57 protein-coding genes, 8 tRNA genes, 1 other RNA gene and 1 riboswitch are annotated in these 57,671 nt (G+C 68.2%); of the genes, 21 read left to right on the forward strand and 45 right to left on the reverse strand.

The genetic code is table 11. The features are described 5' to 3' along the window. Positions 1-490 precede the first annotated feature (490 nt). Positions 491-566: transfer RNA gene (locus tag QME70_12150), tRNA-Glu, on the reverse strand. A 172-nt stretch (positions 567-738) separates the two neighbouring features. Here QME70_12150 and QME70_12155 point away from each other — a divergent pair. Then, positions 739-1,170 (forward strand): ferritin-like domain-containing protein, encoded by a 432-nt coding sequence (locus QME70_12155; protein ID MDI6895327.1) that lies wholly within the window; start codon positions 739-741, stop codon positions 1,168-1,170. 36 nt (positions 1,171-1,206) lie between these two features. Here the strand turns inward: QME70_12155 and QME70_12160 are convergent, their stop codons facing one another. Further along, complete coding sequence (locus tag QME70_12160) at positions 1,207-1,809, reverse strand: superoxide dismutase (protein ID MDI6895328.1); 603 nt, start codon at positions 1,807-1,809, stop codon at positions 1,207-1,209. A 331-nt stretch (positions 1,810-2,140) separates the two neighbouring features. On the opposite strand from QME70_12160, the gene QME70_12165 reads away from it, so the two are divergent. Next, positions 2,141-2,215: transfer RNA gene (locus tag QME70_12165), tRNA-Gln, on the forward strand. Between the two features lie 81 nt (positions 2,216-2,296). On the opposite strand, the gene QME70_12170 is transcribed toward QME70_12165, so the two are convergent. The 3 genes from QME70_12170 to QME70_12180 form a co-directional block, all read right to left on the reverse strand. Then, positions 2,297-2,503, reverse strand: coding sequence for a hypothetical protein (locus tag QME70_12170; protein ID MDI6895329.1), 207 nt, complete (start codon positions 2,501-2,503; stop codon positions 2,297-2,299). A gap of 140 nt (positions 2,504-2,643) precedes the next feature. Then, complete coding sequence (locus tag QME70_12175) at positions 2,644-3,492, reverse strand: class II fructose-bisphosphate aldolase (protein MDI6895330.1); 849 nt, start codon at positions 3,490-3,492, stop codon at positions 2,644-2,646. Positions 3,493-3,596: 104 nt separating this feature from the next. Further along, positions 3,597-4,418 carry an HAD hydrolase-like protein gene (locus QME70_12180; GenBank protein ID MDI6895331.1) on the reverse strand — a complete coding sequence of 274 codons (822 nt, stop codon included), beginning with the start codon at positions 4,416-4,418 and terminating at the stop codon, positions 3,597-3,599. 125 nt (positions 4,419-4,543) lie between these two features. Here QME70_12180 and QME70_12185 point away from each other — a divergent pair. Next, a tRNA-Ser gene (locus QME70_12185) sits at positions 4,544-4,635 on the forward strand. A gap of 9 nt (positions 4,636-4,644) precedes the next feature. Here QME70_12185 and QME70_12190 read toward each other — a convergent pair. After that, positions 4,645-5,103: an NUDIX domain-containing protein gene (locus QME70_12190; GenBank protein ID MDI6895332.1), complete on the reverse strand. Its 459-nt coding sequence runs from the start codon at positions 5,101-5,103 to the stop codon at positions 4,645-4,647. Between the two features lie 259 nt (positions 5,104-5,362). On the opposite strand from QME70_12190, the gene QME70_12195 reads away from it, so the two are divergent. Continuing rightward, a tRNA-Ser gene (locus tag QME70_12195) sits at positions 5,363-5,456 on the forward strand. 269 nt (positions 5,457-5,725) lie between these two features. After that, on the forward strand, positions 5,726-8,143 hold the full coding sequence (locus QME70_12200) for an S-layer homology domain-containing protein (protein MDI6895333.1): 2,418 nt from the start codon (positions 5,726-5,728) through the stop codon (positions 8,141-8,143). 151 nt (positions 8,144-8,294) lie between these two features. Here QME70_12200 and thiL read toward each other — a convergent pair whose 3' ends face one another. The 4 genes from thiL to cytX all read right to left on the reverse strand — a co-directional run bounded on the left by thiL (position 8,295) and on the right by cytX (position 12,357). Further along, positions 8,295-9,311 carry a thiamine-phosphate kinase gene (gene thiL / locus QME70_12205; protein MDI6895334.1) on the reverse strand — a complete coding sequence of 339 codons (1,017 nt, stop codon included), beginning with the start codon at positions 9,309-9,311 and terminating at the stop codon, positions 8,295-8,297. Positions 9,312-9,407: 96 nt separating this feature from the next. After that, entirely contained in the window at positions 9,408-10,223 is an 816-nt protein-coding gene (thiM, locus tag QME70_12210; protein MDI6895335.1) for a hydroxyethylthiazole kinase, read from the reverse strand. 50 nt (positions 10,224-10,273) lie between these two features. Then, positions 10,274-10,996 (reverse strand): thiamine phosphate synthase, encoded by a 723-nt coding sequence (gene thiE / locus QME70_12215; GenBank protein MDI6895336.1) that lies wholly within the window; start codon positions 10,994-10,996, stop codon positions 10,274-10,276. Beyond that, positions 10,993-12,357 carry a putative hydroxymethylpyrimidine transporter CytX gene (gene cytX, locus QME70_12220; protein ID MDI6895337.1) on the reverse strand — a complete coding sequence of 455 codons (1,365 nt, stop codon included), beginning with the start codon at positions 12,355-12,357 and terminating at the stop codon, positions 10,993-10,995. The genes thiE and cytX overlap by 4 nt, the downstream gene beginning before the upstream one ends. A gap of 149 nt (positions 12,358-12,506) precedes the next feature. Then, positions 12,507-12,620: riboswitch (TPP riboswitch) on the reverse strand. Positions 12,621-13,062: 442 nt separating this feature from the next. Here cytX and QME70_12225 point away from each other — a divergent pair. The 3 genes from QME70_12225 (at position 13,063) to QME70_12235 (ending at position 15,098) form a co-directional block, all read left to right on the forward strand. Beyond that, a complete protein-coding gene (locus QME70_12225) occupies positions 13,063-14,019 on the forward strand; it encodes a magnesium transporter CorA family protein (GenBank protein MDI6895338.1) in 957 nt (318 codons plus the stop codon). Positions 14,020-14,091: 72 nt separating this feature from the next. Further along, a complete protein-coding gene (locus tag QME70_12230) occupies positions 14,092-14,301 on the forward strand; it encodes a hypothetical protein (GenBank protein MDI6895339.1) in 210 nt (69 codons plus the stop codon). Between the two features lie 29 nt (positions 14,302-14,330). Beyond that, positions 14,331-15,098 carry a GNAT family N-acetyltransferase gene (locus QME70_12235; GenBank protein ID MDI6895340.1) on the forward strand — a complete coding sequence of 256 codons (768 nt, stop codon included), beginning with the start codon at positions 14,331-14,333 and terminating at the stop codon, positions 15,096-15,098. On the opposite strand, the gene QME70_12240 is transcribed toward QME70_12235, so the two are convergent. The 34 genes from QME70_12240 to dnaA form a co-directional block, all read right to left on the reverse strand. Continuing rightward, positions 15,077-15,655, reverse strand: a complete 579-nt coding sequence (locus QME70_12240; protein MDI6895341.1) for a nucleoside deaminase — start codon at positions 15,653-15,655, stop codon at positions 15,077-15,079. The genes QME70_12235 and QME70_12240 overlap by 22 nt on opposite strands. A 111-nt stretch (positions 15,656-15,766) precedes the next feature. After that, positions 15,767-16,066, reverse strand: a complete 300-nt coding sequence (locus tag QME70_12245; protein ID MDI6895342.1) for an SDR family NAD(P)-dependent oxidoreductase — start codon at positions 16,064-16,066, stop codon at positions 15,767-15,769. A 43-nt stretch (positions 16,067-16,109) separates the two neighbouring features. Further along, the gene (locus QME70_12250; GenBank protein MDI6895343.1) at positions 16,110-17,975 is read right to left on the reverse strand and encodes an aldehyde ferredoxin oxidoreductase family protein; all 1,866 of its coding nucleotides are present in this window, start codon (positions 17,973-17,975) and stop codon (positions 16,110-16,112) included. Positions 17,976-18,180: 205 nt separating this feature from the next. Beyond that, positions 18,181-18,849 carry a sulfurtransferase-like selenium metabolism protein YedF gene (gene yedF / locus QME70_12255; GenBank protein ID MDI6895344.1) on the reverse strand — a complete coding sequence of 223 codons (669 nt, stop codon included), beginning with the start codon at positions 18,847-18,849 and terminating at the stop codon, positions 18,181-18,183. 148 nt (positions 18,850-18,997) lie between these two features. Beyond that, positions 18,998-20,008, reverse strand: a complete 1,011-nt coding sequence (gene selD / locus QME70_12260; GenBank protein ID MDI6895345.1) for a selenide, water dikinase SelD — start codon at positions 20,006-20,008, stop codon at positions 18,998-19,000. A gap of 34 nt (positions 20,009-20,042) precedes the next feature. Next, on the reverse strand, positions 20,043-21,308 hold the full coding sequence (locus QME70_12265; protein MDI6895346.1) for an aminotransferase class V-fold PLP-dependent enzyme: 1,266 nt from the start codon (positions 21,306-21,308) through the stop codon (positions 20,043-20,045). A 501-nt stretch (positions 21,309-21,809) separates the two neighbouring features. Continuing rightward, positions 21,810-23,300, reverse strand: a complete 1,491-nt coding sequence (gene gltX, locus QME70_12270; GenBank protein MDI6895347.1) for a glutamate--tRNA ligase — start codon at positions 23,298-23,300, stop codon at positions 21,810-21,812. A 143-nt stretch (positions 23,301-23,443) separates the two neighbouring features. Then, entirely contained in the window at positions 23,444-24,367 is a 924-nt protein-coding gene (locus tag QME70_12275) for a thiamine pyrophosphate-dependent enzyme (GenBank protein ID MDI6895348.1), read from the reverse strand. Between the two features lie 7 nt (positions 24,368-24,374). After that, on the reverse strand, positions 24,375-25,574 hold the full coding sequence (gene porA, locus QME70_12280) for a pyruvate ferredoxin oxidoreductase (protein MDI6895349.1): 1,200 nt from the start codon (positions 25,572-25,574) through the stop codon (positions 24,375-24,377). A 1-nt stretch (position 25,575) separates the two neighbouring features. After that, a complete protein-coding gene (locus tag QME70_12285; protein ID MDI6895350.1) occupies positions 25,576-25,899 on the reverse strand; it encodes a 4Fe-4S binding protein in 324 nt (107 codons plus the stop codon). Further along, positions 25,896-26,477 (reverse strand): 2-oxoacid:acceptor oxidoreductase family protein, encoded by a 582-nt coding sequence (locus QME70_12290; protein ID MDI6895351.1) that lies wholly within the window; start codon positions 26,475-26,477, stop codon positions 25,896-25,898. The genes QME70_12285 and QME70_12290 overlap by 4 nt, the downstream gene beginning before the upstream one ends. Before the next feature lie 168 nt (positions 26,478-26,645). Next, positions 26,646-26,909: a pro-sigmaK processing inhibitor BofA family protein gene (locus tag QME70_12295; GenBank protein ID MDI6895352.1), complete on the reverse strand. Its 264-nt coding sequence runs from the start codon at positions 26,907-26,909 to the stop codon at positions 26,646-26,648. A 50-nt stretch (positions 26,910-26,959) separates the two neighbouring features. After that, a complete protein-coding gene (locus tag QME70_12300) occupies positions 26,960-27,256 on the reverse strand; it encodes a DUF2508 family protein (GenBank protein MDI6895353.1) in 297 nt (98 codons plus the stop codon). 175 nt (positions 27,257-27,431) lie between these two features. Further along, a complete protein-coding gene (recR, locus tag QME70_12305; GenBank protein ID MDI6895354.1) occupies positions 27,432-28,025 on the reverse strand; it encodes a recombination mediator RecR in 594 nt (197 codons plus the stop codon). A gap of 14 nt (positions 28,026-28,039) precedes the next feature. After that, complete coding sequence (locus tag QME70_12310) at positions 28,040-28,342, reverse strand: YbaB/EbfC family nucleoid-associated protein (protein MDI6895355.1); 303 nt, start codon at positions 28,340-28,342, stop codon at positions 28,040-28,042. Positions 28,343-28,359: 17 nt separating this feature from the next. Continuing rightward, positions 28,360-30,276, reverse strand: a complete 1,917-nt coding sequence (gene dnaX / locus QME70_12315) for a DNA polymerase III subunit gamma/tau (protein ID MDI6895356.1) — start codon at positions 30,274-30,276, stop codon at positions 28,360-28,362. Between the two features lie 180 nt (positions 30,277-30,456). Further along, an RNA gene (gene ffs / locus QME70_12320) (signal recognition particle sRNA large type) lies at positions 30,457-30,722 on the reverse strand. An 8-nt stretch (positions 30,723-30,730) separates the two neighbouring features. Then, positions 30,731-30,824, reverse strand: a tRNA-Ser gene (locus QME70_12325). Between the two features lie 18 nt (positions 30,825-30,842). After that, positions 30,843-30,935 (reverse strand) — tRNA-Ser (locus tag QME70_12330). Then, positions 30,889-31,377 (reverse strand): tRNA adenosine(34) deaminase TadA, encoded by a 489-nt coding sequence (tadA, locus tag QME70_12335; protein ID MDI6895357.1) that lies wholly within the window; start codon positions 31,375-31,377, stop codon positions 30,889-30,891. The genes QME70_12330 and tadA overlap by 47 nt, the downstream gene beginning before the upstream one ends. Positions 31,378-31,405: 28 nt before the next feature. Continuing rightward, positions 31,406-31,482 (reverse strand) — tRNA-Arg (locus QME70_12340). 30 nt (positions 31,483-31,512) lie between these two features. Next, positions 31,513-31,589 (reverse strand) — tRNA-Arg (locus QME70_12345). A gap of 161 nt (positions 31,590-31,750) precedes the next feature. Further along, entirely contained in the window at positions 31,751-33,043 is a 1,293-nt protein-coding gene (serS, locus tag QME70_12350; GenBank protein ID MDI6895358.1) for a serine--tRNA ligase, read from the reverse strand. A gap of 1 nt (position 33,044) precedes the next feature. Beyond that, positions 33,045-34,310 carry an S-methyl-5-thioribose-1-phosphate isomerase gene (gene mtnA / locus QME70_12355; protein ID MDI6895359.1) on the reverse strand — a complete coding sequence of 422 codons (1,266 nt, stop codon included), beginning with the start codon at positions 34,308-34,310 and terminating at the stop codon, positions 33,045-33,047. Positions 34,311-34,869: 559 nt separating this feature from the next. Continuing rightward, complete coding sequence (locus QME70_12360) at positions 34,870-37,782, reverse strand: intein-containing RctB family protein (GenBank protein MDI6895360.1); 2,913 nt, start codon at positions 37,780-37,782, stop codon at positions 34,870-34,872. A 28-nt stretch (positions 37,783-37,810) separates the two neighbouring features. Further along, positions 37,811-38,242 (reverse strand): archease, encoded by a 432-nt coding sequence (locus QME70_12365; protein ID MDI6895361.1) that lies wholly within the window; start codon positions 38,240-38,242, stop codon positions 37,811-37,813. 29 nt (positions 38,243-38,271) lie between these two features. After that, positions 38,272-40,701 carry a DNA gyrase subunit A gene (gene gyrA, locus QME70_12370; GenBank protein ID MDI6895362.1) on the reverse strand — a complete coding sequence of 810 codons (2,430 nt, stop codon included), beginning with the start codon at positions 40,699-40,701 and terminating at the stop codon, positions 38,272-38,274. An 87-nt stretch (positions 40,702-40,788) separates the two neighbouring features. Then, entirely contained in the window at positions 40,789-42,738 is a 1,950-nt protein-coding gene (gene gyrB / locus QME70_12375; protein ID MDI6895363.1) for a DNA topoisomerase (ATP-hydrolyzing) subunit B, read from the reverse strand. Continuing rightward, positions 42,722-42,997, reverse strand: coding sequence for a DUF370 domain-containing protein (locus tag QME70_12380; protein MDI6895364.1), 276 nt, complete (start codon positions 42,995-42,997; stop codon positions 42,722-42,724). Before QME70_12380 ends, gyrB begins: the two co-directional genes overlap by 17 nt. A 12-nt stretch (positions 42,998-43,009) precedes the next feature. Beyond that, entirely contained in the window at positions 43,010-43,993 is a 984-nt protein-coding gene (locus QME70_12385; GenBank protein ID MDI6895365.1) for a DUF721 domain-containing protein, read from the reverse strand. Continuing rightward, the gene (locus QME70_12390; protein ID MDI6895366.1) at positions 43,975-45,204 is read right to left on the reverse strand and encodes a DNA replication/repair protein RecF; all 1,230 of its coding nucleotides are present in this window, start codon (positions 45,202-45,204) and stop codon (positions 43,975-43,977) included. Before QME70_12390 ends, QME70_12385 begins: the two co-directional genes overlap by 19 nt. After that, the gene (locus tag QME70_12395) at positions 45,168-45,410 is read right to left on the reverse strand and encodes an RNA-binding S4 domain-containing protein (GenBank protein MDI6895367.1); all 243 of its coding nucleotides are present in this window, start codon (positions 45,408-45,410) and stop codon (positions 45,168-45,170) included. Before QME70_12395 ends, QME70_12390 begins: the two co-directional genes overlap by 37 nt. A 42-nt stretch (positions 45,411-45,452) precedes the next feature. Further along, complete coding sequence (dnaN, locus tag QME70_12400) at positions 45,453-46,556, reverse strand: DNA polymerase III subunit beta (protein ID MDI6895368.1); 1,104 nt, start codon at positions 46,554-46,556, stop codon at positions 45,453-45,455. 195 nt (positions 46,557-46,751) lie between these two features. Further along, entirely contained in the window at positions 46,752-48,164 is a 1,413-nt protein-coding gene (dnaA, locus tag QME70_12405) for a chromosomal replication initiator protein DnaA (GenBank protein ID MDI6895369.1), read from the reverse strand. Positions 48,165-48,593: 429 nt separating this feature from the next. On the opposite strand from dnaA, the gene rpmH reads away from it, so the two are divergent. The 12 genes from rpmH (at position 48,594) to QME70_12465 (ending at position 56,285) form a co-directional block, all read left to right on the forward strand. Continuing rightward, positions 48,594-48,731 (forward strand): 50S ribosomal protein L34, encoded by a 138-nt coding sequence (gene rpmH, locus QME70_12410; GenBank protein ID MDI6895370.1) that lies wholly within the window; start codon positions 48,594-48,596, stop codon positions 48,729-48,731. Positions 48,732-48,743: 12 nt separating this feature from the next. Then, positions 48,744-49,082, forward strand: coding sequence for a ribonuclease P protein component (gene rnpA, locus QME70_12415; protein ID MDI6895371.1), 339 nt, complete (start codon positions 48,744-48,746; stop codon positions 49,080-49,082). Between the two features lie 43 nt (positions 49,083-49,125). Then, positions 49,126-49,341, forward strand: a complete 216-nt coding sequence (yidD, locus tag QME70_12420; GenBank protein ID MDI6895372.1) for a membrane protein insertion efficiency factor YidD — start codon at positions 49,126-49,128, stop codon at positions 49,339-49,341. Positions 49,342-49,364: 23 nt separating this feature from the next. Next, entirely contained in the window at positions 49,365-50,108 is a 744-nt protein-coding gene (locus QME70_12425; GenBank protein ID MDI6895373.1) for a YidC/Oxa1 family membrane protein insertase, read from the forward strand. Then, positions 50,032-50,619 (forward strand): RNA-binding cell elongation regulator Jag/EloR, encoded by a 588-nt coding sequence (gene jag, locus QME70_12430; GenBank protein ID MDI6895374.1) that lies wholly within the window; start codon positions 50,032-50,034, stop codon positions 50,617-50,619. The genes QME70_12425 and jag overlap by 77 nt, the downstream gene beginning before the upstream one ends. A 52-nt stretch (positions 50,620-50,671) precedes the next feature. Beyond that, entirely contained in the window at positions 50,672-51,352 is a 681-nt protein-coding gene (locus QME70_12435; GenBank protein ID MDI6895375.1) for a 16S rRNA (guanine(527)-N(7))-methyltransferase RsmG, read from the forward strand. Positions 51,353-51,389: 37 nt separating this feature from the next. Beyond that, entirely contained in the window at positions 51,390-52,268 is an 879-nt protein-coding gene (locus QME70_12440) for a ParB/RepB/Spo0J family partition protein (protein MDI6895376.1), read from the forward strand. Then, positions 52,243-53,010: a ParA family protein gene (locus QME70_12445; protein MDI6895377.1), complete on the forward strand. Its 768-nt coding sequence runs from the start codon at positions 52,243-52,245 to the stop codon at positions 53,008-53,010. Before QME70_12440 ends, QME70_12445 begins: the two co-directional genes overlap by 26 nt. Continuing rightward, a complete protein-coding gene (locus QME70_12450) occupies positions 52,994-53,845 on the forward strand; it encodes a ParB/RepB/Spo0J family partition protein (protein MDI6895378.1) in 852 nt (283 codons plus the stop codon). The genes QME70_12445 and QME70_12450 overlap by 17 nt, the downstream gene beginning before the upstream one ends. Before the next feature lie 208 nt (positions 53,846-54,053). Then, a complete protein-coding gene (locus QME70_12455; protein MDI6895379.1) occupies positions 54,054-55,247 on the forward strand; it encodes a M23 family metallopeptidase in 1,194 nt (397 codons plus the stop codon). After that, entirely contained in the window at positions 55,247-55,633 is a 387-nt protein-coding gene (locus tag QME70_12460) for a polymer-forming cytoskeletal protein (GenBank protein ID MDI6895380.1), read from the forward strand. Before QME70_12455 ends, QME70_12460 begins: the two co-directional genes overlap by 1 nt. A 1-nt stretch (position 55,634) precedes the next feature. Then, on the forward strand, positions 55,635-56,285 hold the full coding sequence (locus QME70_12465) for a phosphoribosyltransferase family protein (protein ID MDI6895381.1): 651 nt from the start codon (positions 55,635-55,637) through the stop codon (positions 56,283-56,285). A gap of 211 nt (positions 56,286-56,496) precedes the next feature. Here the strand turns inward: QME70_12465 and yyaC are convergent, their stop codons facing one another. Then, a complete protein-coding gene (gene yyaC, locus QME70_12470) occupies positions 56,497-57,123 on the reverse strand; it encodes a spore protease YyaC (protein ID MDI6895382.1) in 627 nt (208 codons plus the stop codon). Between the two features lie 166 nt (positions 57,124-57,289). On the opposite strand from yyaC, the gene QME70_12475 reads away from it, so the two are divergent. Beyond that, entirely contained in the window at positions 57,290-57,607 is a 318-nt protein-coding gene (locus QME70_12475; protein MDI6895383.1) for a hypothetical protein, read from the forward strand. Positions 57,608-57,671: the final 64 nt, after the last annotated feature.

A 57,671-nucleotide genomic window follows, 5' to 3' on the forward strand; every position in this document is an offset into this window, starting at 1 on the left:
CACGCCGCCAGCGTTCGTCCTGAGCCAGGATCAAACTCTCCGTGAATCATGGATCTCGCCGCGCCGGGCCGTCTGACGACGTACCGGCGGTTAGCGAGCACCTTTCGTGGGCGGGGCACGTCGCTCAGCGAACTTTGCCCCGCCCCGGAGGTCGATCCACGCCCATTGCTGGGCCGCAAAGCCATCTCACAAGGCTCGCACGCTGTTCGGTTTTCAAGGACCGGTCGCGGGGCTGTCGGCCCCACGCAGTTCGTTAAGATAGCACCGGACGACGTCGCTGTCAAGTACCCCTCGCCGAACCCGAACCTCGTCGATTGCGCGTCTCGCCGATTGCCGCGGGATTGAACCCACGATCGACCGGCGTACCCCTGGTCGATTGCTCGTCGAGGCGTTGCATGAGCCGCCCGGCCGGCGGCCTCGGGGACCAATCGCTGGCCTCCACGGCCGCCCGTGAAAAGGGAGTGCCGGGCACTCCCTCGTCAGTCGATAGTGGTAGCCCCAAGGGGATTCGAACCCCTGCCACCGCCGTGAGAGGGCGGCGTCCTAGGCCTCTAGACGATGGGGCCACGCGCTCTTTGCTGTCAAGGACCAGACCTCATTATAGCACGCCTCCACCGCGTCTGCAACCGCAAGCGGCAAATGCAGATCGCCGCAGGCGCGGATCGCGTATGTGCGGCGCGGATCGGCACCGGACAGGGCGACCCGGGAATAGATTGTAGGCGACCGGGAGGTGCAGTCATGCCTCAAGACCTGCAGCGCATACTGACCTTGCTGAATGGAGACCTGGCCTGGGAGTACGCGGCTCTGGTCCAGTACGTCCAGCATGCCAGCATGCTCACCGGACCGCAATACGTGGCGGTCATAAAGGAGCTGCTGCAACACGCCCAGCAGGAGCACGAGCACGCCGTGATCCTCAGCGACCTGATCCAGTATCTGGGCGGCATACCCACAGTCGAGGTTTCCCAGAGACAAACGTCCCTGGACAACGTGGAAATGCTGCGCCAGGACCTGCAACTCGAGTACGATGCCCTCAGCAGGTATCTGCAGCGGATCAAACAACTGGAGGATCTGGGCCTTTACGACTCGGCCCAGAAGATCAGGAACATCGCCGTGGTGGAGCAAGAACACGCCATCGATCTCGAGAAGGCTCTCGGCATCCGCAAGGGGTGAGGGCGGGTGCGTCGCCGGCTCATGCGGGCCACCCGCTCAGAGGACACTCATGTCGTTCATGGCTGCCACCAGGCGCCGGTCCACATCCGCCCAGTTGACGACGTTCCACCAGGCCGCGACGTAATCACCCCGGCGGTTCTGATAGTCCAGGTAGTAGGCGTGTTCCCAGACGTCGGTCACCAGCACGGGAATGCCGCCCCACTGGGTGAGGTCCTGATGCTTTTCCGCCGTCAGGATCTCCAGCCGACGCCAGTAAGGCTGCCACACGAGGATCGCCCATCCCGAGCCTTCGGCCTGTTCGGCTGCCGCCGTGAACTGGGCGCGGAAGGCGAGGAAGTTCCCGAAGGCCCGGTTGATTTCCGCGGCCAGCAGCCCCTCCGGCCTGCCTCCGCCGCGCGGACTCATGTTGGTCCAGTAGACGCTGTGCAGGATATGGCCTGACCCGTGAAATGCCAGTTCCCGCTCCCAGTGCTTGACGAGGCTGAAGTCGCCGGACTCACGGGCCGCCACCAGGGCCAGTTCCGCCCGATTCAGCCCTCTTACATAACTGAGGTGATGGCGGTCATGGTGAATACGGAGCGTGGTGGCGCTGATATACGGCTCCAGGGCATCGTAGGAGTAGGGCAGCGGTGGAAGCACATGTCCTCCCGGCGGCACAGGCTGCGGCTGGCCAACCCACTTTGTTCCCCCTTCGTGCACAGGGTGCACCTCCCTCTCCCAGTATTACGTTAACATTGGGCGGAACGTGCCGGCCGCACCGTGGACCTGCAGATCCAGCGGCGGCCACGGACAGCCCTGCCTGACCGCCCGGGGACGCACAGGCGTCCGCACGCGGGCGTAGCGCCGGGCGCATCGGTGGCGCCCGCCGCACGCGGACGCCCGCGCTGACGCGCGACTGGTTGTGGGGACCTGATGAGCGTGGTATAATGATCTGCGGTCGCAACACAATCGAACCAAGACGTTCTTGTGTTGGGGGATCGGCTAACCGGTAGGCCAGATGACTCTGGATCATCCAGCGGAGGTTCGAATCCTCCTCCCCCAGCCAAACTTTTCTGTGTGGAAGACTGAGCATAAATCCTCTGCTCCGCCACGCCCGCGAGGGCCATGTGCGGCTGTTCGTCCCGGTTTACATTGCGCTGGCCCGCGCGGTGCGCGGCCAACTGGTCACTGCGGATGAGCGGCTGGCCAACGCGCTCGCCTCACTAAGCCCGTAACCCTCCACCAGGCGCCCTCCGGTGAGTTCCTCAAAGCGGGCCTGCACCTCACCCGGCAGGGACGCAGAACCGGAGCCCGGGTAAAACCGCAGCCAGGGCTTGGGGGCTTCGACTGACATGTCTGGCACCTCCCGGCCTCTCGTGCTGTACCCAGTTCGCCGCCGGCCAGAAAATTCCTTCCCGTCCGCATGTTCTGTTACCGTGACGCCCTGGCCCCGGCCGACAACAGCCACCGCGCGCCGGGCCGGCAACGACCGCCCTATGCCCGGCCGGAGCAGCCAAGGAGGCGGATCTTCTCGCGCACCACGGCAGCCACTTCGTCCCGGGCCCGGGCGAGATACGGGCGGGGATCCACCCCCGCCGGGTCTTCCGCCATGGCCTGCGCCAGCCCGTGCTTGAACGCCACATTGAGGGAGGTGGCGAAGTTGACCTTGCAGATGCCTGCCCGGATGCCATCTCGCAGGCTGTCGTCCGCCACCCCCGAGCTCCCATGGAGCACAAGGGGCACTCCCGTTACCCGGCGGATCGCTTCCACGCGATCCACGTCCAGCACCGCCTGCTGTCGCGTCATCTGGTGGACACTGCCCACGGCCACGGCCAGCGCATCGATGCCCGTCTCCCGTACGAATCGAGCGGCTTCGTCGGGATCGGTCATCAGGGCGCGTACTGCCTCCTCCGTCACGCCCACCCGCGGCACGCGGCCGAGCTCGCCTTCCGCCGACACTCCCGCCGCCCGGGCCCAGTCCACCACCTGTCGCGTCAGCCGCATGTTCTCCTCGAGCGGCAAAGCCGACCCGTCGAACATCACCGAGGTGAACCCGGCCCTGATGCACTCCCGCACCAGGTCAAGGTCGCGGCCATGGTCGAGATGTAGCACCACCGGGACGGGAGCCTCCCGTGCCGCCACCTTCACCATTTCGGTAATGTGCGCCAGCCCGGCGTGACGGATAGCACCCTGACTGGCCTGAACTATCACCGGAGACCGCTCGGCCACGGCGGCCGAGACGATGGCCTGCACGTACTCCAGGTTATTGGCGTTGAATGCCCCCACGGCGTAACCCTGCGCGGCAGCCGGTCGGAGCACTTCCCGTAGTGTCACCAGCGGCACAACCGTTACCCCCTTCTCTCCCCGTCCACCCGCATCGCCGCTCTCACGGCAGCATGCACAGTCACTCCGGACAATGCCTCCTGGTCATTCCAGGCGATCTCCGATCAAAGCCACCGGAGGACATCGGCGACACTGTCCACTACCAGATCCGGGTGTGTCGCCCCAGGGCCAACAGCCGCAGCGGATTTGCCGGTCCGCACCAGGATGGCGAACGCGCCCACCGCCCGGGCTCCGGCCACATCGCTGGCCGGGTCATCCCCCACCACCGCCACTTCATCGGGTGCCAGCCCCAGGTCCTCCAGGCACATGGCGAAGAAATCCCGTGCCGGCTTCCCGAGTACCCTGGCCTGTTTCCCCGAGGCGTATTCCAGAGCGGCCACCAGCGCTCCGGTATCCAGGTTGGTCCCGTCCGGTGCGAAGAAGTATCGCCCCTTCTGGAGCGCCACCAGATCGGCGCCGCCCAGCAACTGCCGGAAGGCCTCGTTGAGCATGCGGTAATCGACCTGAGGGCAGTAGCCCACCAGGACGCGGTCAACCTGTCGCCCGCCAGAGGCATACTCCTGGAGGTCCTGCCCGGCAGAAGCACCCGCGGGGCGGCCAGCCTGCTGCCCGGCAAAGGCACGCGGGCGGAGGAAGTCCTCCAGGTCAGGTCCCACCAGGCAGTGCCAGCACCGGTCGGGTTCAGCCTGCATGAGACGCAGCGCCACCAGCGGAGGGTTGATCACCTCGCCGCTGCGGACGTCCAGCCCCAACCCGAGCAGATGGGCACGGACGCTCTCCGGAGGGCGGGAATCGATGTTGGTGGCAAAGCGAAGCAGCAGGCCGCGACGGCGAAATTCGGTAAGGGCGACCTCAGCCCCGGGGATCAGCCTCCCCCGAAAGGTCAGCGTCCCGTCAACGTCCAGCAGCAATGCCTTCCACCGCAAGTAGCCCACCCCCGGCCTGGAGGAAATCAACCCTATGTCGCTCAACTGACGTCGTCTTTTTCGGCCTTGCCTCCCGTGCTATAATGGCTGATGACGCGGGCCTTCGCCCTCGGCCTTCGCAGCGCGGAGGGGTGACGGAGCGGTTTATCGTGGCGGTCTTGAAAACCGTTGCGGGACTTAGCACCCGCCGTGGGTTCGAATCCCACCCCCTCCGCCAGGTCCGAGCCTAGTTCACGTCGCCCAGATACACAGGTCCCCCTTTACGGGTTTGGGGAATCAGTTCCTTCAACACGGCCGGGTACAGCCGGTATTGTCCCAGTTCATCCAGGTCAAGCCACACCACAGAGACCTGGTTCGCATCCGGGTTGCTACCGAGGGCGGGGGCGGCTTCCCCGGCCAGCGCGCACGAAAACATGAGTTCAACCTGGTGTACGTCACCGTCGTACTCGGCGAACTCGTGGTTCCGTCCGATGTACTCACGCACGTACAGCAGGTCTCCCACGTGTACCGTCACCCCGATTTCCTCCATGCACTCCCTCTGCAATGCCGAGACCATGGTTTCCCCGGGGTGCTGGCCTCCTCCCGGCAGGAGGTAGTAGTCCCCCCACGGGTCCCTGTTCCGCGTGACCAGGAGCTGTCGGTCCCGGATGATGACGGCCCTCACCGACACCCTGACCGCACTCACCGCCATCCCCCCTGGGGCCTCAAGGGAACACACCCGGGACACCTTCGGCACCGAAACGCGCTTTCCCTGCGCGGCGCCACGTGACGCGCACGTGCGCCCGTGCCCCGTGCGCACGGTGGTCACGAGACGGCGTACCGGGCAGTCGCTGCCGGGTGCTGTGTCGCGTGTCGCGTGCCCGACAGGCGCGTCGCGTGCCCGACAGGGGGGTGTGCCCGACGCTTGCCTGATAACGGTCCGTCTGCTAGAATTGGTGGCGTGCGGAGGGGTACTCAAGCTGGTTGAAGAGGCGAGTTTGCTAAACTCGTAGTGGGGCGCAAGCTCCAGCGCGGGTTCGAATCCCGCCCCCTCCGCCAGCCGACCAAGGTACAGCGCCAACAGCTTCGCGGAGGGATTATGTTCTAGTCGCCCACACTTGCTATTCCCGTTTCCAGACCAGCCCAGCCCGGACGGTTCGCCAGCAAAGGCCCTGGAGAAGAGCCTACTGGTATAGATCGATCAGGCCACTGCCCAGTCTTGCGAGAGAGCCTCGGCCTGCTCCAGCACGGTGCGGAGAGCACGGGGGTCCGGGGGACGGAGGGAGCCAGAAGCCCGCCGGCAGGCGCCGAGACGGGGGGAATGAGCGTTGCTCGGGGCGAAGATGGCACGGTGGACCCTGGCATGCGTGGTAGGACTGGCCCTGGTTGCCGGGGCGGCGACCCCGTGCCTGGCCGCCGACCGACCGCCCACCCGGGAATGCTGGCAGCTTATGTCCCGGGCAGCTGAACTCGAGAGGCAGGGTCGCTGGGAGGAATGCATCCCGCTCTGGCGGCAAATCGTCGCCATCGAAGCCCCGTACGGGGACGATACCGCCCTGCTGCGCCTGGGGACATTCTGGCAGAAGATAGCCCGCACATGCGACCGGCTGGGGCGGTACCCCGACGCCGTGGACGCGTATGAGCAGGAAGTGCGGGCGTGGCGGCAACTCGCCGGGGTCAGGCCCGAGGTAACGGCGGAGTGGTACCGGTACGACCTGGCCCGCATCGAGGGCATCCGCACCGAGTTCGAAGTCTACCGGGAGGTGCCCGCCCCGGCGCCGGACGGCAGCGGGGGCACTGGCGGACTCGCGAAATACGAACCTGCCGCCGGCTGCTACCTGGGGGGTTGCTTCGAGCTTGACCCTGCCGTCGAAGGCGACCCGTCGCGTGCGGCGGCGGCGTACGGCAGGCCGCACGCGGCTTTCCTCGTCTACGTGGACTGGGGCGACCCCATCCCCGAGCAGGTCCTGTCGCGGGCGGCCATAAACGACGTCGCCCTGCAGGTTGCCCTCCAGCCCCAGCAGGGGCTGGACGCAGTAGGCGAAGGACCTTACCTGGAGGGCCTGCTACGGCGTCTGTCGGCGTTCGGGAGGCCGGTTTTCCTGCGCTTCGGCGCCGAGATGAACGGCAACTGGACGCTGTGGTCGGGAGACGCCCAACTCTACATAGAAAAGTTCCGGCTGGTGGCGAAGGCAGCCCGGCGGCTGGCGCCCAACGTGGCCATGGTTTGGGCTCCCAACCATGCCCCCGAGGAGAACATCGAGGCGTACTACCCCGGTGACGAGTGCGTCGACTGGGTGGGCGTAAACTTCTACTGCGACTACTACATGTCCGGCGACCCGGGCCAGGATCGCTTTGCCCAGCACCTCTACCACCAGGGGAAACTGGCTTCGCCTCTGGAGAAGCTGGACTACGTGTACGCGCTGTACTCGGATAAGAAGCCCATCATGGTGTGTGAGTTTGGGATCGCGCACCGTTCGGTCACCACCGGCGAGGACGTCACGGACTGGGCGCTCCGCCAGCTGGGCATGACCTACGGGTACCTGCCCCTGCGCTTTCCCCGGGTGAAGGCAGCCTTCTACTTTTCAGTGGATCAGGCCAGTCCGTCCTACCGCCCGGCCAACCGGTGGTCGAACTACTGCCTTTCTGCAAACCGCGAGTTGCAGGACCGCTATCGGGAATTGACCCGTAGCCCCTACTTCCTGAGCCGGGTGGGGGAGTCGTCCCCGCTGGCCCACCGGCCCCTTGAAGAAGCGGGCCTGATCCCGGGGCCGAACCGGCTGCTCGCTTACGCCAGGATGGCTTACCCGTTCGCCGGGCGTGTCGAGTGGCTGTGGGACGGGGTCAAAGTGGTGGAGTCGGATCAGGCTCCCTTTGTCGCGAACCTCGAGGTCCCGGTGGCTGATGGTCGGGTCCACTACCTGCTGGTCCGCGCAACTTCTGCGGACGGCCGCCAGGTCCAAGAGGTCCTCTACGCCGTGGATCCCTGCGGCCGTGTGGTCAGACAGGGCACAACGGTGCCGCCGCGCGCAGTGTTCCCCGACCTCGGGGGCCACTGGTCCCGCGCCTATGTGGAAAGGCTGGCCTCGCTAGGGGTTGTGGGCGGCTTCCCCGATGGCAGCTTCCGGCCGGACGCCCCCGTCACCCGCGCTCAGTTCCTTAAGATGCTGTGGCGGGCCCTGGGCCTGGAAGCCGCCCTGCGGGAACGCCGCGAGGTGCACGCACACCTGCAGCGGGTGCTGGGGACGCAGGCCGCCCCCGCCGTTGCCGGCGTCCCGGAAGGACACTGGATCGGGGAAATCGCAGCTTCCGCCGTGGAGGCCGGCGTCCTGGACCTGTCACTCTATCCGCGTGGCTTCACGCCCGATGAGGAGATCCCGCGCTGGGAGATGGCGGTGCTGGCCGCCCGTGCCCTCGGCCTGCAACCGGGGCAGGGCGACGCGGCCGCGCGCGCATCAACTCCCGCGCGTTCGGGTGAGACTGCGGGTCAACCTCCCACCACCGCAGGCGGCTTCGCCGACGAAGCCGACATTCCGGCGGTGGCCCGGGCCTCTGCGGCCGCGGTGAAGGCGGCGGGGATCATGACCGGCGATCCCGCGGGAAGGTTCCTGCCCCTGAACGGGGCCAGACGCGGTGAAGCGGCCAAGGTGATCGTGACCGCCCTGGAGGCCAGGGCCCGATCCTCCGGGGCGAACACCCAGGCGCCGCCGAAGGCGCCCCCCTCCATTTGCGGTGGAGCGAGGTAGGTTAACATCGGGGTCGCGCGTCACCTCGTTGACTGCCAGCGCCACTCTCATATCGCAATGCCCCCCGCAAAACGTCCAACACCAACGCGCTCGCCCCCTTCCGCCAGTGCAGCTACCGGGGTGGCTGCCACGCCGGGTGGGGCGGGCCGACCTAAAAGTGCTTCCAGCCGCGGGCACCCAGGGGGACCCGGCGGCCGTCGGCCAGCACCAGGATGCGGCCGGCCGCGGCGGGCAGGATTTCGCCCACCACCGACACCGGAGTGCCCGTCGCCTCCCGCACGGCGACACGGATCGCGTCTACGGCGTCGGCGGGCGCGCTGAAGAGAAGCTCGTAATCCTCACCCCCGGTCAGGGCCCATTCCAGGGAGTCCCTGCGCGCAGCCTGCGCCACCCGTCGGGTGGCCTCGTCGATGGGAAGGACATCGCCCCGCACCAGGGCCCCCACCCCGCTGGCATCACAGATGTGGCCCAGGTCGGCGGCCAGTCCATCGCTTACGTCGATCATGGCGGTGGCGCACCCGGTGGCCGCAATAGCCGCCGCCTCGCCCAGGCGGGGCGTGGGGGTCTGGTGGGCCGCCAGCACACTCTCCCTGTCGGCCTCGTCCACCTGCAGGGAAGGATCGACCAGCAGGGCAAGGCCCGCCGCCGAGGCCCCTACGCGACCGGTAACCAGGATGCGATCACCGGGCCGGGCACCGTTGCGCCGTATGAGGTGCCGAGGATCGACCTCGCCCAGGAGGGTGAGGTCGATCGTCAGGCAGGACGAGCGGCTGACGTTACCGCCCACCACGTCCGCCTCGTAGCGACCTGCTTCCTCGCCTATGCCGTCGTACATGGCCTCCACGAAGGAAACGGGGATGTCGGGCGGGAGGGCCAGCGACACCAGGAAGTGCGCGGGACGCCCCCCCACGGCCGCGATATCACTCAGGTTGATGGCGGCCACCTTGCGGCCCAGCCGGTAGGGGTCGCAGGCGCCGGGCAGGAAATGGACCCCCGCCACCTGAACGTCACAGGTGGCGAGCAGGTAGCGGTCTGGGGTCATGGCCAGGACGGCCACATCGTCTCCGATTCCCACCACCACGTCGGCACGGGCGGGACCCAGGCGGGCCGCCAGCCGCTCTATGAGGGGAAACTCCCCCACCTCTGCCACCGTCAGGTCAGGCGCCATGCTCCACCCCCGACAGCTTGCGGTCGGGCGACGCGGTGCGCCGGGCCGGGCGAGCACCCGCAGCCGCCCCCCGTCACGTGCCACGCGCGCGCCCGGTCAGGCGAGCACCACCACGCGGGCACCGTCCTCCAGTTGCTCGGGCGTCAGGTGGTAGAGAGCGTCGAAGAGGCCCTCCTTGAACGAGGCCGGCCCCCGCGCCTCCCGGGCGGCCAGCTCCGCCGCCAGGCCAAAGCAGGTCAGGCCGCCGGCCGCGGCCACCAGAGGATCGGGTTCCACGGCGGCGAAGGCCGCCACCATGGTGGTGGACATGCACCCCGTGCCCACCACGGTGGTCAGCCACGGATGGCCGTTGTCCACCCCCAGGGCGCGTTCCCGGTCTGCGATGATATCCCGTTTTCCCGTGATGGCCACCACCGCTCCCCACCTGCGAGCGGAGTTCTGCGCCACGCCCACCGGGTCCTCCACGCCTTCGATGCTTTCCACGCCCCTCACCACCCCGCCCGCGCCCGAGAGGCTCCCGATCTCCCCGGCATTGCCCCGCACGATGGCCGCCCTGACCTCCCGCAGGAGGCGCAGGTTGGTCTTCGTCCGGTACGGCGTGGCGCCGGCTCCCACCGGGTCGAGCACCACGGGAACACCCCGTTCGTTGGCGCGGCGCCCGGCCAGGATCATGGCCTCCACCCACTCCGGCTCCAGCGTACCGGGGTTGAGTACAAGGGCGCCGGCCAGGTTGACCATGTCGGCCGCTTCTTCCCGAGCGTGGGCCATCACCGGAAGCGCCCCCACCAGGAGGGTCACGTTGGCCGTGTCGCTCATCACCACCAGGTTGGTTATGTGGTGCACCAGCGGCTTCTCCGCCCGGATGCGCGCCAGCGCCTCGCCAAATCGCCTCCCCAGATCCCCCTCGTTCATCGTGCGTGTACCCCCTATCGCTTTCGTTGCGCTGTCGCCACCAGCGCGCTTCATTCCGGCCCTGGGTACCGCCGGCACCCCCGGTGTGCGGCGACACCCGGTGATGGGGCGACACCCGCCGGCGTGGCGCCGGCACGTGCGTCCCCGGCGATGGTCCGCAACTGCCGTGCCGCCGCGGTGACGTCCGGGGCGCTCATGAGGGCGGAGACCACGGCTATCCCCGCCACCCCGCAGGCCATCACTTCGGCGGCGTTGCCCGCGTTGATGCCCCCGATGGCCACCACCGGGATGCTCACCGCCTGCGCCAGCCGTCGCAAGCCCTCCAGCCCCAGGGGCGGGCCGGTGTCCGTCTTCGAGGGGGTGGCGAACACCGCGTTGCAGCCCACGTAGTCGGCCCCGTCGCCCTGGGCCCGGCGGGCCTCGGCCTCACTGGCCGCCGTCACCCCCAGGATGCGGTCGGGCCCGATGAGGCCCCGCGCCAGGGCAGCGGGCATGTCCTCCTGGCCCACGTGGACGCCGTCCGCGTCGGCCGCCAGGGCCACGTCGACGCGGTCGTTGACGATGAAGGTCACCCCCGCCTCCCCGGTGATCTCCCTCAGGGTGCGGGCCAGGGCCACGTATTCCCGCGTGGAGATGTCCTTCTCCCGCAACTGCACCGTGGTAACCCCGCCGGCTATGGCCGCCCGCACGATCTCCTCCAGTGGCCGCCCGCCGCTCTGGCGGCGGTCGGTAACCAGGTAGAGGGTCAGGTCGAACCGCTTCCCCGCTGTCACGAACGTCGCTCCTCCCCGCCGGCGGAGCGGCGGCTCTCCAGGACCTTGGTGAGCACCAGGTGGGCCAGGGCGGCCACGATGAAGGAGGGTAAAGAGGCGCCCACGCCCGGTAACCGCGCCACCATGAGACGGTAGGCGGCAAACCCGAGGCCCCAGGCCACCAGGGCCGGCACGTTGACGCCATACCGGTACCAGTATGCACCCCGGGCCCGGTAGAACTCGGTGAGGTCGTATTGCCGCCGCAGCAGGAAGTAGTCGGCCGCCAGCACGCCGAAGAGGGGCACGAAGAAGGAACCGATCAGGAACAGGAATCCCTCGTAGGCGGCCGTGGGGACCCCGGTGGAAATCCACCAGGCCACCAGGAAGCACACGCCGCCCGTGGCAACGGCCAGCACCCACTGCGGCACCCGGCTCAGCACGTTCTGTGCCGACACCGCCGTGGAGTAGATGTTGGCGAAAGCATTGTCGGTCTCGTCCACGAGGATAAGCAGAAGGGCCATCCAGCCCCCTGCCAGGCTGAGGATGGCGGGGATGAGGTCCCCGGTCCCGAGGGCGAGCACGAAGAGGGCCCCCAGGGCGTAGAACCACACGTTGGCGACGAAGTAGCCCGTGTAGGTGCCCCAGAAGGCGCGGCGGTCGTCCCGGGCGAAGCGGTTGTAGTCCGCCACCAGGGGCATCCACGACACCGGCATGGCCACCACCAGATCCACCGCCGCCCAGAAGGTGAGGCCTCCCGCACCGGGCTGCGCAAAAATGGCACCCAGGTCATGATGGGTGAAGAGGTACACGGTGAGGTAAATGGTGCTCAGGTATACGAGCCACACCGCGAACTTCTCAATCCACTGGCGCACCACGGCCAGCGGACCGCTGACGGCCAGGGCGGTGCAAAGGGCGGCGAAGAACAGCCCCCACCCGAGGAAGCCCGACGCCCCGACAAACTGTCTGGCGATGCCGTGGGCCGCCTGGGCCATGATGAAGATCTCGAAGGCACCCCAGCCCACCAGTTGCAGCACGTTCAGCAGCGTGGGCAGGTACGATCCCCGCACGCCCAGGGAAGGCCGGAAAAGCACCATGGTGGGCACCCCCGTGCGGCTCCCCACCAGTCCCACCAGTGCGAGGAGGGCATTGCCGATCAGGGTACCGACCACGATGGCCAGCAGCGCCGGCCCCATGCCCAGGGCTGGCACGAGCAGGGTGCCGGCCAGGAGGACGAGCAGACCCACCCCCAGGCTGGACCACAGGGCGAAGTAGTCCAGGAAGCCCAGCAGCCGGTGCTCCACGGGCACCGGCTCGATGCCCCACTGCGGCGGTGCCTGGATGCGCGGCCGCCTGCTCTGAATCTCCGCTTCCTGTGTTCCCACAGTTCAGTCACCTCCCGCCTACCACATAACCCCTGTTCCGGGGTCGCCTTCCGTCTCTGGCGAGCGGCTGCTCCCGGGTAGCCGCCTGCCGCCTTCCGGCCGGCACCTGTTCCTAACAGGCAGGGCCACCCGACCGGGGTGGCCCTTGCGCATGTCGCAGGTCCTGTTCCCTACGCTGGCATTACCCAGGTCAGGTTGTACGGGTCGAGGGCGTTCCAGCCCTCCTCTCAGCCCGGTCCCGTCGAGCTCCCCGCAAGACGCCGTATTCACTTGCCTACATTGTATTGCATCCCCGCCTCCTGTCAACACCTCGCACCCTTTGCCCACCTCGCACCCTTTGTCCGTCACCCACCTGCCTACCCCAACCGAGGGGCCTGCCCGGTAGTGTCCACGCGCTGGTGCTAACCCGTGCTCTCAACAGTGCCCGCTGCTTCGGAATGAAAGGTACCCGTACCAGCGTACCAGCGATGGGCGTACCAGCGATGGTTGACGCGAGGCAGGATGCGGTGATAGCATGGCGCGGGGACGGTGAACCCTAATGGATGCAGACCGACCAGCATTAGCGAACCGCATCGAGGCCGGGCTCGCGGGAGGTGGGGCCGGGCGCTGATCCGCCCGGCCGGTGAGGTCGTGACGGCGCCCTCCCGCAGGAGGGCGTTTTCTGTTGCGGCCTCGCGATCCGGCCGGTCGGAGGAGGTGGGCCCAGTGCTACGCGCATATCGTCAGATCCAGCAAGTGGCGCATCCCGTAGAAGACTTCACCCAGCCCGGAACCTGGATACACCTGGTTGCCCCCACCCATGAAGAGATCGCCGCCGTGGCGGCGGCCACCGGGCTCCCCACCGACTTCCTGCGGGCAGCCCTGGACGAGGACGAACGGCCCCGCCAGGAGGCGGAAGGGGAGGAGGCACTGGTAATTATCCGTATCCCGGTGGCCCGATCCCCCCTCCAGCACACGACTATCCCTCTGGGCATCGCGGTAAGCCAGGGCTTTCTGGTAACGGTGTGCCTGGAAAAGACACCGGTGATAGACGGCCTGGTAGCACAGGGGAAGGTGCACCCGACCAAGAAGACCAGGCTCCTGCTGCAACTCATGTACCACACGGCCAGGCTGTACCTGGACTACCTCGACCGCCTGGACCGCAAGGCCACGGACCTGGAAACCGCCCTCCGCCGCTCCATGCGTAACGAGGAGATGTTCCACCTCATGGAGATACAGAAGAGCCTGGTCTTCCTTACCACCGCCCTGCGCGCCAACCAGATTGTGATGGAGAAGCTGCTCCGCTCCCGGCTGCGCCCCGCCCGCGAGGGGGAGAACGGGGGATTGCCCCTGCGGCTCTACCCGGACGACGAGGATCTCCTGGAGGACGCCATTACCGAGAACCAGCAGGCGCTGTCCGCCGCGGAAGTGCACTCGAGCATCCTGAGCGGCACCATGGACGCCTTCGCTTCGATCATATCCAACAACCTCAACATCGTCATGAAGTTCCTCACCGCGGTAACCATCATCCTCGCCATCCCCACCGTGATCGGTACCTTTTACGGGATGAACGTGCCCCTGCCCCTGCAGCAGAGCCCCTTCGGTTTCGGGGTGATCGCAGGCGCATCCGCGCTGGCCGGTGGTGCGGCCGCGTTCCTGCTGTGGCGCCGGGGGATGCTCTGAGACACCGGTGGCGTCCCTCGCGGGGAGGAACCCGTCCCGGAGGCGGGGAATAAGCCCGGGCGGTGGTGTTCGATGTACTTTACGACACACGGCCTGGTGGGAGCGGCGGTGGGAGCCAGCACGGGGTCGCCGGCCGCCGCAGTATCAGCGGGGCTGCTCTCCCACATTGTCCTGGACGTGATACCGCATCATGACGCCTCGGGTCCCCGGGGGACGCTGGTCGACATCGCCGTGGGTGTGGCTGGCCCTGCTCTCCCTGGTGACCGGGTAGGCGAGGTCTGAGCCATCTCTCTGGAGGGGAGGCTGTGGGCATGTTTGAGGTCAGGGAGGTACCGGCAACTGCGATCGACGAGGTCAACCGGATGTGCCTGCCGCACGGCGTCAAGGATGGGCCGGCCCTGGAGGCGGTGCTGCGGGAGAGTGCGGCCGCCCACGCGCGGGCGGCGGCAATGGGGGCCAGGGTCTTCGCGGCCTTCCTGGCGGGAAAGGCGGTGGGGCGCATTGAGGTGATGCCCGTCGAGGCCGCCCCGCTGCCCCTGGAGGGAGAGGACCTGTGGGTCATCCGCTGCCTGTGGGTGCTGCCCCCAGGAGAGGGAAAGGGCATCGGGAAGGCGCTGGTGGGTCACGCCCTGGATGCGGCCGGGGGATCGGCTGGCGTGGCCTCCCTCACCTTCCCGGACTGGATACCGGTCTCGTTCTTCGAGAAGCACGGTTTCACGAACGCAGAGACGCGCGGCGACCACATCCTCCTGCTCAGGGCCAACCGCCCTGCCGCGCGCGTATCCCTGGTGCCCGTGAAGAAGGCCCACCAGGGCAACGATGCATCCGTGCATGTGGAAGCGGTTCTTTCGGCACGCTGCCCCTGGCTGATGCTCACCTACCGGCGCATGCTCGAAATCGCCCGGGAAATGTCACCCCGGGTGGTGACGGCCGAGCGCGTTATTACCAAACGCGCCGACGCCCTCGCCTTCGGAGAAGAGAATATCTACATCGACGGCCAACCCCTCGAGGGGGCACCCAGCTCCGACGCCTTCCGCCAGCAATTGCAGCAGCACCTTCAGGCCAAAGGGCTTCTCTGACGGGGCGGGTCCCCGGCCTCAGCGTTCCCGGGCGGCCGCTTCGCGGCCGCGGCCTCGCGCACGGGCTCCAGGACGTCGGGCCTGCCCTGTGCCAGCCAGTACCGGGTGTGGAGCTCCGCGCACTCCCGCTCCAGCCCCGGGTCCGGGCAGGCGACCACCTGCATACCGTCGCGGTGCCTGCGCATGTACGGATTGGCGTGGAGAAGGTCGGCGGCGCCCGCGCGGCGGTCCGGTGCCGCCCAGACCAGCCCTCGCAGGTGCAGCATGACCACCATGCCCAGGCACATGGGGCAGGGTTCTAGCGTGCTGTAGAGCGTCCAGTCCGAGCGCGCTTCCGGGGCCAGGCGGGATATGGCGCGGCGCAGGGCCACCACTTCGGCGTGGGCGGTGGGATCGCGCCTGCGCACCATCTGGTTACGGCCGCGGGCGACGATCCTCCCCGAACTGTTCACGATGACGGAGCCCACCGGGATCTCGCCCTCGGCCCATGCCTTGTGGGCCTCGCGTAACGCCGCGGCCAGGAACCTGTGGTGATCCAGCAGCTCTTCGCCCCCCAAGAGGGGCGTTCGCCTCTGACACCTTCCTTCCCTGCTCGTTACCGGTTCTCCAATCGGGGACGGCCCGGGCGCCGCTGGCGCGCAACCCTGAGGCAGGTGCGGCCGGCCCGTTCACTCAAGGAGTCTGATGCTACCGATGTTGATAATGCGGCCTCCCGTCCTGCGCTCGATCATGACCCTGGCCGCCGCCTGGCTCATGAAGAACAGGCCCCTCAGGTTGACCCCGAGCACCCGGTCCCACTCCTCCTCGGTAACGGCTTCCGCGGGGTCAACCGTGGCGGTACCGGCGTTGTTCACCAGGATGTCCAGCCGACCAAAGGTGGCGACGGCCTGTGCCACTGCGTTCCGGCACTGCTCCGGCCGGGAAACGTCGCAGGGTACGTAGACAGCACGCCCTCCCGATTCCCGTATCTGCCGGGCCGGCCAGATCCGTCCCTAGTATTCCCGCGGGGGATCAGGCGAGCCAGCCGGGGACGGGGAGGCCCAGGCGCTGCAGGGCGGCAGGACGGGGACGGCCGGTGTCAACATCCCAGCCCCGCAGCGCGTAATATGTGCGGCACGCCCCGCTCAAGGCCCTCTCATCGATGCCAGGATGACCACCGGCGGCGTCCTCGGTGAAGCGGGCGGGCAGGCGGTCAGCGCCGGGATCCAGGCCCTCGCAGCAGTTGAACAGGCGGGCCTGGACGTTGGCCCTCTCGCCCGCCTGCATCAGCTCGTACAGGCTGGTTTCCCACCCGGTGGCGTAGCGCACCGAGTCCACTACCATGCCCACCGGGAGCAGGCTGCGGGGCGCCACACAGAAGAAGCAGATCCCCAGGGACTTCAGGGTGTCCCACCAGACTTCCAGGGTGGCAAAGTGCCGCACTTTGGCGGGACTCAGGTCGCGGGCATCCACGGGATCGAGCAGGCCGAAGGGCGCGATCCGGTCGAGGGCGTAGGCGCCCCGCTTGAGGAACATGGTGTCGTGGGCCGCCACCATGTGGTCGGCCCCGTGGGCGGCCAGGGTGTACCCCAGCCCCACGCTCACCTTCCCCCGGGGGTCGTGCATGGCCGCCTCCAGACCCTTCACCTCCACGGCCAGGGGCAGGGCCGGCCCCCCGATCTTCTCCGCCAGACGCCTGGCCCCCTCGGCCAGGTCCGTCCCGAAGCCTTCCCGGCGGGCAATGAGGGGCACCAGCGCGCGGGCGGGAACTCGCCCGAAGCGCAAGTCCATCCCGCCCGTGTCCCGAGCGGTGATCAGCCCCCGCTCAAAGCACTCGGCGGCCAGGGCCAGGGTGACCCCCGTGGAGATGGTGTCCAGGCCCAGGTCGTTGCACAGGCGGTTCACTTCCAGGATGGAGCCGAGGTCGTCGCTGCCCAGGTTGGACCCGAAGGCGGCGATGGTCTCGTACTCGGGCCCTCCCGCCTCCTGGCCGTCCAGACGCACCGTGCGCTTGCATCGCACCGGGCAGGCATAGCAGCCCCACCTGCCGACCACGAACCGCTTTTCGTAAGCCTCCCCCGAGAGCGCCTCCCACCCCTCGAAGCTGCCCACCGAAAAGTTGCGGGTGGGCAGCATCCCCGTGGCGTTGAGACCACCCAGCAGCCCGGCGGTGCCCAGGTCGTGCAGGGCCCGGCTGAGGGGGTTGTCCCGGTAGTGGTCGCGGAACCAGCGGGCGATGCCCAGGACCCCCTCGCGGTCGGCCAGATCCGGCCGGCCCGTCCCGCGCACGGCGACCGCCTTCAGGCGCTTGGAACCCATCACCGCCCCCAGGCCGCACCGCCCGGCCGCGTTCCGCCCCTCGTGCATGACACAGGCGTAGCGCACCAGGTTCTCCCCCGCCGGGCCCACGGACGCGACCCGCACCCGCGCATCCCCCAACTCCTCGCGGATGGCCCGCTCGGTGGCGAAGGTGCCCAGACCCCACAGGTGCGAGGCGTCGCGGATCTCGGCCTGCCCGTCATGCACGAAAAGGTACACGGGCCGATCAGAGGCACCCGTCACCACCACCGCCTCGAACCCGGCGAACTTCAACTCCGGGGCCAGGAATCCCCCCGCCTCCGCCTCCCCGTATCCCCCCGTAAGGGGCGACTTGGCCGCCACCGTGAAGCGCGAGTAACCCGGGATGGGCAGCCCGCTCACCACGCTCCCCGCCAGCACCAGCACGTTCTCCGGCCCCAGGGGATCGGCCCCGGCAGGCACCTCCTCCAGCAGGTAGTGACCTGCAAATCCCTTTCCGCCCAGGAGCATCCGGTAGAACTTCTCGCCCGGCTCCTCTTCTGCCACTTTTGCTCCGCTGAGATCCACCCGCAGTACCCTGCCCGCATAGCCTGCCGGCACCGGTTTCACACCTCCCGGTTATTCGTCACCGGGTGATTCGCCACGCACCCGCTCCCGTCCCTGCCCGGCCCGCGGCACTGGCCGTGGTCACGATGCCCGCGCCATAATTGGCGAGAACGCGCTTCGCTCGCTGGGAGCGTGACTGCACAAGCGCACTAACCGCCGTTCCCCACGTCGGGGCACCTCCCCGTGCGGGGCGGCTTCGCTACAGGGTGAGTACCCCCCCCGGGGAGGCCAGCGTCTCGACGATCTCATACATGTTGGTGACCCGGCCCACCACCAGCTTCTCGCGCAACCCGAAGTAGTCGAGGCAGGTGCCGCACGACAGGATCTGGGTTCCCCTGTCCTGCAACTGGCGCAACTCATCCAACACGGGGCTTCCTTCGGTGGTCAGGTGGACTCCGGCGTTGACGAAGATCAGGGCGTCCGGCGGAGAGGGCAGCTGGGCCAGGGTGTACAGAAAGCTGCGCATCAGGACGGAGCCCAGTTCATCGGAGCCCCGCCCCAGGCGGTCCGTTCCCATCAGAATGACCTGCACACCACCGACGCCTGTCCCGCCGCCACCGACGGCCGTCTCGTCGGCGGGCCGGGCCACGGAGGGCTGCCCGGTGCCGGGCTGCCCTGCGAGAGCAGCCGCATCGGAGATGACGTGGCTTTCGGACTGCTTCACGGCGGGAGGCGTGATGGTGAGGCGCCAGCTGCCCCCCTCCTGCACTACCTCCACCTCGTATCCCTGGCTGCGGGCGAAACGGGTGACGTTCTCCCGGGCCGCCTCGTTGTCCACTATGGACACCACCGGACCCCCGGACTCCTTCACGGCTTTGCGCGTGTTGATCACCGGCTGGGGGCAGGGTAGCCCCCGATTATCTACCACTCGCAAACGACCATCCCTCCCGTTCGGTTGCTCCTCGAGCAGCTTACGCTGGCTCCCCCTTCAAAACGAGAATGGGCGGGCGACGCCGGGCTAGCACGGCCCCGTGGGCTTCTTCCACAACAATCACGGGCATCACACTCCCGACCCGTCAGGCAAGGATTGCCAGCAAGGCGTCGCGCCGGGGGACGGCCTCCCCAATGACCCTGCCCGGGACACCGCGCTCACCGAGGCGCGCCAGGGCGAGTTCCACCTGGTCCCCGGGCACGGCCGCCAGCAGTCCGCCGGAGGTCTGGGGGTCGCACAGGATGAGGAGGTCGGTGTCGTCGACGCCCCCGGCCGCGAGGCGCCCCTTCACCCAGTCCCGGTTGCGGTAAGCACCCCCCGGGAACATCCCCATGGCCCCCAACTCCCGGGCCCCCTCCAGGACGGGAATAGCCTCCGCCCGCAACACCAGGGTGACGCCGCTCGCCTCTGCCATCTCGGCGGCGTGGCCCAGCAGGCCGAACCCGGTCACGTCGGTGCAGGCATTCACCCTGACGTCCCGCAGGGCATGGCAGGCGGCCGCGTTCAGGGTACGCATGAGGTCGACGGCAGCCGCCATCGCATCCGGCGGAGCCATGTCCACCTTGGCCGCGGTGTTGATGACCCCCGTGCCCAGGGGTTTGGTGAGGATGAGGACGTCGCCCGGGCGGGCGGTGGAGTTGCGCCACAGTCCCTCCGGATGCACGAGTCCCACCGCCGCCAGGCCGTATTTGGGCTCGTCATCCTCCAGGGTGTGGCCCCCGGCCAGGATGGCACCCGCTTCGGCCACCTTGTCGGACCCGCCCCTCAAGATCTCGCCCAGCACCTCGACGGGGAGGCAGGTGGGGAATCCCACCAGGTTGAGACATAAGAGGGGCCTCCCCCCCATGGCGTACACGTCGGAGAGGGCGTTGGCGGCAGCGATTTGCCCGAAGGTGTAGGGGTCATCCACCACGGGGGTGAAGAAATCCACCGTGACGATGAGGGCCGTCTCCTCGTCCAGCAGGTACACGGCGGCATCGTCACCCGTATGGGGCCCCACCAGGAGGCGGGCGTCTTGCGGAATGGGCAGTTGTCGCAGCACGTGCGACAGGGTCTCCGGACCCACCTTGGCCGCTCAGCCTGCCGCCTTGGTCATCTGCGTGAGCCGGTGCACCTCGAGCACCCCCTCCCTAGCGAGCGCGGGTCAGTCCGCCGGCAATGGCGCCCACCGCGCTCACGATGTAGGCCACCTCTTCGGGGGTGTTGGAGTAGCCCAGGCTGATGCGCACGGTCCCCTGGGGGTAGGTGCCCACCGTGCGGTGGGCCCAGGGGCCACACTGCAGCCCCGCCCTCACCATCACCCCGAATTCGGTGTCAAGAGTTTCGGCCACCAGGGCCGGATCAAGCACCCCGCCGCGACCGGGGGCGAGCACGTTGAAGGAGACGACCGCCACCTGCGCCTCCGGGTCCCGGGGGCCGTATACCTCCACCCCCGGGATGGCCTCCAGACCACGGAGCAGCTGCCGGGTGAGCTCCGCCTCATGCTGGCGGATACGATCGATGCCAACCCCCGCCACGTAGTGCGCAGCCGCCCCCAGCCCGGCCAGCCCCACCCCGTTGAGGGTGCCGCTCTCATACAGGTCGGGCAGGACCGGAGGCTGCTCCTCCAGGTGGGAGAAGCTGCCCGTGCCCCCGCGCACGAGGGGCCGGGGCGTGAGCCCTTCTCTTATGTAGAGGCCCCCCGTCCCCTGGGGACCGAGCAATCCCTTGTGCCCGGTGAACGCCACCACGTCGAGGTCCATGGCGGTGACATCCAGGGGCAGGCAGCCCGCAGTCTGGGCCGCATCCACCAGGATGAGGGCGCCGTGCTCGTGGGCCAGGCGGGCGGCCTCGGCCACCGGCAGAATAGTGCCGGTCACGTTGGAGCCGTGGGTCAGGACCACCAGGCAGGTGGGGTGCCGCGTGCCGCCCCGCCCGCTACCGGCCGGGGCCCGCCCGTGGGCAGCCTGCCGCAGAGCCCGGCGCAGGTCGTCCAGGTCGAGGTGGCCCTCGGGCGTGCAGCGCACGCGGGTCACTTGCACTCCACGCCCACTCAGCTCGTGGAGAGGACGAGCGACCGCGTTGTGCTCCATGCCGGAGGTCACCACGCGGTCGCCGGGTTCAAGTAGCCCGTGCAGGGCCAGGTTGATGCCCCAGGTGGCGTTGGGGCCGAAGACTATGCGGCTCTCATCGCGGGCGCCCAGGAGGCGAGCCACCACCTGCCGGGCGGCGAACACGGCCCGGGCGGACGCCACCGCCCGGCGGTGAGCCGACCGCCCCGGGTTGGCCCCCGCCTGTTCCAGGTACTCCACCATGGCACGGGCCACCGCCCGAGGTTTGGGCCACGAAGTGGCAGCGTGATCGGCGTACACCAGTCGCTGTCCCGCGGGCACCCGGCCCGCCCCGGGTGCCCTCATCCCGACCCACCCCCGGGCCCGCGCCCCGGCGGTCGGACGAGCCGCCGGTCCCCGGGCAGCTGCCGGGGGACCGGCCCTTCGGGGGACGCACGCGTGGGAAGTGGTAGCCCGGACGCCGGGCGCCTCGTGCCCCGGCCGGCCGGCGCCTCAACGGTGAACATGCCTGTGCACTCGAGACCGGCGCAGGTCGACAGTTCCGCTACCCTCTCACGGTAGCGCGGCGCAAAGGCCACGGCCATGCCGCAGGCATCCGAAATCCACCTCGGCGTGGGAATCAGGCTGTGAGGGATACCCTTCTCGCTCAAGATCCCATCCAGCCTGAGCGCCTGGTGGGTGCTGGGATAGACTGCGCACAGGCGCGTCCCGCCCTTGTCCGCGAGTGCTCGCTCCATGGCACCTCATTATATCACGCCCGCCGGCCGGTGGTCGAAACCCATGGGCCGCCGGCTCCGGCTCTACCCGCATATCCTACGCTACCGAAGGGAAAACGGATTCATCTTTTCAGTGGCTTCTGACCCAGGAGATGGCGCGTTCCAGGCGGCGCAGGGTTTCCTCCCGGCCGAGGAGGGCCATGATGTCGAAGAGGCCGGGCCCCACGGTACGGCCGGTGAGGGCCAGGCGGGTGGGGTGGATGATCTGGCCGGCACCGATGCCGCGCCCCTCCGCGAGGGAACGGTAGCAGTGCTCCACGGTGGCCGCATCCCAGCCGGGCAGGGCCCGCAGGCGCTCCACCGCCGTTTGCAGCAGGTCCGCCACACCCGGCCGGGCGAAGTGCTTGGCCACGCCCTTCTCGTCGTAAGTGAAGTCGTCCGTGAAGAAGTAGCGGGTGGCCTCGGGGACCTCGGCCAGGGTACGCACCCGCTCGCGCATGACCCCCATGATGCCTTCCAGCCAGCGCCGCGTGGCGGGGTCCGGTGGCACGCCGGCGGCGGAGGGGCGGGCCGGCAGGAGGGCGGCCTGGCGCCAGAAGGGCAGGGCCCAGTCCACCAGCAGGGAGGGAGAGGCCAGGCGCAGGTACTGGGCGTTCATCCAGGTGAGCTTCTCGTTGTCGTAGATCGCGGCACTCCTGGACACCCGCTCCAGGGAGAACTCGCGGATCATCTCGTCCCGGGAGATGATCTCCTGCCCGCCCTCGGGAGACCAGCCCAGGGTGGCCAGGTAATTCACCAGCGCCTCGGCAAGGTACCCGCGATCGCGGTACTCGTGCACCGCCGTGGCACCGTGACGTTTGCTCAGCTTGCTCCGGTCGGGGGCCAGGATCATGGGTACGTGGGCGAACTCGGGCAGGTCGTAGTCCAGGGCCCGGTAGAGGAGCACCTGCTTGGGCGTGTTGGAGAGGTGCTCTTCGGCGCGGATGACGTGCGTGATCTCCATGGTGGCGTCATCGACCACACAGGCGAAGTTGTAGGTGGGCATGCCGTCCGACTTCACCAGCACCCAATCGTCGAGCACGACGTGCTCGAAGGCCACGTCTCCCCGGACCAGGTCCCTCACCACGGTGACGCCCTCCAGGGGCATCTTGAGCCGCAGCACGGGCCGGCGGCCCTCCCGTGCGAGGGCCTCCTCCCGGGCGGGGGTGAGGTCGCGGCAGCGGCGGTCATAGCGGGGAGGAAGCGCCTGCGCCAGTGCTTCCTTCCGCCGTTGCTCCAGCTCTTCGGGGGTGCAGTAGCACCGGTAGGCGTGGCCGCTCTGGAGCAGGCGCTCGGCATGGGCGGCGTAAAGGTCCAGCCGCTGGGACTGAAAGTAGGGACCGAACGGCCCCCCCACCTCGGGGCCCTCGTCCCAGTCGAGCCCAAGCCAGCGGAATGCCTCCAGCATGGGCCGGACCAGCTCATCCCGCGACCTCTTGACGTCGGTATCCTCCATGCGCAGGACGAACTTTCCCCCGTAGTGCCGCGCGAAGAGCCAGTTGAAGAGGGCGGTACGCGCGCCCCCTATGTGCAGCTCTCCCGTGGGACTGGGAGCAAAACGCACCCTGACCAGTCCTGACACCCCCACTCACGACCTGCTCGGGCTTCGCGGCCGCACCAGGCCCCCCGGCGCCGCCGTGGACCGCGGCGTCGCGAGGCGGGCAGGCCCAGGGGGGCGGGGCTTGGACCCGGGGCCGTCGCCCCCCTCGGTTGGTCCCCGCCCGCTCAGATTTCGCCGCAGCGGCGGAGCAGTTCCTCCCATTTGCGGTCCACGTGGGCCTGGATCTCGTCGATGATGTGCCGGTTCTCCGGCCGGAAGAGGTGGCGGAAGCGCCCCTGCATCTTGAGCCACTCCTCCACCGGCTTCCTCTGGCGGGGCTTGTAGGTCAGGCGCCACCTGCCGTGATCCACCTCATACAGGGGCCAGTAGCAGGTCTCCACCGCCACCCGGGTCACCTCGATGGTGAGAGAACCGTCGTGGCGCCAGCCGCGCGGGCAGGGGGCGATGGCGTTGATGAAGGCGGGACCTTCGGCATCGAAGGCCTTCTTCATCTTGGTGACCAGGTCGTTCCAGTGACTGGGCGACACCTGGGCCACGTAAGAGATGTCGTGCGCTGACATGATGGCAGTGAGGTCCTTGCGGTGCCCGCGCTTGCCCGGGATCACCTCACCGGCGGGGGTGGTGGTGGTCTCCGCCCCCAGCGGGGTGGCACTGGAGCGCTGGATGCCAGTGTTCATGTACGCCTCGTTGTCGTAGCAGATGTACACGAACCGGTGGCCCCTCTCGGCGGCGCCGGACAGGGACTGGAGTCCGATGTCGAAGGTGCCACCGTCCCCACCGAAGGCCACGAAGCGGAACTCGCCCGGGATCTTCCCCTGCCGCTTGAGGGAGCGGTAGGCCGCTTCCACCCCCGAGATGGTGGCGGCAGCGTTCTCGAAGGCGCTGTGGATCCACGAACACCGCCAGGCCGTGTACGGGTAGAGGGCGGTGGCCACCTCCAGGCAACCGGTGGCGTTGGCGGCCACCAGGGAGACGTCCAGAGCCTTGAGGGCCTGGCGCACCACGACGGGCGCGCCGCACCCGGCGCACAGGCGGTGCCCTCCCGTGAGGAGTTCCGGTTGGCGCGACAGTTCTTTCAGGCTGGGCATGACGTCTTCACTCCCTCACGCCGAGGTACGTCACCGCTTGGGCGGCAGGGCCCTCGTCCTTGATGCGCAGGAGGTCGCGGAATACCCCTTCGATGTCCTCCAGAGATACGTCCCGGCCGCCCAGCCCGTAGATGTAGTCCACGGTCAGGGGCCGCCGCGCCCGATCGTACAGGGCGGAGCGCACTTCGCCGAAGAGCGGTCCTCCCAGGTTGGAAAGGCTGTCGGCGCGATCCATTACTCCTACCACCTGAGCCGACCCCAGGGCGTCACCGATCTCCTGCCAGGGCCAGGGACGGAACACCCGCACCTTCAGGACACCGGCCTTGATGCCGCCGGCGCGCAGGGAGTCGGCCACTGCCCTGGCGCTCCCCGCCGCCGATCCGATGGCCACCACGGCCACCTCGGCATCCTCCAGGCGGTGGGCCTCGAAGAACCCGTACTCACGCCCGCTCAGGCGGCCATACTCCTTCCCCACCTCGAGGATGACGGCGGGGGCATGACCCATGGCGTCGGCCAGCTGCCGCCGGGCCTCGAAGTAGGAATCCTGGAGGGCGAGGGCCCCGTAGGTGACGGGGTGCTCCGCATCGAGCAGCGGGTAGCGGGGACAGAACTCCCCCAGGAAGGCGGCCACGGCCTCATCGGGCAGGACCTCCAGGTTCATGAGGGAGTGGCTGATCACGAAGCCGTCCTGGCAGACCATTACGGGCAGGCGCACGCCGGGGTGCTCGGCGATACGCACGGCCTGGATTGTATTGTCATACGCCTCCTGGGCGTTTTCGCCGTACAGTTGGATCCACCCCGAGTCGCGGGCGCCCATGGAGTCGGAGTGATCGCAGTGGATGTTGATGGGAGCGGACAGGGCCCGGTTCACCACCGGCATGACGATGGGGAGCCGGAAGCCGGCGGCGATGTAAAGCACTTCCCACATCAGGGCCAGCCCCTGCGAGGAGGTGGCGGTCATGGTGCGGGCCCCCGCCGCGCAGGATCCCACGCAGGCGGACATGGCCGAGTGCTCGCTCTCCACGGTGACGAACTCCGTCTTCACTTTGCCATCGGCCACGAAGGTGGAAAAGTACTGCACGATATCGGTTTGCGGGGTGATGGGATAGGCGGCCACCACGTCGGGGTTGATCTGCTTCATGGCCATGGCTACCGCCTCGTTACCGGTCAGGGCTACCTTCTGCTGGGTCACTGTTTGCACGGCCATCTCACTTCACCTCGGTCATTTCCTCTTCGGGGACCATCTTGATGGCCTTCACCTTGGGCGGGCACTCCTGGGCGCAGATGCCGCACCCCTTGCAGTGCTCGAAGTCGAACTCGGCGATTCTGCCGTCCTTCACGATGATGGCCCCGTCCGGGCAGAACACCCAGCAGATCAGGCACTGGATGCACTTTTCCTGGGACCACTCCGGACGTACAGAACGCCAGTCCCCCGTCTGGTAGCGGGCGGCGTTGCCCGCCTCCGTGATCACCGCCCCCGCGGGCATGTCTCTCCACCCGGGGAGCCGGTCCGGCCCGGGCTGCCTGCTCATTCCCCCCTGACCTCCTCGTAGCCCCGACGGAGGGCTTTGACGTTGGCGTCCACCAGCTCCGGTCGGTTGCGGAATTTGTGGTGCAGCTGCTCTTCGGTGACCGTGAGGAACTGCTCATAAGCGATGAGTCCCGATGCACGCATCAAGGCCCCCATCATGGGGGTGTTGGGGATGTCCCTCCCCAGCGTGTCCAGCGAAATGCGACTGGCGTCCACGGTGAACACCTTCCCCTTGTCGGAGGGGAGCTTCAGCCGCGCCCGCATTTCACCCGGTCCGCGGGCGGTGTTGATGAGAATGATGCCGTCGTCGGGGAGGCCTGCCGTCACATCGCTCTTGCCCACCAGGGTTGGATCGAGCACGATCACCACCCGCGGGCTCTTTACACCGGAGTAGACGTAGATGGGCTCGTCCCCGATGCGGTTGAACGCCAGCATGGGGGCTCCCATCCGCTCCGGCCCATACTCGGGGAAGCCCTGCACGAACTTGCCGGCCGCTGCCGCTGCCTCTGCCAGAAGTACTGCCGCCGTCTTGGCGCCCTGTCCGCCCCGCGCGTGCCACCTGATTTCCGTGGTGGGCACAGGCCTCACCCCTTCTCCTTGACGGAATTATCTCCAATTTCCCGCATAACGTTGAGACCGGGCGCCTTTGCGGCCCCGGTCTCCCAGGACTCACCGATCCTAATGGTACCCCTTGTCCTCGGTCCCGTCAAGGAAAACTGGGCTGGACGGCAAGACTGCGCTGGGCGCTCACGGGATGCACAGCTGCAGGGCGGCCACCATGAGCAGACCCGGGATGCCCAGGTATCCGACCGCCAGGGCGGTAACCGGGTTGAGGGAGAGATGCAGTCCGAAGAGAGCGCCGGCGAGGTTCACCGCCCACAGGGCCAGGCCTCCCAGCACCGCTCTCCCCGCCGCCACCCCCACCCAGCGCAGGGGCCGGTAAAACAGCCTCACCACCACGTAAAGCAGGAGCAAACCGAACCCGTAGGCAGCAAGCAGCTGGGGGTCCATGTCCCAACGACCTCCTGCCTAACGGTATGCCCCGCCAACCACGGGCAGAACTAGCCCGCTATCCTGCCCTGCCTGGCCAGTCTCAACAGGTACGAGTAGCGCTTCTGCGCCGCCTCCAGCAGGTAGCAGGCGTGGTCCACGAGGTCCGGATCGGAAACGCTCTCGAAATACGCCCTGGCTGCATCCAGCTCGCGTTGGGCCTGCCAGACCAGTTCGTCTACCTGGGAGTCAGGGCCGCCCCCCGGGGCGCCTGCAGCCACGCCTCCGTGAGCGCTCCCCTCCTCGCCATCGGCGTCCCGGGCCCTGGTCAGCCACCAGTTCCGCAGTCTATCCCACGGCTGTCCCACGTCGGCCATCTTCCTCCCGAAGACCGCGCCGCCCCTTACTCTATATGCGCGCGGTCCTCCGGAGGATATTATCCGCCCGGGAAGAATCTTCCATGCATCCGGGGGCAGTGGGACGCCGACCGCCCCCTGCATACCGCCCCGTGCTGCCTGCCCCGCGCGGGCCACCCCGTAGCGGTCAGACTTCCCGCCGCCCCTCCAGGGCACGGGCGAGGGTCAGTTCGTCCGCGTACTCCAGGTCGGTGCCGACTGGCAACCCGTGGGCGAGGCGGGACACCTTCACCCCCAGGGGTTTGAGGAGCTTGACCAGATAGAGGGCGGTCGCCTCCCCCTCCACGTCGGGGTTGGTGGCCAGGATGATCTCTCTCACGGTGCCGTCAAGGCGGTTCAACAGCTCCGCAATGTGCAGGTCATCAGGACCGACCCCGTCCAGGGGGGATATGGCCCCCTGCAGGACGTGATACAGCCCCCGGTACTGACGGGTGCGTTCCATGGCGGCCACATCGCGGGGATCTTCCACCACGCAGATGGCACCCCGGTCCCGGTCCGGGGCCGAGCAGATGGGACAGGGGTCCACATCCGTCAGGTTGCAGCACGCCGAGCAGAGCACCACCCGATCACGGGCTTCCCGCAGGGCGTCGGCCAGCTGGTGGACTTCCTCGCGGGGCCGCCGCAGGAGGTAAAAGGCCAGGCGCTGGGCCGTCTTGGGGCCGATCCCGGGCAGGCGGTTGAGTTCTTCTACCAGTCGCGTGATAGGGGGAACGAAGCTCATATCGGAATATCCCCTCAGAATACCCCCGGGATGGAAAGGCCTCCCGTCACCCTGGCCATCTCTTTCTGCACCATCTCCTGAGCGCGCCTGATTCCCTCGTTGACCGCGGCCAGCACCAGGTCGGCCAGAAGCTCGGGGTCCTCGGGGTCAATGGCCTCGGGACTGATCTGGAGCGCCTTCACCTCCAGCCTGCCGTTGACCACCGCCCGTACCGCTCCGCCCCCGGCGGTAGCCTCCACAGTCTTTTCCGCCACCTCCTCCTGCACGCGGACGAGCTCCGACTGCATCTTCTGCACCTGCTTCATCATCTTGGCCATGTTACCGGCTCCAAAGCTCACGGGGCACCCTCCCTTTCCAGATCCAGGATGTATCCTCCCCATTCGCACCAGGCGCGCTGCACCACCTCATCGAGCTGATCAGGGGCATCGACGGATGCGGCTCCCCGGACCCCAGCCCGCTCCCGCCGACTTTCTCCCCCCCTGTCCAGCCCGGCCGCAGCTCCGTTCCCCGCACCGGGCGCAGCGGCAGGGGCCGCACCCTCCCGCCCGGTCGGGACCGACGGGGCCGCGTCGGTGACGGGCAGGGCATCCGCCCCTGCGGGAACTCCAGCCCCGGAGTCCGCAGGTACCCCCGCCACTGTTGCGTCATCCACCAGCTGCGTGCAGACCAGCCGGCATTCGTGCCCCACCACCTGGGCCAGCACCTGCTCCACCGCGCCGCGATAGGTGTGCTCGAGTTGCTCGCGCAGGGTCGCAAGATGAGGCGAGAACCCCACCAGGAAGCGTTTCCCCTCAAGGCCCAGAGGCTTCCCCTCCCGCAGGCAGGCAGCGGCGAACTTGCGCCCCCGCGTGCGGTCGAGGACGGAGAGCACCTGCTGCCACACCTCCTGCAGTGACACGCCTCCGCTCGCCCCGGCAACGGAGGTAGCTCCGGCCGGACCTGGCTGCCGGACGCCGCCGACCTGCGCTTCAGCAGGGACGGCGTGCGTGGGGACCCCCGGCTGCGGTTGAGCAGGAGGGGCCGGCGCAACCGCCTGCGGCCGCGCAGCCTCTACCTGCGCGGCTTGAACCATCTGTGGCTGGGCGGATGCCTGAGCTCGGGCCGCTGAAAGCAGCCGTGGCTGGCCGGATGCTGCGGCCTGCACTTGCGGCGCCTGGCCCTGCCCCCGATCTGCTACCAGCCGGAGCAGCGCCAGCTCCAGGGCAAGGCGGGGCTGGGAAGTCCAGCGCACCTCCGCCTCCGCCCGCGCCAGGGCGGTGGCCAGCTCCCACCACCGGGCGGGCGGGAGCACCGCCGCCTCCTCTCGCGCCCCGGCGGCCTCGCCCGGCGGAAGGTAGAGGAGGGTAGTACCATCACCGCAGGACACGAGCACCGAAAGGTCGCGCAGATAGGCGGCGAGATCCCGTAGCACCTGACGCATGTCCAGCCCGCGCAGGGCAGCCTGTTCCACCGCACCGAGCAACAACGCCGCGTCCCCGCCCGCCAGGGCCCGGCCCATCTCCCTCATCAGATCCAGGGGGGCACGACCCAGCACCGCCCACACCGTCTCCTGGGTGATCCCCTCGCCAGAGTACGCCATCAACTGATCGAGCAGGCTGATGGCGTCTCGCAGGGACCCCTCGGCGTACCGGGCCACCGCCCCCAGGGCCTCCTCCGACACGGGAATCCCTTCCTGTCGCGCCACCTCCCACAGCCGTTCCGTCATCTCCGTGGCGTCGAGCCGTCTGAACTCAAACCGCTGGCAGCGCGAGGTAATTGTCAGAGGAAGACGATGGGGCTCGGTGGTGGCCAGCACGAACAGGACATGCCGGGGCGGTTCTTCCAGGGTCTTGAGGAGGGCGTTGAAGGCCTCCGTGGTTAGCATGTGAACTTCATCGATTATGTAAACACGTGTGCGCCCCTGGGCCGGGGCAAGTCCCACGTTTTCGCGCAGGTGGCGGACCTCGTCCACGCCCCGGTTGGAGGCAGCATCCATCTCGATCACGTCCAGGCACGATCCCGCCGCGATACTCTGACACATGTCGCATTCCAGGCACGGCTCCGGGGCCGGCCCCCGCCGGCAGTTCAGTGCCTTGGCCAGGATGCGCGCCACCGTGGTCTTGCCCGTCCCCCGCGGGCCGGCAAACAGGTAGGCATGCCCCACCCGGCCCTGGGCGATGGCCCGCTGCAGGGTAAGCACTACGTGACGCTGGCCCACCACTTCGGCGAACTTCCGCGGCCTCCACCTGCGGTACAGCGATACGTACTCCACCGTGACCGTTGCCCCCTGGTCAACTTTTTCGGCACCGGGTCCGCCAGAACCTGCGCACCCCGTCCCCTGGTGTGCACGCTCGCCCCCTGTCCGGGAGCGGGCGCGGCGCTCCCACCCGCCGCTCTCAGAGGGCGGGCCCAGCAAAAAAGGAGCCGGCATCTCCGGCTCCCCCTTTTCGGGCCGTGCACCCGTCCCCGACCGCTCCCTCCGGGCGGTATCGGTGCAGCCGGCTCCGGCCAGGTAGCCCCGCGGCACACGGAAGTGCCCGCTTACCGCTGCTCCCTCCCGGGCCTGACGGGGTTCACGGGTTCCCGTTGCGCGGGACCCGGCCCTCGTCGCCACTTGCACCGGCCGGACCCCACAGGAAGACGCCCTCAGACGGGAGTTCAACCCCGCTATAGCGGATTGCGGGTTACAGGGCACCGCTACCTCCCCGTCTAGCACGGCCAAGATCTGGCGGAGAGAGTGGGATTCGAACCCACGAGGCAGGTTTGGGCCCGCCTACACGCTCTCCAGGCGTGCTCCTTAAGCCACTCGGACATCTCTCCGCTCCATGTCAAGGTGCCTGGCGGAGAGAGTGGGATTCGAACCCACGAGGCACCTTTTGGGCGCCTACCCGTTTTCGAGACGGGCCCGTTCAACCGCTCCGGCATCTCTCCGCAACCGGCCGAAAAACTCGCGTAGAAGCTCCCGGCATTCCTCCTCGCGCACCCCTGTGCTTACCTCCACCTGGTGGTTGAAGCGCTCATCCCGCAGCAGGTCGACCAGAGTGCCCGCTGCTCCTGCCTTGGGATCTGCCACCCCGTACACGAGGCGGTCGATGCGCGCCTGGACCATGGCGCCGGCACACATGGGACAGGGTTCCATGGTGACGTACAGCGTGCACCCGGTGAGGCGCCATCCGCCCAGCACGCCCGCCGCTTCCCTGATGGCCCGCATCTCGGCATGGGCGGTGGGATCGCAGGCCGTCTCGCGCAGGTTGCGCCCGCGGCCCACGATGCGACCGTCCTTCACCACCACCGCGCCCACGGGGACTTCACCCACGGCCATGGCAGCGCGCGCTTCCGCCAGGGCTTCTCCCATCCAGAAGTTGTCGTCCATGGCTCCTCGCAGGTTGTCAAGGTAGGAATGGTGCGCCCGAGACGACTCGAACGTCCGACACGCGGTTTAGGAAACCGCTGCTCTATCCACCTGAGCTACGGGCGCACCTCAAAAAGGATTTCTGGTTTGGACGAGTGGCGCGCCCGGCAGGATTCGAACCTGCGACCCCCGGATTCGTAGTCCGTTACTCTGTCCAGCTGAGCTACGGGCGCGCTTTTCGCAACCTGTATGATAGCACATGCCTGCCTTTCTCCGCAACCCGACCGCGCGCCGCCCGCGCGCTCCGGGCCCGCGACTCCTGCCACTCACTCCGCCCGACCGGCCGCACATGGCGCCCGTGACGCGCACACGAGGCCCGATGCCGGCGGCCACGTCAGGGAGCAACCGGTGCGGCGGGTTCCATCACGGCCAGTCCGTCCATGTAGGGCCGCAGCACCTCCGGGACGACCACACTGCCGTCTTCCTGCTGGTAGTTCTCCAGGATGGCAGCCACCGTGCGCCCTACGGCCACGCCCGAGCCGTTGAGCGTGTGCGCATACTCCACCCTGCCGCGAGGGCCGCGGCGGAACCTGATGTTCGCCCGTCGCGCCTGGAAGTCCTCGAAGTTGGAACACGACGATATCTCTTTGTAGTCATTGTAGCTGGGCAGCCACACCTCCAGGTCGTAAGTCTTGGCCGAGGCGAAACTCATGTCGCCCGTGCACAGCAGGACCACCCGGTAGGGCAACCCCAGGAGTCGCAGCACCTCTTCGGCGTCGGCCGCCAGCTTTTCCAGCTCGTCGTACGACTGCTCGGGCAGGGTGAGCTTGACCAGTTCCACTTTGTTGAACTGGTGGACGCGGATCATGCCGCGGGTGTCGCGACCCGCCGCCCCCGCCTCGGCGCGGAAGCAGGCGGTGTAGGCAGTGTAGTACAGGGGAAGCTGATCGGCGTCCAGGATTTCGTCGCGGTGAATATTGGTGAGGGGCACCTCCGCGGTGGGGATGAGCCAGAGGTCCTCGCCCTCCACGTGGTACATGTCCTCCACGAACTTGGGCAACTGGCCCGTACCCACCATGCAGTCCCGCGTCACCAGGAAAGGTGGGAACCACTCCAGGTAGCCGTGGCGGGTGGTGTGCAGGTCCAGCATGAAGTTGATGAGGGCGCGCTCCAACCGGGCCCCCACCCCCCGGTTGAGCACGAACCGCGACCCCGCCAGCCGGGCCGCCCGCTCGAAGTCCAGCGCCCCCAGGCTGGAGCCGATGTCCCAGTGAGCGCGGGGGTCAAACGAGAAACGCGGCGGAGCGCCCCGGCGGCGCACCTCCACGTTGGCGGAAGCGTCCGGCCCCACGGGCACGCTCTCGTGGGGGAGATTGGGCACGAGCAGCAGCAACTCGTTCAACCTGGCGTCTATCTGCCCCAGCTCGGCGTCCAGATCTGAGATGCGGTCGGCCACTACCCGCATCTCTTCCACCAGCGAGGCCGCGTCCTCCCCCCGCTTCTTGCGCCGTCCAATCTCCTCGGACACCCGGTTGCGCTGGGCCCGCAGGGCTTCCGCCTCGCCCAGGATGCGCCTGCGCTCGTCGTCCGCGGCCAGGATACCGTCCAGGTCCGCCTCCATGCCCTTCTTGCCTATGCCCTGTCGCACCAAATCGGGATTGGCCCGGATGAACTTGAGGTCAAGCATGTCAGGCTCCTCCTTCTTGCCTTTCTCCGCGCGCGCCGCTCCGTTCACCCCGTCCCTGTCCCCTGCGTCCCGTGCCGCGCGCTTTACCCCGCCCGGACGCGGCCGGCCCGGAGCCCGCCAGGTGGGCCAGGGCCCGGTCGAGGGGTGGACGCAGGACACCGCCGTCGGTGACGATGGCGCTCACCAGAGGGGCGGGCGTGACGTCAAAAGCAGGGTTGTGGGCGCGGGCACCCGCGGGCGTCACTCGCCGCCCCAGCACCGCCAGCACCTCCTCCTCGTCCCGCTCCTCGATGAGTATGTGTTCGCCCGATGGGAGAGTCAGGTCCAGGGTAGATCGAGGAGCCGCCACGTAGAAGGGAACCCGGTGGTGACGGGCCAGTACGGCCAGGCTGTACGTGCCGATCTTGTTGGCCACGTCCCCGTTGGCGGCGATGCGGTCGGCACCCACCAGCACCAGGTCGACCTCGCCCCGGGACATCAGGTAGCCGGCCATGTTGTCGCTGATCACCCGGTAGGCTACGCCCGCCTGCTCCAGTTCCCAGGCCGTCAGCCGCGCCCCCTGTAGGAGCGGCCGGGTCTCATCGACCCACACACTCACCCCCCGCCCCTGGCGGTGGGCGTAGATGACGGCGCCCAGGGCCGTTCCGTACCCCGCCGTGGCCAGCGGCCCCGCGTTGCAGTGGGTCAGTATGCGGGCACCCTCCGGGATGAGTTCCAGGGCGTGGCGGCAAATGCGCATGTCCATCTCCAGGTTCTCCCGGTAGATGGCCAGGGCTTCCTCTCTGACCAGGTCGGCCATCTCCCGCGGGCCAAGCGAAGAGTCGATGCGAAACCGCCTGCCGGCACGTGACCCGGCGCCGGCAGCAGCACCCGCATCCGTCCCGTCCCTGAACGCCTCCCCCGAACCCGCCGCCAACCCGATTCGCCCCATCACCCGGTCAACCGCCCAGGCCAGGTTCACCGCCGTGGGGCGGGCCGAGCGCAACGCGGAAGCCGCCTCGCCGAGCCGGGCCAGGAGCTCGCCCGGCTCCAGTCCCGAAAGTCGCCGGGCCTCCTGGGCCAGGGCAAAGGCCGCCGCCACCCCGATGGCGGGTGCCCCCCTCACCGCCAGGCTACGGATGGCCTCCACCATCTCCTCCGCCGACGTCAGGCACAGGTATTTCTCCTCGCCCGGGAGGAGGCGCTGGTCCAGGATCACCACGCCTTCCTCGCTTAGGCGCACGCTCTCCACCATCCCCATCCCCTCGGCGTCGCCTCCTGCGCACATCGCGACCACCCCCGCGTTCAACCGCACGCCCATATCCCACGGGCCGTCTCGCGCCCGCACCGGGTCGTCAGGGCGCTTACCCGCCCCCGGAAACGGAAGTGCCTCTCGTCACAGGGACGAGAGGCACGGACTCCCGCGTTGCCACCCTGGTTGACCTGCCCTGCCCCGCGCGCAGCCGCCACGGAGACCATCATGCCTCAGCGCCGGCGCCCGCTCGAGCTGCGGGCGCGCAAAGGCACGATCCCGGACCCCGCCAACCAGCGCGGTGCCGGCAGGTCCACCTCTTAGCTGTAACGGGCTGTCCCCGGGCGACTCATCGCCGCCGGCTCCGGGGCGGATTCGCCGCCTACCCCGCCGGTTCGCAGCATCCACCGGCTCTCTGCGGGGGCCCAGCCACGGCTACTGCTCCCCATCCTCGCCTGTTGGCGCCGATTGTACCACACTTGCGCCACGCGTACAACTCAAGCCCGGTGGCATCCCGGAACCCGATGTCAGGACGTCTTGGCCCGGTCCCACTCCCGTCGTGTTGAGAAGCCTCTGCAGGAGGCCCGTCGTCACGTCAGCCCTTGATGACGCCGACGGGGCGCATGCGCACCACCTTGGCCGCCAGGCCGGCGCGGTGCATCACCTCGACCACCCGGGAGACGTCCTTGTACGCCTCGGGAGCCTCCTCCGCCAGGCCGGCGTCGGAAGCGCCCCGCACCACGATCCCCTTCTCGAGAAGTTCCTTCTTGAGCGCAGACCCCCGCGTGCCTTTCTTGGCCTGGGCGCGCGACATCACCCGGCCGGCACCGTGAGAGGCACTGCCAAAGGTCTCGGCCATGGCGCCAGGCCGCCCCACCAGGACGTAGGACGCCCTGCCCATGTCGCCGGGGACCAGCACGGGCTGGCCCACGGCCCGGTACACGGGAGGCAGGCCGGCATGGCCGGCGGCAAAGGCGCGGGAGGCCCCCTTGCGGTGCACGCACACCCGTGTCCGCCGCCCGCCCATCTCGTGCTCCTCGAACTTGGCGATGTTGTGGGTCTGGTCGTAAAGGAGCGAAAGGTCCAGATCCTCCGGTCGCTTGCGGAAGAAGCGGGCCATGGACTCCCGCACCCAATGGGCCAGGATCTGCCGGTTGGCCCAGGCGAAGTTGGCCGCCGCCGCCATGGCGGCGAAGTAGTCCCGGCCCTCGCGGGAATCCAGGGGCGCGCAGGCCAGCTGGCGGTCGGGCACCTTGATGTCGTATTTGGAGAGGGCCTGGTCCATCACCACCAGGTAGTCCGTACACACCTGGTGCCCCAGGCCGCGGGAGCCGGTGTGTACCTGGACCACCACCTGTCCCTGGTGCAGGCCGAAGGCGCGGGCCACCGGTTCATCGAAGACCTCGTCCATCACGGAGATCTCCAGGAAGTGGTTGCCCGAGCCCAGGGTGCCCAACTGGGGGGCGCCCCGCTGCTTGGCGCGCCCGCTCACCCGACCGGGATCGGCCCCAGCCAGGCTGCCCCGCTCCTCGATGAAGTCCAGGTCTTCCGGGCGTCCGTAACCTTTCTCCACCGCCCAGGCGGCGCCCCGCACCAGCACCCCGTCGAGATCCGCACCCTTGACGGTCAGCCTCCCCTCCGAACCCAGCCCGGCGGGGATGTCCCGGAAGAGCTGGTCCACCAGTTCCTTGAGGCGCGGCCGCACATCCTCCTCCCGCAGGTTGGTGCGCAGGATGCGCACCCCGCAGTTGGAAACCACGAACCCGCTGGCGATGAAGTTGTGATGGGTATCGCTCACCGTGAAATCGTAGACGGGGTGATACCAGGAGATGGGTTCCTTTCGGATGATCCGGTCCCAAACCTGGCCGGTCGTCCCCAGGCCCTCCGTCCTCTCGCGCACGAACGAGGGGAACGCGACGAACCCGGTGCCCATGCGCACAGGCCCCTTCCGGCCCTCCCACAGGGACCTTGAAGCCCCGGAGCGCCTCAGTTCTCGGGCGCGGTCGATGCTGTCCCGGCGATGCTCCAGCACCAGGAGTTTCAGACGGAGATAGTGTGCGGCCACGTTGGCAAGGTACTGCTTGTGGCGGTTGTACTCGAATCCGACCCGGGTCCAGAAGGCAAAGAGGTTCTCGGGCTTGCCGGAGATCTGCAGCCGGAGCCTCACCGACACCTGCCCGTCCTTGCGCACGTACTCGCCCGCCTCTTTGCGGATGGCGCTGGCAACCCCGAGTTGCTCGAGCAATGTCCGCAACTCCGCTAGGTAGCGACGACCCTCTGCAAGGTGGTCGCGCAGCACGTTTGCGCAGAGTACGGGAGCCTCCAGGTTGTACGGGTGGCCCGTGACGGCCCGCGGAGCCGTCAGTTCGGCACCGAACAGGGAGGCCAGGAAGAGACGCTTCATCCAGAGGGGAGCCCGGTGTAACCAGGCGGGTACCGACACCCCGTGGGTCATCCTATCCCCGTCGGTGGCGCCCAGGCACCTGAGTAAGAGCGCCAGCGCCGAGGACCCGCACTGGACCCGCGACTCGGTGCGCTCGAAGCAGACCGTCCCGTACCCGGTCTCTATATGGTGCGAGCGGCGGCGCCCGTAAATGCCGGACGGGACGAAGCCCAGGCGCCTTACGTCTTCGCGGATGCTCTCCAGGTCCTCGGGCTGCCCGCAGAATGCCACCAGGGCGCCTCCGGGCCTCAATAAGTGGAGGCTCCCGGCGCCCTGGACGAACCCGACCAGCTTGACCAGATAAGGCAGGCGCGGGTCGTCCATGCGTAGCGGCAGGAGACCCCGCTCGCCGAGCACCCGCACCACCTGCTGCAGCCCGGTAGCCGGCCCGGGGTAGGCCGCCCGCAGGTCCGCCTCCGATACCAGCACCTCGTCGGCCGGTTCTTCGAAAGGTACCCCCTCGAAGGGATACACCGAGACGACATCGCCCGCCGCCAGCTCTCCCAGGGGCACCATGCCCCGCCGGGTCAGGAAGGGATGGTCGGCGGTGGCGGCGAGCTCCCGTCCCGATTCCGTCGTCACCCGGTACACGGGGGCCCGCGGCGGGTACTGGGTCAGGTAGGCGGCAATGGGGGTGTCCCTGACCTCGGTGTGAGGATTCACGCACCGGATGCGCTCCCCCGTCCAGTGCCCGTCGAACTCGGCGATAGGGCGATGATAGCCGAACTCGTGCAGCACGCGCGCTTCCCCGGCCAGGCAGTTGATGTCGAAGCCTATTCCGCCGGGGGAGATCACGCCCCCCTCCAGGGTGGTGGCGGCCACCCCGCCGATCGGGAAGCCGTAACCCCAGTGGATGTCGGGCATGGCCAGGGAGGCGCCCACGATCCCGGGCAGGGCGGCCACGTTGGCCACCTGCTCGGGCGCCTGGTCTTCCTTGATCTCGCCGAGCATGTCTTCTGCGGCGTAGATGATACCGGGGACGCGCATGAACCCGCGGTAGGAAGTGGGTATGCGCCACCGGTAAGGATCGATGCGCTCGAGGGGACCTTCCCATCGCCTGCTCACCGCTATCCACCCCTCCCCATCCGCATGCTCAGAGGTCGAAGACGACCTGCGCCGAGAGCCGCCCACCCCTGCGGGCGACACGAAGGCCATGCAGGGTGGCGGCCTTCACCTCCCGGCGCAGGTGGTGTTGCGGCCCGAGCGGCTCTCCTTTCGCCACCGCCCGCATCCTCAGCCCGCCCCCCGGCCCTTCCTCCACGGCCAGGTGTTCCAGTTCCCTCCAGACCACTTTACCCGTTTCGTGGTGGAAGATCAACTCGTTGAGGAAGTTCACCAGCAGGGCCTCGGCGTCCCTCCCGTCCGCAGTGATCTCCCAGGCCTGTGCGGGGCACACCCGCCGGACGTCCCAGGACACCGACCATAGACCCAGGGCGGCGGCCCGCAGGACCTCCTGCAGGTCCTCCCCGGTCACCGCCAGGGCCAGATCCGCCGTATGGGGGATCAGCCTCCACCTGCCCGCCATCTCTTCTCCCGGCGGTCAGCGGCCCGATGTCAGGAGGCCACGTCGCCGTCGATGAGGGCGAGGGCCGCCACCTCGTCGCCCTCCTCCAGCCGCATCACGGCCACCCCCTGCGCCTCGCGCCCCTGCAGGGGGATGTCATCCATCTTCACCCGAATGACGATGCCGTGGGCGGACATGAGCAGGGCCTGGTCGCGGGGCCCCGCCATGCGGATACCGACCACGGGACCGTTGCGGCGGCCCACCCGTACCGCCCGCACGCCCTTGCCCCCGCGGTGGTGGACGCTGAACTCCTCCAGGGGAACCCTCTTACCCATGCCACGGGCGTTCACCACCAGCAGGGAAGCCCCCTTGCGGTACGCCGCCAGGGACACCACCCGGTCCTCTCCCTCCAGCCTGATGCCGGTGACGCCCCGGGCCATGCGACCCATGGGGCGGACGTCCGTCTCGGGGAAGCGGAGCAGCTGGCCCTGCCGGGTGGCCAGGAAGATCTCGTCTTCCCCGCCCGTCAGGCGCACACCCACCAGCTCGTCCTCCTCCTCCAGTTGCAGGGCCCACATGCCCGTGCGACGGGCGGTGGCAAACTCACTCAGCGCGGTCTTCTTGACCAGACCCCGACGGGTGGCGAAGAACAGGAAGCGGTCGTCGGTGAACTCCCGCACCGGGATCAGAGACGCCACCTCCTCATCCGCGGCCACGCCGCACAGGGCCGACACCAGTTGCCCCTTAGCGGTGCGGCTCCCCTCCGGCACCTCGTGCACGCGCACCCGGTACATGCGCCCCCGGTTGGTGAAGAGGAGCAGGTGATCCAGGGTGGACGCCACCGTGAGGGCTCCCACGGAGTCATCCTCCCGCGTGGCGGTGCCGATCACGCCCCTGCCCCCGCGGCGCTGGCTGCGGTAGGCCTCCAGGGGCTGGCGCTTGATGTAACCGTCCCGGGTGAGGGTGATCACCACTTCCTGATCGGGCACCAGTTCCTCCAGGGTGGGCTCGTCGGGGACCGGCACGATGCGGGTGCGGCGGGGGTCGGCGTGGCGCTCCTTCACATCCAGGAGCTCCTTGCGGATGATGCGGTACACCATGGCCTCGTCCGCCAGCACCGCCCGGTAGTACTCGATGTCCTTGAGCAGGCCCTGGTACTCCTCCTCTATCTTGTTCCGTTCCAGGGCCACCAATCGCTGCAGCCGCATATCCAGGATGGCATCGGCCTGCTTCTCGGTGAGACCGAACTTCTGCATGAGGCCGCTGCGGGCCTTCTCGACCGTGGGGGAGCTCCGGATCAGGCGGATGACCTCGTCCAGGTGGGCCAGGGCGATGCGCAATCCCTCCAGGATGTGGGCCCTGGCTTCGGCCCGGGCCAGGTCGTGCCGGGTGCGCCGGACCACCACCTCTCTCTGGTGGTCCAGGTAGTGGCGCACCATGTCCCGCAGGGTGAGGACCTCGGGGATGCCGTTGACCAGGGCCAGCATGATCACGCCCAGGCTCTGCTGGAGGGAGGTGCGGCGATAGAGCCGGTTGAGGATCACCTGGGGGGAGGCGTCGCGGCGCAACTCGATCACCACGCGCATCCCCTGGCGGTCGGTCTCGTCGCGCAGGTCCACGATCCCCTCGATTTCCCTCTCGCGCACCAGCTCGGCGATCTTCTCCACCAGGCGGGCCTTGTTCACCTGGTAGGGCAGCTCGGTCACCACCAGCCGCACCCGCCCGCCGGCAGCGCTTTCCACCTTCACCTGGGCGCGCATGGTGATGAGCCCGCGGCCGGTGGTATACGCCTCCCGGATACCGTCGGTGCCCAGGATGAGGGCCCCCGTGGGAAAGTCCGGGCCGGGGATGTGCTCCATCAACTCTTCGCTGGTGATGTCGGGGCGCTCGATCATGGCCAGCACCCCGTCGATGACCTCACCCAGGTTGTGGGGCGGGATGTTGGTGGCCATGCCCACCGCGATCCCCGCGGAGCCGTTCACCAGCAGGTTGGGGGAACGCGCCGGCAGCACCAGGGGCTCCCGGTACTCGCCGTCGAAGTTGTCGCCGAAGTCGACGGTTTCCTTCTGGATGTCGGCCAGCATCTCCATGGCCAGCGGGGTAAGGCGGGCCTCTGTGTACCGCATGGCCGCCGGAGGATCGCCGTCCACGCTGCCGTAGTTCCCCTGCCCGTCCACCAGGGGGTAGCGGGCGGCAAAATCCTGGGCCATGCGCACCAGGGTCTCGTACACGGGCTGGTCGCCGTGGGGGTGGTACTTCCCCAGCACCTCGCCCACCACCCGGGCGCACTTCTTGTAGGGCTTGCCTGGCTCCAGCCCCATCTCGTACATGGCCCACAGGATGCGGCGCTGCGCGGGCTTGAGCCCATCGCGCACATCGGGCAGCGCCCGGCTCACGATGACGCTCATGGAGTAGTCGATGTAGGAGCGCTGCATCTCGTCTTCGATGGGGATGGGGATCACTTTGCCCACTGCCGCCAAAGGTCTCACTCCTATCACGCCAACGGTCCTGGCCGGTTACGATTCTGCCGGGGTGCCTTCGCCGCACCGTCCCGGGGCGCGTAAGGGTCAGCCGATAGTGTCCAGGTTACGCACCAGGTGGGCGTTGGCCCGGATGAACTCCCGGCGGGGTTCCACCTTCTCGCCCATCAGGATGGTGAAGATGCGGTCGGCCTGGATGGCGTCCTCCAGGGTGACCTGCAGGAGCGTCCTGGTTGCGGGGTCCATGGTGGTCTCCCACAGCTGCTCGGCATTCATTTCGCCCAGCCCCTTGTAGCGGGTGATATCGGCTTCCCCCGGTCCTCCCAGGCGGCCCAGGATACGGTCCCGCTCCGCATCGCTGTACGCGTAGCGGGCTTCCCGCTTCCCCTTGCGGGGGACGATGCGGTAGAGGGGCGGCTGGGCCACGTACACGCAGCCCTCCTCGATGGCGGGGCGCATGTAGCGGTAGAAGAAGGTCAGCAGGAGGGTGCGGATGTGGGCCCCGTCCACGTCGGCGTCGGTCATGATGATGATGCGCCGGTACCGCATGCGCCGGGGCTCGAACTCCTCCCCGATGCCGGAGCCGATGGCGGTGATGATGGCCCTGATCTCCTCGTGGTTCAGGATGCGGTCCAGCCGCGCCTTCTCCACGTTCAGGATCTTGCCTGACAGCGGCAGGATGGCCTGGAAGGCACGGTCGCGTCCCTGCTTGGCGTTGCCTCCGGCCGAGTCCCCTTCCACGATGAACAGCTCGCTCTCCTGGGGATCGCGACTCTGGCAATCGGTGAGCTTGCCGGGCAGGGAGGCCACATCCAGGGCGCCCTTGCGCCGCACCAGCTCGCGTGCCTTGCGGGCAGCTTCCCTCGCCCGGGAGGCGGTGACCGCCTTGTCGGCGATCTTGCGGGCGACGCCGCCGTTTCTCTCCAGGAATTCCGCCAGTGCCTCGGCGATCACCGCTTCCACCGTGCTCCGCACGGCGGTGTTGCCCAGCTTCGTCTTGGTCTGCCCCTCGAACTGGGGGTCGGGGAGCTTCACCGAGAGGATGGCGGTGAGGCCCTCACGCACGTCCTCGCCCGCCAGGTTTTCCTCCTGCTCCTTGAGCAGACCCTGCCGGCGCACGTATTCGTTCATCACCCGCGTGAGGGCCGCTTTCAGCCCGGTCTCATGGGTGCCGCCCTCGGTGGTGCGGATGGTGTTGGCGAAGGAGTACACACTGTCCAGGAAGGAATCGGTCCACTGCAGGGCCGCTTCCACCTCCGTGCCGTCGCGCCGGGCGCGCACATGGATGGGGTCAGGATGCACTGGCTCCCTTCCCCGGTTCACGAACTCCAGGAAGGAAATGAGGCCTCCCTCGGCATGGAAGACGTCGCTCTGGCCTGAGCGCTCGTCCTGCAGCGTGATCTTAAGCCCTGCGTTCAGGTAAGCGAGTTCCCGCAGCCGCTGGGCAATGATGTCGTAGTTGAATTCGGTCTCCTCGAAGATCTGCGGGTCCGGCTTGAAGCTGACCCTGGTCCCGGTCTGGTCGGTGTCACCCAGCCTCTCCACCTCGGTGACGGGCACGCCGCGGGCGTATCTCTGACGGAAGACACCGCCCTCGATCCTGACCTCCACCTCCATCCATTCCGACAGGGCGTTGACCACGGAGACGCCCACCCCGTGCAGCCCTCCCGACACGCGGTAGCTCTTACTCTCGAACTTCGCTCCCGCGTGGAGGCGCGTGAGGGCCACCTCCACCGCCGGTCTCCCGATCTGGGGGTGGATGCCCACCGGGATGCCGCGGCCGTTGTCAGTTACGCTCACCGAGTTGTCCCGGTGAATGACCACGTCAATGCGGTCGCAATACCCGGCCAGGGCCTCGTCCACGCTGTTGTCGACCACTTCGTTGACCAGGTGATGGAGGCCGCGGGGCCCCGTGGAGCCGATGTACATTCCCGGCCGGCGGCGGACCGGCTCCAGCCCCTCCAGGACCTGGATCTGCTCGGCATCGTAGTCGCTGCCGTGATGGCGTCCGTCCCGGCGATCATTCCGCTCGTCCAAAGGCATCTTCCCCCCGGTGCCCAAACCATGCCCGCACCCGCCGGAGCACAGACATGGTCGATAGCGGGCTCAGATATGCCCCGGTTGCCGTCAGCACCAGCGACCGCGGCGGCCCTCCCGGCAGGAGCACGAGCTTACCTCGGGCCCGCAGAGATTGTACCATTTCGCGAGTCGGCCCGTCTCGGGCGAGGTCGGCGCGCAGGATGGCCAGCACCTCGTCCAGCAACAGCATCTGGTCCCCGCCCAGGTACAGGTACACCGGCAATCACCCCTACCTTATGTTTTGCCGATGCGTGGGTCGGCTCGCAGCCCACACGGGAAACAGATCGCCCAGGGCTCTCTTCATCTCTTCTTCGCTGATACCGGCCGGAGGCAGGCCGGCCGCGAGCAGAACCAGTTCCTGCGCCCGTGCCCGCCAGCGCGTCCAGTCGGCCTGCCCACCGGCAGCCAGGAGCCCGGCCGCCTCCTGCCGCAAATCGCTGCGCATCGAAGCTGCGGCCGCAGCACGTGCCACCCTTATCTCCGCCGCGCGTAAACCGGGGAGCTTCGTGCCCAGGTCCTGTTCTGACATCCACGGGGAGGCGTGGAGGACCCGGGCGGCTTGCTGCACCCGGGGCCCGGCTCCGCCTCTCTGGCAGGTACCGCACAGGAACGGAATCCCCTCCCCACTCAGGTCGCTGCCAGACTCGCTGCGGCTCTCTCCCGGGTCGGCCAGCAGCCCGCACAGGGGGCAACGTTTCCACCCCCGGGCCTCCAGTTCCTGCCGGCGCCGGGCCGCCGCGGCCCGCACCAGCAACCACCGCCTGACGGCGTCACCTCCGAGGGCGGCCTCCAGGGCCTGCCCCTCCTCCTCCCACCCCGCCCCCAATACCGCCGGCTCGGCGTCGGCGCTTCTGCACCCCTGTCCGGCGGTGTTTCTCGCTTCACCCTGCCCGGCCCGGCGGGAACCGCCCAGGGTCGGGTCCACAGCAAAACGGATCTCCCGGATGACCTCGTCACCCAGCCGGGCGTTCAGCCTGGCCATTAGCTGAATGCGCATGAGGGACAGTTCCTGGGCCCAGGTGGAGCTGGATACGCTGACCAGCAGTAGCCCCCGCCGGGCCAGTACGGGACGGGTGTTGCGGGCCGCCGGAGCGCCCACTACCTCCGCCCACACCACCAGGGCCATCCGCTCGCGCACGCCCCGGAAAAGACCCATGCGTTTCAGGGTGCGTTCCAGAGTCACTCCCAGTTGCTCTACACCGCGTCTGGCCACGGATCACCGCCTCCATCCCTGCCTGGGAGGTCGCCATCCAAACTGCGCCCGGGTGGGACTTCGTCCTCCCCCCGCGCTGACACCTGCCCCTCCGCCACCCGGAAGTAATGGGCGACCCTGCCCGGCCACGAGGGAAGGCGATCCGGGGCCACACAAGTAAGGAACACCTGGGTCGATGCGGGGAGCCCAGCAGTCAGGGACTGCTGGCGCCTTTGGTCCAGTTCGGCGAAGACGTCGTCCAGGAGCAGCACGGGTTCGCCCCCCACCCTCTGGCGAAGCAGGGCAAACTGGGCCAGGCGGGCAGCCAGGGCCACGGACCGCTGCTCGCCCCTCGAGCCGTACTGGCGGACCTCGCGGCCGTCCACCGTGAACCAGACGGAATCGCGGTGGGGGCCGGCCAGGGTGACCCCGTACCTGATCTCCTCGCGGCGCCGCCTGGCCAGTTCCTGGCGCAGGGAGCGCTCCCACACTACGGGGTCGGCGGACCCGGCAGAGTCCGGCATCTCCGTCAGGGCGGGCACCCAGGCCATGGCGGCAGCGCCTTCGGCCAGATCGCGGTAGCACCGCTCCAGGAGGGGGTTGAGGGCGTCGAGCACCTGGCTGCGCGCGCTCCAGAGTTGGCCGGCCAGCTCTCCCATCTCCTCGTCCCAGGCCTCCAGCAACTCCCCCCGCAGGTGCCGGGCCTGTGCCTCCCTCAGAAGCTCGTTGCGCTGTTCCAGCGCCCTGGCATAGCGACCCAGGACCTTCTGGTAGGCGGGCTGCACCTGCCCCGCCACCTGATCCAGGAACCGACGCCTGAGGGCTGGCTGCCCGGAAGCAAGTTCCAGGTCTTCCGGAGCAAAGAGCACCAGGGGCAGGATCAGCGCCGCGGTGCGGGCTGGCGCGGCCGCCTCGGGGGTGCTGATGACACAGCCGCGTTGGGGCTGATACGTAGCCCTCAGCCAGGGGGCCACCGTCCCCCGGAGGTCCGCGCGGATGATGAACTCAGCGCCTCCCCTGGTGAGGAGGTCGGCATCGTGAGGGGTGCGGTGGGAGCGCCCGGCCGAAAGGAAGTACAGGGCTTCCAGCAGGTTGGTCTTGCCTGCACCATTGGCTCCGTAAAAGATGTTGATGCCCGGCCCGGGCTGGAGTTCCAGGGCCGCGAAGTTGCGAAAAGAGGACAGGAAGAGCCGGGTTACCTGCACTGCCCCTGGGGGGATCCCACCCGCCACCTCCCCCGTCCCTTCACTTCCACGAGATCGCCGGGGGCCAGCAGGCGCGATCTCCTGGTCTCCACCCGGTCGTTGACCAGGACCTGACCTCCCCGCACCAGGAGCTTGGCCTGCCCCCCGGTCGGGGCGGCCCCGCACCACTTGAGGAAGCTATCCAGCGCAATGGTCGGTGTCAGTATGGGTACCTGCCGCCCGCCTTCACCCACGGCGCTTCCCCCTTGTACCGGCCTTCACCCACGACACTTCCCTCACTGCCGCAAGGGCAGCACGTAGTAACCGTACTGGGTCGAATCGGCCTCCCGCACCAGGCACACCGACTGGGTCCCGGAGGCCGCGAAGAGCATCTGCTCTCCCTCCAGGGCCTCGACGCCGTCCAAAAGGAGGTTGGCGTTGAAGGCGACCTCGAGGGGTTTCCCGTCTATCTGTGCCTCCACTTCCTCCTCCGCCCGTCCCACGGCAGGAGAGCTGGCCGCCACCAGGACACGCCCCTCCCCTATCTGGAGCCTGACGACAGGAAAGCCATCCCGGGAAAGGAGGGCGGTCCGCTCGCAGGCTCCACGAAAGGCGGCGCGATCCATGCGCACCTGGCATATATACTGCCTCGGCATCACCTGCCGGTAGTCGGGGTAGGGGCTGGCCAGCAGGCGGCACACCAGCACTGCCGCCCGCCATTCGAGCCAGACATGGCTTGGACCCACCCGGACGGTCAGCTCTCGTTCGCCGCCGGGCATACGCAGGAGTTGCTGCATGGCCCGAGCCGGGACCACCATGCTGGTCCGCCCTTCGGACAGGGTGATCGCGTCCACCTCCCGGTAAGCCAGCCTGGTACCGTCGGTGGCCACCAGCCGAAGGACATCGCTCCCCGCTTCCCACAACACTCCCGTGAGGGCAGGACGCGACATGTCCTGGGCCGCCGCGAACACCGTCTGCCGGCACCAGACCCTGATCTGGTCGTCGGGCACCCTCACGCCGGCATCCCCAGGAGTTGGGGGCAACTCGGGGTAAGAGGAGGGGTCGTAGCCGTTGATCTCGTAACGCCCGCGGCCCGACAGCACGGTGGCCACGAAAGACGCGGGATCTGTCTGCAGGGCGAGTTCTGGCTCCGTGATGTGGCGAACGATGTCGAAGAAGTAGCGGTAAGGGAGAACGGCGTTGCCCGCCTCTTCGACAACGGCGGCGAGGGAGATGCGCATGGCCATGTCGAGGTCGGTGGTGATGACCGACAGGGTGCCATCTTCCTGCGCCTGCAGGAGAACGGACGACAGGATGGGCACGGTGGTGCGCCCGGGCACGGCGTGGCCGGCCACGGACAGCGCTGTTGCGAGTTCGGAGGGTCTGATGGTGAGGCGCATGTTCTTGCCTCCCTGGGGTTAGGTGGGTCCGGGAACGAGGGTTAGATATGAGCCGTAGTAGTCGTCGGGGTTGTGTATACTGTGGATAACTCGGTGAACAACTTGATACGTGCGGGTTTACGGCTGGGGAAAACCTGTGAGGATGTCGAGGCGAGGGTGGGGTTTGTCGACAGGGGGGAGCGGGAGGGGGACTTATCAACTGCTATCCCCAGGTTGTCCACCGTTCTCCTGGGGATGACGTTGGGAGACCGCCTGGGCGCGCAGACGTTCGGTGAGAGCGGCGACGCTGGCGGCCAGGTCCCGGTCTTCCTGCATCTGCCGGGATATCTTGTCGCAAGCGTGCAGCACGGTGGTATGGTCGCGGCCGCCGAACTCCTCGCCGATGCGCGGGAGGGAGAGGTCGGTCAGTTCGCGGCAGAGGTACATGGCTACCTGGCGGGGGAAGGCTACCGCCTGGGTGCGCTTCTTGGCTGTGAGGTCGGCGGGTCGGATGCCGTAGTAGTCGCAGACTGCCTGCTGGATGGTGGCGGGCGTTATCTTTTGGGAGCGCTCGTTGGGGGAAAGGTCGCGCAGCACCGTTTCCGCCATGGAGATGGTGATGGGCAGCCGGTTGAGGGAGGCGAAGGCGACTGTGCGGATGAGGGCGCCCTCGAGCTGGCGGATGTTACTTTCGATCTGGGTGGCGATATAGAGCATGACGTCGTTCGGCACGGAAAAGCCCTCGATCTGGGCTTTCTTGCGCAGGATGGCTACGCGCGTTTCCAGGTCGGGGGGCTGAATGTCTGAGGTGAGGCCCCACTCGAACCGGGAACGCAGCCGTTCTTCCAGGGTGGGGATGTCACGGGGGGGCCGGTCGCTGGAGACGACGATCTGCTTGGAGGCTTCGTAGAGGGTGTTGAAGGTGTGGAAGAACTCTTCCTGGGTGCGCTCCTTGCCGGCGATGAACTGGATGTCGTCGATGAGCAGGACGTCTACGGCCCGGTACCGGCTGCGGAACTGGGCGGTGGTTGCGTCGCGGATGGCATCGATGAGATGGTTGCCGAATGCCTCGGCGGATATGTAGAGGATGCGCAGGCGGGGGAACCCGGCCGTGACGAGGTGGCCGATGGCGTGCATGAGGTGGGTCTTCCCCAGGCCTACGCCGCCGTAGAGGAAGAGGGGGTTGTAGACGCGGCCGGGGGATTCGGCTACGGCCTGGCAGGCGGCGTGGGCAAACCGGTTGCAGTTGCCCACGACGAAGGTATCGAAAGTGTACTTGGGGTTCAGGCGGGACGACCCGTCCTCTCCCGGCTGAGCCGGGCGGGGGGAGGCGGGGGTGGGGGCGGGGTCGGGAGCCGGGGCGGCGGCCTGGTGGCCTGTGTCGGGCACGATCAGTTCCAGTTGCAGGGGCCTGGAGGCGGCCTGCGAGAGCGCCCGGCAAATCGGGGTCCGGTACCGGGGCCGTATGTAGTCACGGGTGAACTCGTTGGGGGCCGCCAGCACCACGGTATCGTCGGCCATAGCCAGGGGGACGAGGGGCTTGATGAAGCGCTCGATGGTGGGTGAGCCGAACTCGCGCTCCAGGAGGGAGAGCGCACGATCCCAGAGTTGGTCCAGTTCGGGCGTCACGGTATCCCCCCCAAGGTATGGTCTGGTATCCCAGAGGTGTGCATATTGGCTATGAGGAACTGCATATGGGGCGCGGATGAGGTTTGCGGCACCTGGCCGGGGCCCAGGAGAGGAGCAGGGCTGCGCATAGCCTATCAACAGCTTGTCCCCAGGGTTATCCACAGCCTGTGTATAAGACAGTTACGCGGGGAGCCGAGTCGGGCTTCCCGCAACTCTTATCATAGCAAAAGGAGGGACGGGCTGGCAAGGGGGTGAGGCCGGTTTCTCGGGGCTCGTCCCCGGTCGTCTGCGGGCGGGTAGCTGGCAGGGCCGTGGTGGCTCTCGCGCCCGTGCTGGCTTTCCGGGCCCGTGCTGGCTTTCGTTGACACCCGGGGGGTGGTTCTTTATAATGGCTTTGATTTTGGCCTGGAGAGGTCGGGAAGAACTACCGTGAAGAGAACGTATCAACCCAAGCGCCGGCATCGGCGCCGAGTGCATGGCTTTCTGCGGCGCATGCGGACCCCGGGGGGCAGGCGGGTGCTCGCCAGGAGAAGGGCCAGGGGTCGCAAGCGGGTGGGCGTCAGCTAGCGGCCGGCGACGATGCTTCCCAGGCAGGAAAGGCTTACCCGCAACGGCGAATTCAGGGAAGTGCGCCGCCGGGGGCGGCGGTACACGGCGACGGGGCTGGTCGTCTATTTCCTGGCCGGCCGTGCGGTGGCAAGGGTCGGGTTCCGGATCCCCCGCCGGGTGGGCACGGCGGTGGTGCGCAACCGGGTGCGTCGGTTGCTGCGGGAGGCGTATCGCCAGCTACGGGCCGAGGCCTGCGCAGGGGACTATGTGGTGATAGCCCGGGAGGAATCGGCCGGAATGGGTATTCTGGAGTTGAGGGAAGCCCTGCGCGAGGTACTGAAGAAGGCGGAGGCGGATGCCGGTAACTGAGATTTGGCGAAAGCATGTTCTGGTCCTGGCCGCCCGGGTGGAGATGGCGGCCCGGTGGATCGTGGTGGGCCTGATATGGCTGTACCGGGTGCTGGTCTCTCCGGTGCTGCCCGGCACCTGTCGGTTCCAGCCCAGTTGCTCCGTGTATGCGGAGCAGGCCGTCAAGCGTCACGGACTGATCAGGGGGGGCGTGCTCGCGGGCAGGAGGCTGTTCCGGTGTCACCCCTGGCATCCCGGGGGATATGATCCCGTGCCCTGAATGACGGGAGAGGGGGTAAGGGGTTGAAGTGGCTTGCTGACCTGCTGACCGAGGGCATAGCGCTCTTCTACTCGTGGACTGGCAGTTACGGGCTGGCCATCATCCTGCTCACGGTGGCGGTTCGCCTCATCCTGCTGCCGGTGGCGTGGAGCGGAGCCGTATCCACGGCGCGGATGCAGGCGCTGGGACCCGAGATGGAAGAGTTGCGCCGGCGGTATCGCAACGAGCCCCGGAAGTTGAACGAAGCCCAGCTGGAGCTGTGGCGACGACACGGAGTGAACCCGTTCGCCGGTTGCCTTTCCATGGTGATCGAATTCCCCGTGATCATCGCTCTCTTTCAAGCGCTCAGTCACTTGCAGTACGCGGGAGGGGCCTCGTTCCTCTGGGTTCCCCACCTGGCGCGGCCGGACCCCTACTACGTGTTGCCCACCCTGGCGGCCGCTGCCACTTACTGGCAGGCCCGGGTGTCGACGCCGCCATCGGCAGGCGGGGGGACGGGGATGATGCTCCTGAGTCTGGCGATGGGTCCGGCCATGATGTTTTATTTCACCGCGAGGTACGGGGCGGGGCTGGGACTTTACTGGACCCTGAGCACGGCACTGCGGGCTTTGCAGCAGTACCTGACGCCGCAGGCCCGACGGGGTAGAGGGGGAGCGCCAGGTGAGGAGAATCGAGAAGAGGGGTCGCACGGTGGACGAGGCCGTGCAGGCGGCTCTCAAGGAACTGGGCGTGGGTCCGGACGAGGCCGAGGTGGAAGTGCTGGATGAGGGTCGGCGGGGCTTCCTGGGACTGGGCGGCAGGGAAGCGCTGGTGCGGGTGACGCGCAGGCGGCGCGCGGACCGCTTTGCTGCCGGGCTGGTGCAGGACATCCTGCGCAGCATGGGTGTGGAGGGGCAGGTGAAGACCGAAGAGAGAGACGGGCAGTTCTGGCTCGAGGTGGAAGGGGATGACGTGGGAGCCCTCATCGGTCACCGGGGGCGCACCCTCGATGCGCTCGAGTATCTGGTGAACGTGGCAGTGTCCAGAGAGTGCGGGGGCAGGGAGCGCCTGACGGTGGATGTGGCCGGGTATCGGGGCCGGCGGGCAGAGGCGGTGAGGGGGATGGCGCTGCGGGCGGCGGAGAGGGTGCGTCGGACCGGGCGCCCGGCGACACTGGAGCCGATGACGGCGCGAGAGCGCAAGCTGGTGCACCTCGCCCTGCAAGGCGACCCGCAGGTGGTGACCCGTTCGGAGGGAGAAGAGCCCTTCCGCAAGATTGTGATCGCGAAGAAGGATTGACGCCCGGGTGGGGTCCCGGGTTGCAGGCGGGAGGAGGTGGCAGAGGAGAGGTGTGCCTGAATCGCGCTGGGGGGGCACGCTGACGGCTCTGATCAAGGAGGGGGCACGGGCCCTGGGTATCTACCTGGCGGGGCCCGCGACAGAGAGGCTTGTGCTTTACGGGGCTTTGCTGCAGGAGGCAGGGAGACGGGCGGGTTTTCGCCCGGCAGATGACGCCCGCATTCTGGTGGGAAAGCACCTCCTGGATGGGGCCACATGTTTGCTGGCCACGGACTACCCCAGGGGAGCTACGGTCGTGGATGTGGGTAGCGGGGTGGGGCTGCCCGGTCTGGTGGTGGCCATCTGTCGACCGGGTGCGCAGGTGGTGCTGGTCGAGCCGCGGGGCAGGAGAGCGGGCTTTCTGCGCTGGGCGGTGTGGCAGTTGGAACTCGGGAATGTGAGGGTGGTACGTGCGCGCGCGGAGCAGCTGGCCCTCGCGGGAGAGAGATTCCAGCGGGTGCTGGCCCGAGCCCTGGCTCCATATGGTGTTGCGGCGAGGCTGTGTCTTCCCCTGGCGGCCGCGGGCGGTGAGTTCATAGCCATGCTGGGGCCGCGGGGGGAAGAGGAGGCCGTGGCAGCAGGCGAAGAGACGGGCAAGGCGGGCGGCGTGGTGAAAAGGGTGGTCAGGCTGGACCTGCCGTGGGGCATGGGGCGGAGGGTGCTGGTGGTGGTGGGGAGGGAGCAGGAGGAGTAGGCATCAGGAAGGAACTGGGTAGGGGGGAGGTGGACGGTTGAGACTGGGACGGGCACGGGCTGCTGGGGGCACCAGGACGGTGAGGCGGGTGGTGGAGGTGCCCGTGGACCTGGTGGCCTCAGGTCCTTATCAGCCCCGCCGGGACGGCGATGACGTCGAGGACCTGTCTTCGTCCATCCGCGAGCACGGTTTGCTGCAGCCGGTGGTTTTGCGGCGTACGACGGCCGGATATGAGGTGGTGGCGGGACATAGAAGGCTGAGAGCGGCGCGGGAGGCGGGCCTGTCCCGGGTGCCGGCGGTGGTGACGGAGTGTTCGGATGCCGAGGCCGCCGTCCTGGGGCTGGTGGAGAACCTGCAGCGAGAGGGACTGAGCCCAGTGGAGGAGGCGGAGGCGTACCGGCGCATCCTGGAGGAGTTCCACCTCACCCAGGAGGAACTGGCACGCACCGTGGGATTGAGCCAGGCCACTGTTGCGAACCGCTTGCGGTTGTTGCGATTGCCGGAGGAGGTTAGGGACGCGCTGCACCGGGGGGTGATCACGGAGAGACACGGGCGCGCGCTGTTGCGGCTGGAAGACGATGAGGAGATCGTGCGTGCGTTCCGTATGGTGGCAGAGAGCGAGCTGAGGGTGCAGGATACGGAGCACCTGGTCGATGAGCTGCTGGGCGAAGGAAAGGGAGCCGGTGCCGAAGAAGGAAAGAGAGGGAGGCGGCGGCTGGCGGCGCTTCGGGACTTGAGGATATTCCTCAATACGTTTCGGTCAGCGGTGCAGGCCCTGCAGCAGGCGGGCGTTCCCGCGCGCATCGAGGAGCGGGATACGGGGCAGGAACTGGTGGTTACGGTGTACATAGGGCGGCCCGGGCTGGGTGCAGGGGTGGCCAGGAGGAGCGGTGGCCAGGGTATGGGCGGTTGCTAACCAGAAAGGCGGGGTGGGGAAGACCACCACGGTGGTGAACCTGGCGGCATGCCTGGCGGCGCTGGGGCATGCTGTGCTCACGGTTGATTGTGACCCCCAGGGGCATTGCACGACCGGGTTGGGCGTGGACAAGAGAGGATTGGCGGGAACCCTCTACCAGGTGCTGGCGGGAGCACGGACCATGAGGCAGGTGAAGGTGCGGACGCCCTGGGGGGTCGATGTGGTACCCGCCACGGTGGATCTGGCAGGGGCGGAAGTGGAGCTGGTGGGAGCGCCGGAGCGGGAGCAGCGGCTGCGCGACGCCCTGGGGGAAGTGGGGGAGGACTACGGGTTTGTGTTCATCGATTGTCCGCCTTCGTTGGGGTTGCTCACCGTGAACGCGCTGGTGGCGGCGGAGGGGGTGGTGGTACCCATCCAGTGCGAGTACTACGCCCTGGAGGGGTTGGGCCAGCTGGTGCGCACCATTCAGTTGGTGCGAAGGAGTTACAATCCGCCGTTGCACCTGCAGGGCGTTATCCTGACCATGTTCGACAGCCGCACGAACCTGTCCGCCCAGGTGGCGGCTGAGGTGAGGAAGTACTTCCGCGATAGAGTCTATGAGACGGTGATACCGCGGAGCGTGAGGTTGTCCGAGGCCCCCAGCCACGGGCAACCGATCAACTGGTACGACCCGCGATCACGGGCGGCGGAGAGCTACATGGCACTGGCCAAGGAGGTATTGTCCCGTGAGTGCGGGTGCTAAGCGAGGCCTGGGCAAGGGGCTGGGCGCGCTTCTTCCCCAGGAGGGGCAGGTGCAGGACATACCGGTGGAGCAGGTGCGGCCCGCCCCCGGTCAGCCCCGGCAGAAGGTGGCTGAGGAGGGGCTGGCGGAGCTGGCCCAGTCTGTACGCGCCCACGGCGTGTTGCAGCCGGTGCTGGTGCGACCGGTGTCGGGCGGGTATGAGCTGGTGGCCGGGGAGCGCAGGTGGCGGGCGGCGGTAATGGCCGGACTGAGCAGCATCCCCGCGATCGTGAGGGACGTGGGCGAGGCAGAGCGGCTGGAACTGGCGCTGGTGGAGAACCTGCAGCGTCAGGACCTGAATCCGATGGAGGAGGCGGGTGGCTTCCGCCAGCTGATGGAGCGGTTTGGATACACCCAGGAGCAGCTGGCGGCGCGGGTGGGAAAGAGCCGCTCGTATGTGGCGAACGCGCTGCGGCTGCTAGGCCTGGCGCCGGCTGTACAGGAGATGGTGGAGGCGGGGAGGCTGAGCGCGGGACATGCGCGGGCACTTCTGGCGATCAGCGAGCAGGGGCTGCAGGTTGCAACGGCGGAAAGCCTGGTGCGGCGCGGGGCATCTGTCCGGCAGGCAGAAGAGATGGTCCGGCGGGAGGTGGGGCAGGGCGCGCGCCGGCGCGCACCCAGGGGTACGGGCTCCTGGGGAACGTGGGAGGATCGGCTGCGCCAGACCCTGGGCACCAAGGTGTTCATTCGGGGGGACGAGGCAAGGGGCCGCATAGAGATCCAGTACTTCAGCCGGCAGGACCTCGAGCGGTTGCTGGAGATGCTGGTGGGGAGACCGCGGGCCATGGGGAGATAGGGTGTTTCACGTGAAACATGGTGCGCGGCCGTCCTGTGCCACCGGCGTGGTCGGGGTCTGCTCCGTGCGGTTGCGGAAGGAACGAGATGGCCTCCTGGGAGGCCCACCGGGCTCGCCCGGTCCCGACGGCAGGAAGGGGTAGCGGGGAGGAAAAGGGGACCCGGCCGGCGAAGTGGGTAGCTACCACCAGGGGAGTGGGGTGGAAAGGGTGAGCAAGACCCCGAGGTCACGCCTGGTGACCATCATGCTCGTGCCCCACTTCGGGGAACGTACATATCAGATAAGGTTGCCCGTGCGCTTTTTCCGCAGGCTCCTTGCCGCTGTCATTCTGCTCTGCGCGATGATCGTCGGGCTTCTTCAATCCTATTCCATCATGCAGGGCAACATGCAGGAGTTGGCCAGGCTGCGGCATGAGACGTCGACCCAGCGGTCCCTGCTGCAATCCCTCTCCGGGCGGGCAATGGCCATGCAGGAGCGGGAGGCCCGGGTTGCCGATCTCGAAGGGCGAGTGCGGGCCCTGATCGAGGAGGACAGTTTCCTCCCCGCTCACGTCAAGGCCCAACTGCTGGGGGCTTTGGGCGGGAAGCGTTCACGCGAGAGCGGCGCCTCCGCCGCCAGTTCGGGAGCAAAGCCTGCTGCACTACCACAGGAGGAAGCGGTGCTCGACGGGGCCGAGGGGGGCGGGTATGGCCTACCACCCGCCTCCCCCCCGTCCCCGGAAAGTCTTCGCCGGGCGGTTCCGTTGTCCAGCCGGGCTATGAGCCGGATGGGGGGGCCGGTTGCTGCCGGCGCGGGCGCCGGTGCCTCGGTGGCCGCTGCCCTCTCTCCGTCCGGTACGGAAGCGGAAGGACCGCTGACGGATGGGCATGGGTCAGGCCCGTGGCTGGGGGATGAGTTGGGGGGTGACCTTGCCCGGGCGACCTCCAGCGCTGACGCCGCCGTGGATCGACTGGCCTCGCTGGAGCAGGTCCTGGCCCGGCGGCAGGACGTGCTGCTGTCTCTTCCGCAATGCATGCCGGTGATGGGCCGGCTCACTTCAGGGTTCGGATACCGCCGCTCCCCCTTCGGCCGGCGGCTGGAGTTTCATGAGGGAGTGGATCTGGCAGCGCCGCGGGGGACGCCGGTACGGGTGGTGGCTGACGGCGTGGTGGTCTTCGCCGGATACAAGCCCGGTCTCGGGCGAACGGTGACTGTGGATCACGGAAACGGCATCCAGACGGTGTACGGTCACCACTCCAGCCTGATGGTAAGAGCGGGTCAGCACGTGAAGGCCGGCGACGTCGTCGCTGCGGTGGGGGATACCGGCCGGGCCACGGGTGACCACCTGCACTTCGAGCTGCACTTCAACGGACGGGTCGTCGATCCCTGGCCTTACCTGCAACGGTTGGGAGGAGGCGGCTGATGCTGGCCAGGAAGGCAGAACGTCCTAACCCGGACAGCGTTGACACTGTGATTGGTAAGTCCACCTTCATTCAGGGGACGTTGACTTCCCAGGGAACCCTGCGTGTGGATGGTCGCCTCGAGGGGGAGATAATAGGAGACGGCGACGTCTTCATAGGCCAGGACGCCCGCGTGGTGGCGAAGATCAAGGCTCGCCACGTGGTGCTGGCCGGGCACGTGGACGGTGACGTGGAGGCGGCGGGGAAGCTGGAAATCGGCGCTACCGGGGTCCTGGTGGGCAACGTGAAGGTTTCGCAGCTGGTGGTCGAGGAAGGAGGCGTTCTGGAGGGCTCCAGCAGCTTCCGTCGCCGTCAGGAGGACAAGGGGTCCGCTGGCGAGGGCAGTTGACATGTTTGCCGATCGGGAAGAGGCCGGAACTCTCTTGGGGGAGCGTGTGGCAGCCCTCCACCTGGCGCGGCCGCTGGTTCTCGGTGTGGCCCGGGGCGGGGTGGTGGTGGCCGCCCGGGTAGCGCAAGCCTTGGGTGCTCCCCTGGACGTGGTGGTTCCGCGGAAGATCGGTGCTCCCCGCAACCCTGAACTGGCTATCGGGGCCGTGGGTCCGGATGGCGAGGTGGTCGTCGATGGGGAGCTGGCGGATCTGGTGGGGGCGAGTCCTGCGTACATAGCCCTCGAGTCCCGGCGGCAGGCAGAAGAGGTGCGACGCCGCCTCGGGATGTACCGCCGGGAGTTGCCCCCTCTCGATCCCGAGGCGATGGATGTCGTCGTGGTCGATGACGGGGTGGCTACCGGACACACGGTGCTGGTGGCCGTGCGCGCTCTGCGCTCGCGGAGGCCGGCCTCCCTCACCGTTGCCGTGCCCGTTGCCCCACCGGAGGCTGTTCCCCGCCTCCGGGCCGAGGTGGACCGGGTGGTGTGCCTATCCACGCCTTCCCCCTTTTACGCGGTCGGCCAGTTCTACCGGTACTTCCCCCAGGTGAGCGACGAGGAAGTGGGTGAACTCCTCCGAACGCATAGGCTCCGGCCACCCGAACCAGAATAGGGTGGAGGTGAACCTGTGACGCTGCGCGGGGAAGACGCCCCTGCCGTGGCCGTGGAGACGGCCCTGACGCCCGTGGCGGATCTACTGCGGAGGGAGGGCTTTCGGGTGGTGCCGCTGCGCACCCCCGTCCCCGAGGGTGTGGGAGCGGTGGTGACCACGGCCGGCGACATAGACCTCACGGGTATGCAGGACATCAAGACTGCCAGTCCGGTTATCGCGGCTGCGGGCAAGGCACCGGAGCAGATCCTTGAAGAAGTGCGGCGGGCGGTGAGGTTGCGTGGTGGCCCGCCCGAGGAAAGATCAGGGTAAGGGCGCCGGCGATAACCAGGGCCATTTTGAATACCAGCCACAGTCGTGTGTTTTGCAGCACCACGTATTCCATGTGACCGGCCACGTTCACCGTGCCGGTCATATGTATATCGCCGACTTCCGGGAGAACCTTGTTCACGCCAGCTCCCGGCCGGATGCAGCCCCTGCCCAGCACGATGCTGCCCACCTGTTCGGTCGTTCCCAGGCAGGCATCCACGGCGACTACCGGCCTCAGTCCCAGCTCGCGCAGGTTCTCGGCCACGCGAGTCAGGTTGGCGGCATGCACGGGGTGCTGGAGGGTGCCCCACACTTCCACACCCACCTGGTACTCCTGCAGGAGGGTGCCGACCAGGGGCCCCAGGGCGTCCCCCGTGGACCGGTCCGTGCCGATGCACAGGATGGCGGGCCTGGTCCCGGAGATGTGCTGGCAAAGGGCGGCAAGGCGAGCCGCCAGGGCGTGTTCTGCTCCGGGCTGGTGCACGCTCACGCGGAAGGCGTCCTTATCCTGCAGATCGAGGGGGAAAGCCAATCTCACTCCCCGCAGTGAGAAGTATATATGCGGGTGCACTTCCCTATGCGCCCGGCCCGTGCCCCCGCCGGGGAGGAGGGGGGGGCCCCACCGGCGAAGAACGGAGCCGGTGGAAGCCATGGAAGGGCGGCAGGCCCGCGCAGTTCCCGTCTGGGTGGTTGTGCCTGTGGTGGCTGCATCACTGGGGTGCTGGCACCTGGGCGCACCGTACCTTGCCGACATCTCTCCGGTGGTGCAGGCCGCTGCGAGCTTCCTCATGGTGGGAGTCCTGGGCATCACCGCCCGCTACGTGGCCGCACGCCGGCCCATAGTGTTCTTCCAGGACATTCTGACCGAGCTGGGCGTGTACGCTGTGGCCGGCGGGGCGTCTGGCGTGCTGATCCTGTTCCTGGAGGGGCGGTGGGGCGTGAGGGCGAGTCCCGTTTTGCCTGCGGTCGCCGTTTACGTCGCTCTCACCTTTCTCTTCGATCGGCGGGCCTCTTAGCCAGAAACCCGTGTGCACATAACGTGTTAACGATGAATAGCCTGCAGTGGGAGCGCGCGCAGCA

Source organism: Bacillota bacterium (assembly GCA_030019365.1).
Lineage (GTDB): Bacteria > Bacillota > Sulfobacillia > JACIYH01 > JACIYH01 > JACIYH01.

Excerpts from the sequence above, each read along its gene's own strand:
- rnpA (MDI6895371.1), top strand. The coding sequence starts at position 48,744 with ATGCTTCCCAGGCAGGAAAGGCTTACCCGCAACGGCGAATTCAGGGAA.
- mtnA (MDI6895359.1), bottom strand. The coding sequence starts at position 34,310 with ATGTGCGCAGGAGGCGACGCCGAGGGGATGGGGATGGTGGAGAGCGTG.
- QME70_12460 (MDI6895380.1), top strand. The coding sequence starts at position 55,247 with ATGCTGGCCAGGAAGGCAGAACGTCCTAACCCGGACAGCGTTGACACT.
- thiM (MDI6895335.1), bottom strand. The coding sequence starts at position 10,223 with ATGAACGAGGGGGATCTGGGGAGGCGATTTGGCGAGGCGCTGGCGCGC.
- QME70_12230 (MDI6895339.1), top strand. The coding sequence starts at position 14,092 with ATGTACTTTACGACACACGGCCTGGTGGGAGCGGCGGTGGGAGCCAGC.
- QME70_12465 (MDI6895381.1), top strand. The coding sequence starts at position 55,635 with ATGTTTGCCGATCGGGAAGAGGCCGGAACTCTCTTGGGGGAGCGTGTG.
- QME70_12235 (MDI6895340.1), top strand. The coding sequence starts at position 14,331 with ATGTTTGAGGTCAGGGAGGTACCGGCAACTGCGATCGACGAGGTCAAC.
- QME70_12265 (MDI6895346.1), bottom strand. The coding sequence starts at position 21,308 with ATGAGGGCACCCGGGGCGGGCCGGGTGCCCGCGGGACAGCGACTGGTG.
- QME70_12295 (MDI6895352.1), bottom strand. The coding sequence starts at position 26,909 with ATGGACCCCCAGCTGCTTGCTGCCTACGGGTTCGGTTTGCTCCTGCTT.
- thiL (MDI6895334.1), bottom strand. The coding sequence starts at position 9,311 with ATGGCGCCTGACCTGACGGTGGCAGAGGTGGGGGAGTTTCCCCTCATA.
- QME70_12285 (MDI6895350.1), bottom strand. The coding sequence starts at position 25,899 with ATGAGCAGGCAGCCCGGGCCGGACCGGCTCCCCGGGTGGAGAGACATG.
- tadA (MDI6895357.1), bottom strand. The coding sequence starts at position 31,377 with ATGGACGACAACTTCTGGATGGGAGAAGCCCTGGCGGAAGCGCGCGCT.
- serS (MDI6895358.1), bottom strand. The coding sequence starts at position 33,043 with ATGCTTGACCTCAAGTTCATCCGGGCCAATCCCGATTTGGTGCGACAG.
- yidD (MDI6895372.1), top strand. The coding sequence starts at position 49,126 with ATGGCGGCCCGGTGGATCGTGGTGGGCCTGATATGGCTGTACCGGGTG.
- QME70_12310 (MDI6895355.1), bottom strand. The coding sequence starts at position 28,342 with ATGGCCAAGATGATGAAGCAGGTGCAGAAGATGCAGTCGGAGCTCGTC.
- dnaN (MDI6895368.1), bottom strand. The coding sequence starts at position 46,556 with ATGCGCCTCACCATCAGACCCTCCGAACTCGCAACAGCGCTGTCCGTG.
- QME70_12170 (MDI6895329.1), bottom strand. The coding sequence starts at position 2,503 with ATGTCAGTCGAAGCCCCCAAGCCCTGGCTGCGGTTTTACCCGGGCTCC.
- QME70_12275 (MDI6895348.1), bottom strand. The coding sequence starts at position 24,367 with ATGCCCAGCCTGAAAGAACTGTCGCGCCAACCGGAACTCCTCACGGGA.
- recR (MDI6895354.1), bottom strand. The coding sequence starts at position 28,025 with ATGAGCTTCGTTCCCCCTATCACGCGACTGGTAGAAGAACTCAACCGC.
- porA (MDI6895349.1), bottom strand. The coding sequence starts at position 25,574 with ATGGCCGTGCAAACAGTGACCCAGCAGAAGGTAGCCCTGACCGGTAAC.
- QME70_12155 (MDI6895327.1), top strand. The coding sequence starts at position 739 with ATGCCTCAAGACCTGCAGCGCATACTGACCTTGCTGAATGGAGACCTG.
- QME70_12365 (MDI6895361.1), bottom strand. The coding sequence starts at position 38,242 with ATGGCGGGCAGGTGGAGGCTGATCCCCCATACGGCGGATCTGGCCCTG.